At 68.5% G+C, this 57552-nt stretch carries 46 protein-coding genes and 1 riboswitch (2 of these 47 cut by a window edge); of the genes, 24 read left to right on the top strand and 22 right to left on the bottom strand.

Going from position 1 to position 57552, the window contains the following annotated elements:
• Together ACFOPO_RS07180 and ACFOPO_RS07175 are read right to left on the bottom strand one after the other, a co-directional pair.
• Positions 1-366: the 5' end (the start) of an SDR family oxidoreductase gene (locus ACFOPO_RS07180; protein ID WP_386702350.1), read on the bottom strand. Its footprint begins 483 nt before the window's first position; only the first 366 of its 849 coding nucleotides appear in the window; it begins with the start codon at positions 364-366; its stop codon lies beyond the left edge, outside the window.
• 52 nt (positions 367-418) lie between these two features.
• Positions 419-1099, bottom strand: coding sequence for a serine/threonine protein kinase (locus ACFOPO_RS07175; protein ID WP_386702348.1), 681 nt, complete (start codon positions 1097-1099; stop codon positions 419-421).
• An 88-nt stretch (positions 1100-1187) separates the two neighbouring features.
• On the opposite strand from ACFOPO_RS07175, the gene ACFOPO_RS07170 reads away from it, so the two are divergent.
• Positions 1188-3179: a bifunctional DedA family/phosphatase PAP2 family protein gene (locus ACFOPO_RS07170; protein WP_386702346.1), complete on the top strand. Its 1992-nt coding sequence runs from the start codon at positions 1188-1190 to the stop codon at positions 3177-3179.
• A 14-nt stretch (positions 3180-3193) separates the two neighbouring features.
• On the opposite strand, the gene ACFOPO_RS07165 is transcribed toward ACFOPO_RS07170, so the two are convergent.
• From ACFOPO_RS07165 to ACFOPO_RS07155, 3 genes are all read right to left on the bottom strand, one after another.
• A complete protein-coding gene (locus ACFOPO_RS07165) occupies positions 3194-3784 on the bottom strand; it encodes an LON peptidase substrate-binding domain-containing protein (protein ID WP_386702344.1) in 591 nt (196 codons plus the stop codon).
• An 80-nt stretch (positions 3785-3864) separates the two neighbouring features.
• A complete protein-coding gene (gene mpl / locus ACFOPO_RS07160; protein WP_386702684.1) occupies positions 3865-5229 on the bottom strand; it encodes a UDP-N-acetylmuramate:L-alanyl-gamma-D-glutamyl-meso-diaminopimelate ligase in 1365 nt (454 codons plus the stop codon).
• Positions 5230-5421: 192 nt separating this feature from the next.
• The gene (locus ACFOPO_RS07155) at positions 5422-6000 is read right to left on the bottom strand and encodes an adenylate kinase (protein ID WP_200608633.1); all 579 of its coding nucleotides are present in this window, start codon (positions 5998-6000) and stop codon (positions 5422-5424) included.
• Between the two features lie 191 nt (positions 6001-6191).
• Between ACFOPO_RS07155 and ACFOPO_RS07150 the strand changes: the two genes are divergently transcribed.
• Together ACFOPO_RS07150 and ACFOPO_RS07145 are read left to right on the top strand one after the other, a co-directional pair.
• On the top strand, positions 6192-7448 hold the full coding sequence (locus ACFOPO_RS07150; RefSeq protein WP_386702342.1) for a 6-phosphofructokinase: 1257 nt from the start codon (positions 6192-6194) through the stop codon (positions 7446-7448).
• Positions 7449-7607: 159 nt separating this feature from the next.
• Positions 7608-8453, top strand: a complete 846-nt coding sequence (locus ACFOPO_RS07145; RefSeq protein ID WP_386702340.1) for a hypothetical protein — start codon at positions 7608-7610, stop codon at positions 8451-8453.
• 40 nt (positions 8454-8493) lie between these two features.
• Here the strand turns inward: ACFOPO_RS07145 and ACFOPO_RS07140 are convergent, their stop codons facing one another.
• On the bottom strand, positions 8494-9003 hold the full coding sequence (locus tag ACFOPO_RS07140) for a hypothetical protein (protein WP_386702683.1): 510 nt from the start codon (positions 9001-9003) through the stop codon (positions 8494-8496).
• 294 nt (positions 9004-9297) lie between these two features.
• Between ACFOPO_RS07140 and ACFOPO_RS07135 the strand changes: the two genes are divergently transcribed.
• Positions 9298-11328 (top strand): sodium-translocating pyrophosphatase, encoded by a 2031-nt coding sequence (locus ACFOPO_RS07135; protein WP_386702338.1) that lies wholly within the window; start codon positions 9298-9300, stop codon positions 11326-11328.
• A gap of 527 nt (positions 11329-11855) precedes the next feature.
• Positions 11856-12410 (top strand): inorganic diphosphatase, encoded by a 555-nt coding sequence (gene ppa, locus ACFOPO_RS07130; protein WP_386702336.1) that lies wholly within the window; start codon positions 11856-11858, stop codon positions 12408-12410.
• Between the two features lie 75 nt (positions 12411-12485).
• On the opposite strand, the gene ACFOPO_RS07125 is transcribed toward ppa, so the two are convergent.
• The 7 genes from ACFOPO_RS07125 to ACFOPO_RS07095 all read right to left on the bottom strand — a co-directional run bounded on the left by ACFOPO_RS07125 (position 12486) and on the right by ACFOPO_RS07095 (position 24329).
• Positions 12486-13472 (bottom strand): aspartyl/asparaginyl beta-hydroxylase domain-containing protein, encoded by a 987-nt coding sequence (locus tag ACFOPO_RS07125; RefSeq protein WP_386702334.1) that lies wholly within the window; start codon positions 13470-13472, stop codon positions 12486-12488.
• 150 nt (positions 13473-13622) lie between these two features.
• Positions 13623-16463, bottom strand: a complete 2841-nt coding sequence (locus ACFOPO_RS07120) for a TonB-dependent receptor plug domain-containing protein (RefSeq protein WP_386702332.1) — start codon at positions 16461-16463, stop codon at positions 13623-13625.
• Positions 16464-16674: 211 nt separating this feature from the next.
• Positions 16675-17592 (bottom strand): helix-turn-helix domain-containing protein, encoded by a 918-nt coding sequence (locus ACFOPO_RS07115; protein ID WP_386702330.1) that lies wholly within the window; start codon positions 17590-17592, stop codon positions 16675-16677.
• Positions 17593-17735: 143 nt separating this feature from the next.
• The gene (locus tag ACFOPO_RS07110) at positions 17736-20078 is read right to left on the bottom strand and encodes a winged helix-turn-helix domain-containing protein (protein WP_386702328.1); all 2343 of its coding nucleotides are present in this window, start codon (positions 20076-20078) and stop codon (positions 17736-17738) included.
• A 266-nt stretch (positions 20079-20344) separates the two neighbouring features.
• Positions 20345-21022: an ion channel gene (locus ACFOPO_RS07105; protein WP_386702326.1), complete on the bottom strand. Its 678-nt coding sequence runs from the start codon at positions 21020-21022 to the stop codon at positions 20345-20347.
• Positions 21023-21060: 38 nt separating this feature from the next.
• A complete protein-coding gene (thiC, locus tag ACFOPO_RS07100; RefSeq protein WP_386702324.1) occupies positions 21061-22938 on the bottom strand; it encodes a phosphomethylpyrimidine synthase ThiC in 1878 nt (625 codons plus the stop codon).
• A gap of 51 nt (positions 22939-22989) precedes the next feature.
• A riboswitch (TPP riboswitch) is annotated at positions 22990-23091 on the bottom strand.
• A 113-nt stretch (positions 23092-23204) separates the two neighbouring features.
• The gene (locus ACFOPO_RS07095; RefSeq protein WP_386702322.1) at positions 23205-24329 is read right to left on the bottom strand and encodes a M23 family metallopeptidase; all 1125 of its coding nucleotides are present in this window, start codon (positions 24327-24329) and stop codon (positions 23205-23207) included.
• Between the two features lie 337 nt (positions 24330-24666).
• Here ACFOPO_RS07095 and thrA point away from each other — a divergent pair, with 337 nt between their 5' ends.
• The 14 genes from thrA to ACFOPO_RS07025 all read left to right on the top strand — a co-directional run bounded on the left by thrA (position 24667) and on the right by ACFOPO_RS07025 (position 42112).
• Positions 24667-27213: a bifunctional aspartate kinase/homoserine dehydrogenase I gene (thrA, locus tag ACFOPO_RS07090; protein WP_386702320.1), complete on the top strand. Its 2547-nt coding sequence runs from the start codon at positions 24667-24669 to the stop codon at positions 27211-27213.
• A complete protein-coding gene (locus tag ACFOPO_RS07085) occupies positions 27210-28190 on the top strand; it encodes a homoserine kinase (RefSeq protein WP_386702318.1) in 981 nt (326 codons plus the stop codon). The genes thrA and ACFOPO_RS07085 overlap by 4 nt, the downstream gene beginning before the upstream one ends.
• Positions 28187-29473 (top strand): threonine synthase, encoded by a 1287-nt coding sequence (gene thrC / locus ACFOPO_RS07080; protein ID WP_386702316.1) that lies wholly within the window; start codon positions 28187-28189, stop codon positions 29471-29473. Before ACFOPO_RS07085 ends, thrC begins: the two co-directional genes overlap by 4 nt.
• 337 nt (positions 29474-29810) lie before the next feature.
• Positions 29811-31556: a dihydroxy-acid dehydratase gene (locus ACFOPO_RS07075; protein ID WP_386702314.1), complete on the top strand. Its 1746-nt coding sequence runs from the start codon at positions 29811-29813 to the stop codon at positions 31554-31556.
• A gap of 3 nt (positions 31557-31559) precedes the next feature.
• Positions 31560-32636 (top strand): ketol-acid reductoisomerase, encoded by a 1077-nt coding sequence (gene ilvC, locus ACFOPO_RS07070; protein WP_386702682.1) that lies wholly within the window; start codon positions 31560-31562, stop codon positions 32634-32636.
• Complete coding sequence (gene ilvG / locus ACFOPO_RS07065) at positions 32636-34375, top strand: acetolactate synthase 2 catalytic subunit (protein ID WP_386702312.1); 1740 nt, start codon at positions 32636-32638, stop codon at positions 34373-34375. Before ilvC ends, ilvG begins: the two co-directional genes overlap by 1 nt.
• Positions 34359-34595, top strand: coding sequence for an ACT domain-containing protein (locus tag ACFOPO_RS07060; protein ID WP_200608666.1), 237 nt, complete (start codon positions 34359-34361; stop codon positions 34593-34595). Before ilvG ends, ACFOPO_RS07060 begins: the two co-directional genes overlap by 17 nt.
• On the top strand, positions 34592-35536 hold the full coding sequence (locus tag ACFOPO_RS07055; RefSeq protein WP_386702309.1) for an aminotransferase class IV: 945 nt from the start codon (positions 34592-34594) through the stop codon (positions 35534-35536). The genes ACFOPO_RS07060 and ACFOPO_RS07055 overlap by 4 nt, the downstream gene beginning before the upstream one ends.
• Before the next feature lie 4 nt (positions 35537-35540).
• A complete protein-coding gene (locus ACFOPO_RS07050; RefSeq protein ID WP_386702307.1) occupies positions 35541-36656 on the top strand; it encodes a threonine dehydratase in 1116 nt (371 codons plus the stop codon).
• Entirely contained in the window at positions 36653-38224 is a 1572-nt protein-coding gene (locus tag ACFOPO_RS07045; RefSeq protein ID WP_386702305.1) for a 2-isopropylmalate synthase, read from the top strand. The genes ACFOPO_RS07050 and ACFOPO_RS07045 overlap by 4 nt, the downstream gene beginning before the upstream one ends.
• A 34-nt stretch (positions 38225-38258) precedes the next feature.
• On the top strand, positions 38259-39722 hold the full coding sequence (gene leuC, locus ACFOPO_RS07040) for a 3-isopropylmalate dehydratase large subunit (protein ID WP_386702303.1): 1464 nt from the start codon (positions 38259-38261) through the stop codon (positions 39720-39722).
• Entirely contained in the window at positions 39722-40336 is a 615-nt protein-coding gene (gene leuD / locus ACFOPO_RS07035) for a 3-isopropylmalate dehydratase small subunit (RefSeq protein WP_386702301.1), read from the top strand. Before leuC ends, leuD begins: the two co-directional genes overlap by 1 nt.
• Positions 40326-41414 (top strand): 3-isopropylmalate dehydrogenase, encoded by a 1089-nt coding sequence (gene leuB, locus ACFOPO_RS07030; protein WP_386702299.1) that lies wholly within the window; start codon positions 40326-40328, stop codon positions 41412-41414. The genes leuD and leuB overlap by 11 nt, the downstream gene beginning before the upstream one ends.
• 74 nt (positions 41415-41488) lie before the next feature.
• Entirely contained in the window at positions 41489-42112 is a 624-nt protein-coding gene (locus ACFOPO_RS07025; RefSeq protein WP_386702297.1) for a hypothetical protein, read from the top strand.
• A 16-nt stretch (positions 42113-42128) separates the two neighbouring features.
• Here the strand turns inward: ACFOPO_RS07025 and ACFOPO_RS07020 are convergent, their stop codons facing one another.
• Together ACFOPO_RS07020 and ACFOPO_RS07015 are read right to left on the bottom strand one after the other, a co-directional pair.
• On the bottom strand, positions 42129-45290 hold the full coding sequence (locus ACFOPO_RS07020) for an efflux RND transporter permease subunit (protein WP_386702295.1): 3162 nt from the start codon (positions 45288-45290) through the stop codon (positions 42129-42131).
• A 3-nt stretch (positions 45291-45293) separates the two neighbouring features.
• Positions 45294-46361, bottom strand: a complete 1068-nt coding sequence (locus ACFOPO_RS07015) for an efflux RND transporter periplasmic adaptor subunit (protein WP_386702681.1) — start codon at positions 46359-46361, stop codon at positions 45294-45296.
• 122 nt (positions 46362-46483) lie between these two features.
• On the opposite strand from ACFOPO_RS07015, the gene ACFOPO_RS07010 reads away from it, so the two are divergent.
• From ACFOPO_RS07010 to ACFOPO_RS07000, 3 genes are all read left to right on the top strand, one after another.
• Positions 46484-47167: a TetR/AcrR family transcriptional regulator gene (locus ACFOPO_RS07010; RefSeq protein ID WP_386702293.1), complete on the top strand. Its 684-nt coding sequence runs from the start codon at positions 46484-46486 to the stop codon at positions 47165-47167.
• Between the two features lie 202 nt (positions 47168-47369).
• Positions 47370-48017 carry a protein-L-isoaspartate O-methyltransferase gene (locus ACFOPO_RS07005; RefSeq protein ID WP_386702291.1) on the top strand — a complete coding sequence of 216 codons (648 nt, stop codon included), beginning with the start codon at positions 47370-47372 and terminating at the stop codon, positions 48015-48017.
• A 69-nt stretch (positions 48018-48086) separates the two neighbouring features.
• Entirely contained in the window at positions 48087-49511 is a 1425-nt protein-coding gene (locus ACFOPO_RS07000) for a TolC family outer membrane protein (protein ID WP_386702289.1), read from the top strand.
• 357 nt (positions 49512-49868) lie between these two features.
• On the opposite strand, the gene waaA is transcribed toward ACFOPO_RS07000, so the two are convergent.
• Positions 49869-51164: a lipid IV(A) 3-deoxy-D-manno-octulosonic acid transferase gene (gene waaA / locus ACFOPO_RS06995; RefSeq protein WP_386702287.1), complete on the bottom strand. Its 1296-nt coding sequence runs from the start codon at positions 51162-51164 to the stop codon at positions 49869-49871.
• A gap of 78 nt (positions 51165-51242) precedes the next feature.
• On the opposite strand from waaA, the gene lpxL reads away from it, so the two are divergent.
• The gene (lpxL, locus tag ACFOPO_RS06990; RefSeq protein ID WP_386702285.1) at positions 51243-52178 is read left to right on the top strand and encodes an LpxL/LpxP family Kdo(2)-lipid IV(A) lauroyl/palmitoleoyl acyltransferase; all 936 of its coding nucleotides are present in this window, start codon (positions 51243-51245) and stop codon (positions 52176-52178) included.
• Between the two features lie 19 nt (positions 52179-52197).
• Here lpxL and ACFOPO_RS06985 read toward each other — a convergent pair whose 3' ends face one another.
• From ACFOPO_RS06985 to ACFOPO_RS06960, 6 genes are all read right to left on the bottom strand, one after another.
• A complete protein-coding gene (locus tag ACFOPO_RS06985) occupies positions 52198-53508 on the bottom strand; it encodes an O-antigen ligase family protein (protein WP_386702283.1) in 1311 nt (436 codons plus the stop codon).
• The gene (locus ACFOPO_RS06980; protein WP_386702281.1) at positions 53489-54616 is read right to left on the bottom strand and encodes a glycosyltransferase; all 1128 of its coding nucleotides are present in this window, start codon (positions 54614-54616) and stop codon (positions 53489-53491) included. Before ACFOPO_RS06980 ends, ACFOPO_RS06985 begins: the two co-directional genes overlap by 20 nt.
• 35 nt (positions 54617-54651) lie before the next feature.
• Positions 54652-54849 (bottom strand): zinc-finger domain-containing protein, encoded by a 198-nt coding sequence (locus tag ACFOPO_RS06975; protein ID WP_200608698.1) that lies wholly within the window; start codon positions 54847-54849, stop codon positions 54652-54654.
• 69 nt (positions 54850-54918) lie between these two features.
• Positions 54919-55626 carry a pirin family protein gene (locus ACFOPO_RS06970; RefSeq protein ID WP_386702278.1) on the bottom strand — a complete coding sequence of 236 codons (708 nt, stop codon included), beginning with the start codon at positions 55624-55626 and terminating at the stop codon, positions 54919-54921.
• Between the two features lie 10 nt (positions 55627-55636).
• On the bottom strand, positions 55637-56227 hold the full coding sequence (locus ACFOPO_RS06965; protein ID WP_386702276.1) for a YceI family protein: 591 nt from the start codon (positions 56225-56227) through the stop codon (positions 55637-55639).
• Between the two features lie 53 nt (positions 56228-56280).
• Positions 56281-56883: a malonic semialdehyde reductase gene (locus ACFOPO_RS06960; RefSeq protein ID WP_386702274.1), complete on the bottom strand. Its 603-nt coding sequence runs from the start codon at positions 56881-56883 to the stop codon at positions 56281-56283.
• A gap of 133 nt (positions 56884-57016) precedes the next feature.
• On the opposite strand from ACFOPO_RS06960, the gene ACFOPO_RS06955 reads away from it, so the two are divergent.
• Positions 57017-57552, top strand: the 5' portion of a protein-coding gene (locus tag ACFOPO_RS06955; RefSeq protein WP_386702272.1) for a mitochondrial fission ELM1 family protein. The gene runs 445 nt beyond the window's last position; only the first 536 of its 981 coding nucleotides appear in the window; the start codon lies at positions 57017-57019; the stop codon falls past the right edge of the window.

The raw sequence follows: 57552 nt of genomic DNA, 5'->3' as shown, positions 1-57552 counted from the left end.
CGCATTGACCTGCTGCATCAGGTCGTAGCGTTTCATCGGCGTCTCGAGCGTGCCCTTGAGCCAGATCGCGCTGGCGTTATTGACGAGGATGTCGATGCCGCCGAAACGGTCGACCGTGGCCGCGACCGCGGCATACACGTCGTCCTCCTCGCGGATGTCGCACTTCACGGCGAGCGCCTTGCCACCGGCGGCTTCGACTTCGGCGGCGACGGTATGGATGGTGCCGGGCAGCTTCGGATTGGGGACGGCCGATTTCGCTGCGATGACGACGTTGGCACCGTCCTGGGCGGCACGCAGCGCGATGGCGCGACCGATGCCGCGCGAGGCGCCGGTGATGAAGATGGTTTTTCCAGTCAGGGTACGCATGGCGGTCTCTCCAGGGCGGCGCGCTTCACGGCGGTGCAGGTGGATCGGGGCGTTACGGTTTCGGCCCCTGCCCTTCGTTGTCTTCCCATTTCAGCAGCTTGCGCGTTACGAAGCGGTAGACCGGCTTGCCGGTCGCGAACCACGCTTCGCGCAGCCACGAGTGGCGCTTGAGCACGCGCCGCTCGACGGGGGTGATGAATTGCGGGCAATAGGTGCGTTTGTGCTTGAGCAGGTGGCGCAGGTCTTCACGCGCAAGCAGGCGCATCCAGCGCGATCGCGGGTTGCCGCGCGTGGCGAGCTGGAAATCGATGATCGCCGGCGCGCCGTCGTCCAGCACCAGCCAGTTGGCTTCCTTGGCCAGGTCGTTGTGGGCCAGGCCGCGGCGGTGAAGTTGCTGCAGCAGCCGCCGGGCGCGACGGAAATACACCCGGTCGCCGTGCGGCGGGCGCTGGTACATCGCCGCGCCGGCCATGTAGCTGCGATCGAGCCGGCGTCCGTCCCAACGCAGCAGTTGCGGCGTGGCCGCCAGGCCTTCGACGCGTTCGAGCCCCCTGGCTTCACGCCGCGCCAGCCACCACGCCGGCAGGCGCAGCCACAGCGGCACATGGCGCAGGTCGCGTCGCACGAACAGGCCATCGCCGCCGCGCATCAGCGCGATCCGGCCGAAGCTGTCGGCCTTCAGGGGCTGGACTTCGATGGCGTCGACGTCGGTGGTGTCGGTGCGTGGAGGCATCGTGTCAGTGTACGGAATCGGCCGTGCCTGCCGTCACCCTGCACGATGGCCATCGCACCGTCATGGCCGTGCTGCCTATAATCGGCCGATGGAACCGGCCTGGATCGAAAGCGCGACCGCATGGATCGCGGCAAACCCAATCGCCGCCGGCGCTGTCATCTTCCTTATTGCCTTCTGCGATGCCCTCGTCATCGTCGGCATCGTCGTGCCAGCGCTGCCACTGTTGTTCGCCGTCGGCGCGCTGGTGGGCCTGGGCCATGTCAGCGGCCCCTATGCCCTGGCCTGCGCGACGCTCGGCGCCTTCATCGGTGATGGCCTGAGCTACTGGGTCGGTCATCGCTGGGGGCCGCAACTGCGCAGCCGCTGGCCGTTCTCGCGCTATCCGCAATGGCTCGATCGCGGCGAGGCACTGTTCCGCCGCCACGGCAGCATGAGCATCGTCATTGCGCGATTCGTCGGCGCAGTGCGTCCGTTCGTGCCGGCCATCGCCGGCATGCTGCACATGCCGATGCGCCGCTACGCCCTGCCGAGCCTGGGTGCGTGCCTGGTCTGGTCGCTGGCGTTCCTTGCGCCCGGCTGGGCACTGGGCAAGTCGTACGACGCGGTCGCGGCCGTCGCCGACCGCCTGGCGCTGGTGCTGGCGGCACTGGTACTCACCATCGGCCTGGTCTGGGCGATCGTGCTCTACACGTGGCGATGGTTTGCCGCGCACGCCGACAACCTGCTCGCGCGCGCCCTGTACTGGACTCGCCACCATCCGCACCTGGGTCGCTACGCCGCAGCGCTGATCGATCCCAACCGGCCGGAATCGCCCTCGTTGTTGATGCTGGCGGTCTGCCTGCTGGGCATCAGCTGGGCATGGTTCACGCTGCTCGCGTCGCTGCTGGCCAGTGGCGGCCCGCTCGCGATCGACCACACCATCCATGAGTTCATGTGGGGCCTGCGCAACCCGCTGGCCGACCGGATGATGGCCGGGCTGGCGAGCGTCGGCGATGCCTCCGTGCTCGGCCCCATCGCCGTGGTGGCGCTGGCGTACCTGCTGTGGCGCAAGCGCTGGATGGCGGCCGCGCACTGGTTGGCGGCCCTGGTGTTCGGACTGACCCTGACCTCTTTGCTGGAAGCGGCAATCGACATGCCGCGCCCGCCGACGGCACCGGCCGGCTTCGGCTTCCCGTCGGTCGCGGTGACGATGTGCACGATCGTGTTCGGTTTCTTCGCGGTGCTGATCGCGCGCGAGCTGCCGGGCCGCACGCGGGTGTGGCCGTACCTGCTCGCGGGCGTGGTCACCACCGCGGTCGGTTTCGCCCGGCTTTACCTGGGTGCGCACTGGCCCAGCGATCTCGTCGGCGGCACGCTGTTCGGCATCCTCTGGCTGCTGATCCTGGGCATCGCCTACCGGCGCCACGTTGCCCGCTCGTTCTGGATGCGGCCGCTGGCGTGGCTGTTCTACTCGACCTTCGTCATCGCCGCGCTGTGGCATGCGCCACGTTCGGCCGATGCGCTGCTGGCCAAGTTCGCGGCGGCGACGCCGACCTCCGTGATGGACCAGGACGACTGGTGGCAGCGCGACTGGGCGACGCTACCGGCGCAACGCAACGAACGTGACCAGCGCCGGCGCTGGCCGCTCGACCTGCAGGTCGCCGGTCCGCTGGCGCCGCTGCAGGCGCGCCTGGAGGCACAGGGCTGGCGCGTGCAGCCGCAAGCCAGCTGGATCGACACCGTTGGCCTGCTCGACGACGACAAGCCCACGCAGCAGCAACCGGTGCTGCCGGCAACCCTCGACGCCCAGGCCGAAGCGCTGCTGATGCTGCGCGATGGCGCGCGCAAGGACGAGCAGTACGCGTTGCGGCTGTGGCCGGCGCCGGTGTTGCTCGATGACGGCACGCAGCTGTGGCTCGGCAGCACGCAGACGCTGCACCTGACCAAGCCGCTGGGCGCTGCCTGGCTGTGGTTGCCGGCATCCGACGACGGTCGCGCGCACGCACTGGTCGGCGAGGCGCTCGAGGGCCTGGCATCACGACAGTCGCAGCACCCGCACGGGTCGACGCTGGTGTTGCGGGTGAAGACGCGCGGCAAGTAACCGCGGGGCACTCGTCAGGGCAACAGCGCCAGCAGGCGTTCGAGGCGCTGGTGCGGATCATCGAGCTGGAGCAGCGCCTGCCGCTGCGTGTCTTCCAGCGGCAGCAGCTCGGCCAGGCGCCAGCCGACCCAGGCCGCGTCGTCGAACTTCGCCTGCGGCGCCTTGGCGTGCTCGCCACCGACCTGGTCGATGATCTGTTGCAGCAGGGTCGAGAGCAGGCCGTGCTCGGGCCGGACGACATCGTCGGGATCCGGATCGCACCAGCTGACGTCGGCCACCTGCAGTCCGTTGTCGCGGACCCGCACGCGCTGCGCATGGAAACGTCGCGCACCGCGAACGCGCAGGGTCAGCAGGCCGTCATCGCCGCGACCGAAATCCTCGATCACCGCTTCGGTGCCGAACGCAGCCGCCGTGGCCGGGGCCCCCGCTTCTTCGCCATGCATGATCAGGCAGATGCCGAAGCCCTTGCCCTTGCGGCCGCAGTCGCTGATCAGGTCGAGGTAGCGCGGCTCGAACACGCGCAATCCGATCGCGGCACCGGGCAGCAGCACGGCGTGCAGCGGGAATAATCCCAGTGACTGGGTCGGGAGGTCGTCTGCCGGCATTGGGGGCAGTTTAGGGCGAATTTGCGGGGCGGTGGTCGCCGTTCGTCCCGGGTGCGCTGCGCTTACCCGGGCTACGTGTCCTACGGTTGCTGCAGGGCGGCGAGGAAGCGGCGGGGGGCGCCGTCGAAGCCGCCGTTGGACATGAACACGACGTGGTCGCCGTTGCGCGCGCGTTCGCGCAGCACCGCGATCAGCGCATCGGCGTCCGGCACGGCGATGCCTTCGCCACGCAGCGCCGAGACCACTTTGGTGGCATCCCAGGCCAGTTCCGGGCGGTGCAGGAACACCACCGTGTCGGCCAGGTCCAGCGACGGCGCCAGTGCTTCGGCGTGGGCGCCCAGGCGCATCGAATTGCTGCGCGGCTCCATGGCGACGACGATGCGTGCTGCACCAACCTTCGCGCGCAAACCGGCGAGCGTGGTCGCGATCGCGGTGGGGTGGTGGGCGAAGTCGTCGTAGACGGTGACGCCCTGCGCCTGGCCAATGACTTCCAGGCGACGCTTGACGCTGCGGAACTGCGCGAGCGCAGGCAGCACCGACGCGACCTCGACGCCGACGGCATGCGCCGTCGCCAGCGCGGCCAGTGCGTTCATCACGTTGTGGCGGCCGAGCAGCGGCCAGCGCACTGCACCGATTTCGACGCCGTCGTGGATGACGGTGAAGGCGCTGCCGTCCTCCTCGATCAGGCGCGCGGTCCAGTTGAATCCCGCATCGAGGCCGAAGGTCTCCACCGGCGTCCAGCAGCCCATGGCCAGGACTTCGGCGAGATGGCGGTCTTCGCCGTTGACGATCAGGCGGCCGCGGCGCGGCACCGTCCGCACCAGGTGGTGGAACTGGCGCTGGATCGCGGCGACGTCGGGGAAGATGTCGGCGTGGTCGTACTCGAGGTTGTTGAGGATCGCCACCAGCGGCCGGTAGTGGACGAACTTGCTGCGCTTGTCGAAGAACGCGGTGTCGTATTCGTCGGCTTCGACCACGAACTCGCGACCGCTGCCGACACGCGCCGACACGCCGAAGTCCTCGGCGACGCCACCGATCAGGAAGCCCGGTTCGCGCCCGGCCGCCTGCAGCAGATAGGTCAGGATGGTGGTCGTAGTGGTCTTGCCGTGGGTGCCGGCGACGGCGAGCGTGTCGCGGCCCGGCAGCAGGTTCTCGCTGAGCCACTGCGCGCCGGAGGTGTAGCTGCGGCCGTCGTCGAGGACCTGCTCGACGGCGGCGTTGCCGCGCGACAGCGCGTTGCCGACGACGATCTGGTCGCAGTCGGCGGCGATGTGCTGCGGCTGGTAACCCTGCTTGAGCGCGATGCCCAGCTGTTCAAGCTGGGTCGACATGGGCGGATAGACGGCCTGGTCGCTGCCTTCGACTTCGTGGCCGAGTTCGCGTGCCAGTGCGGCGACGCCGCCCATGAAGGTACCGGCGATCCCCAGAATATGAATCTTCAAGATCAGTAAGTCCTAAACGATCGCAGCACACCAATACGAAGAAGAAGCCGCACGGCCATCACTCCCCCTCTCCCGCTTGCGGGAGAGGGTAAGGGGAGCGGGCGACGCGCCCGCAACGTCAGCCGGAGCCGGCTTCCCCCTCTCCCTGGCCGCATTCGCGGCCGTCCCTCTCCCACGAGGGGAGAGGGTAATCACTCAGCCGACTTCCTTCGCAGGCACCAGCGCTTCGATGATGCGGTTGAACACATCATCCAGGCCGCCCACACCGTCAACGACGGTCAGCTGGCCGTGCTGGCGGTAGAACTCGATCACCGGCGCGGTCTGGTCGTCATAGACCTTCAGGCGGGTGCGCACCGATTCCGGGCTGTCGTCGGCGCGGCCTTCGGCCTTGGCGCGGCCGGCGATGCGCTCGACCAGCAGGTCGGTCGGCACGTCCAGTTGCACGGCGTAGTCCATCGGCTGGCGGATGCGGGTCAGCAGCTTGTCCAGCGCGTCGGCCTGGGCCAGGTTGCGCGGGTAGCCGTCGAGGATGAAACCGTCACGGGTGTCGGGACGCGAGAAGCGGTCCTCGAGCATGCCCAGCAGGATCTCGTCGCTGACCAGGTTGCCCGACGCCATGACTTCCTTGGCTTCGAGGCCGAGCTTGGAGCCGGCGGCGACTTCGGCGCGCAGCAGGTCGCCGGTGGAAATGTGCGGCACCTGCAGATGCTCCTTGAGGCGCGCGGCCTGCGTGCCCTTGCCGGAACCGGGCGCGCCCAGAAGTACCAATCGCATCAAACTCACTCCTAGAACGGGAAAATTTCTTCGTCGTCCGTCGCGGCCGGCGCGCGGCGCTGGCGGCCCGGCCTTTCGGGCGACTGCCCGCGGCGGCGCTACACTCGCTCACGACCCAGCCCCGCCGGGCAAATAGTGCGGTCAGCTTACCGCATCCCGGCCTGGTCCTGTCCCCAAACCCAGGAATGGACATGCCCTCCGGAACCCTGCTCTACGCGCAATCTGGCGGTGTCACCGCTGTCATCAACGCCACCGCCGCCGGCGTCATCGAGACCGCCCGGGCCCGCAAGGTCAAGGTGCTGGCCGCCCGCAACGGCATCCTCGGCGCCCTGCGCGAGGAGCTGATCGATACCTCCCGCGAGTCGGCGGCGGCGATCCGGGCCCTGGCCCACACCCCCGGCGGCGCCTTCGGCTCGTGCCGGGTCAAGCTCAAGTCGCTCGAGCAGGACCGCGCCCGCTACGAGCGCCTGCTCGATGTGTTCCGCGCCCACGACGTGCGCTGGTTCCTCTACAACGGCGGCAACGACTCGGCCGACACCGCGCTCAAGGTGTCGCAACTGGCGGCCGAGTTCGGCTACCCGCTGACCTGCGTCGGCGTGCCCAAGACGGTCGACAACGACCTGGCCGTCACCGACTGCTGCCCGGGCTTCGGCTCGGCCGCCAAGTTCACCGCGGTGTCGGTGCGCGAGTGCGCGCTCGATGTCGCGGCGATGGCCGACACCTCGACCAAGGTGTTCGTCTACGAGGCGATGGGACGCCACGCCGGCTGGCTGGCGGCGGCGGCCGGGCTGGCCGGGCAAGGCGTCGACGACGCACCGCACCTGATCCTGTTCCCCGAACGCCCGTACGACGAAGCCGACTTCTTCGCCAAGGTCAAAGCCACGGTCGAGCGCGTCGGCTATTGCGTGGTCGTGGCCAGCGAAGGCATCCAGACCGCCGACGGCCGCTTCGTCGCCGATGCCGGCGGTGGCAAGGATTCGTTCGGGCACACGCAGCTCGGCGGTGTCGCCTCGTTCCTTGCTGGCCGGGTCAAGGATTCGCTCGGCTACAAGGTGCACTGGGCACTGCCCGATTACCTGCAGCGTTCCGCGCGGCACATCGCGTCGAAGACCGACCTCGAGCAGGCGCTGGCGGTGGGCCGCAAGGGCGTCGAGTTCGCGCTCAAGGGCATGAATTCGGTGATGCCGGTGATCGTGCGCAGCAGCGATTCGCCGTACCGCTGGAAGATCGAAGCGGCGCCGCTGTCGAAGGTCGCCAACCACGAAAAGAAGATGCCGGCGGGCTTCATCCGCAAGGATGGCTACGGCATTACCGCTGCCGCGCGACGCTATCTCGAACCGCTCATCCGCGGTGAAGTGCCACCGCCGTACGGGCGCGATGGCATCCCGAAGTACGTGACGCTGAAGAATGTCGCGGTGACCAAGAAACTTTCTCCCTTCGCCGACTAGCGGGCCGCTGCAGGCGCGTGCTCAAATCGCCGGGTGTTGTCGGGGGACAACGCCTGGCCGCGCCGTGCGTACATGCGCAAGCGTCGCAGCCAAACCATCACACAGGGGAAAACTTACGTGAGAAGAACCACGCTTGCGAGCGCCTTGCTGCTCGTTGCCATGTCCGCGTCCGCCAAGGACAAGCTGATCATGCTTTCCGATGCCGATGCTGCCGCACTGCAGGGCAAGTCGGTCGCCGTCACCATCCATGAGCGCCCGGGCTTCTCAGCGATGACGGCCGGCAAAGCAACGTTCGGCCTGCTCGGCGCTGCCGCGATGTACTCGGCCGGCAACGCGCTGGTCAAGGACAACGACATCAAGGATCCGGCCGAAATTGTCCGCATGCAGCTGGCTGCGTCACTTGCCAGCGCTTACGGCGCCAACGTCCTCGCCACCGACACCGCGCCGACCGAGGCGAAGAAGCCCAAGGAGATCGCAGCGACGCATCCGCAGGCCGACTATGTGCTCGACGTGCGCTCCGTTGGCTGGATGTACGCCTACTTCCCGACGCAGTGGGGCACCTACTGGGTTGGTTACAGCGCCCAGGTCCAGCTGGTCGACAAGAGCGGCCGCCAGGTGTCCAACGCTGCGTGCAACACGCACACCCGCGAGAACAAGCACCCGCCGAGCCGCGAGCAGTTGCACGCCGACAATGCACAGTTGCTCAAGGACGTGACCGCTGCCCTGGGCTGGACCTGCACGCAGCTGCTGGCCAAGGACCAGTTCCACTTCCCGGCCGACAAGATCGCCGCAACGCCTGCACAGTTCGCCGATCCGTTGGCCGTGGCCGCCGAAACCGCGACCGCAGCGACGATGGCCACCGCCGTTGCTCCGGCGCCCTCCCCTTCGGCTGCGGCGGCGACGACGGCAGCAGCGGATGCGCCTGCCGATGCGGTGACCCACGGGGAAACCAAGGAAACCACGGCAGACGGCAAGGACTCCGGCGCCGGCGGCAGCAACCACTGAGCAAGGCTGCCGGGGCCGCGCTCGCGGCCCTGGCATTTCACTACTTGCAGGGCGTGCCTTCCACCGCCATCTGCGCGGCGAACATCGGCACCGCGGCCATCTGACCCGCCTTCGCCTGCTTGCGCGCGTCATCGAGGTAGATGCGCGCCTTGCCCTGCGCATCCAGCGCCGGCGTGGCGACATCGACCGGCTTGCGCCACACCCGCACCACCGCGAACTGCGTGCCGCAGGCGGCACTGGGCACGCGGATCAGGTCATTGAGTTTCCAGCCGCTCTTTTCCGACGGCTTGGCCTTGGCCGCATCGACGAACTTCGCACGCGGCTGGCAGGTTTCGCTGATCCGGACCACGGCGAAGGCATAGGGATCGGCCGCCTGGCCGGTGAACATGCCCTCCAGGCGCGCGCATGCCTCCGGGATCTGCCGCAGCGTGTGCACGACGTTGAGCGCCTGGGGACGGGCCGGCTCGCGGCTGATTTCGGGCTTGGGCTCCGCCTTTGAATCCGGCTTCGGATTGGCCGCCAGCACCGCGGGCGGTGCCAGCACGAGCATGGCGGACAGCAGGACAGGCAACGGTCGCATGGCAGGGTCGGCCCCTGTTGTGGCAGGCCTGAAGGCTGGCACGGCCGCGCTGAACGACGGATTCACGCCTGCGACTGCGGTCACATCGGCCGCGCACGATCCCCGTGCGGGCGCGCTGCAGCGGGGCCGCGCGGGGTGCGAATCGCGCGGGGTCTGTGCGATAGTCGGACCGTTGCGGCGGCGGCCCCACGGCCCGTGCAGCACTACAACTCAAGGTGATCGACTCGAAATTCCTGATGTGTCCACTCTTAAGGGGAGGGGTTCATGCTGGAGCAGTACGGTTTGGCATTGGCGCTGGTTTGCGCCGTCATCGCGATCCTTTACGGGATCATTTCCGCGCGTTGGATCAACGCGCAGCCCGCCGGCAACGAACGAATGCAACAGATCGCCGGCGCGATCCAGGAAGGCGCGCGCGCCTACCTCAATCGCCAGTACACGACCATCGCCATCGCTGGCGCGGTGCTGTTCGTGCTGATCGGCATCTTCCTGAGCTGGCACACGGCGATCGGTTTCCTGATCGGCGCGGTGCTGTCGGGTGCGGCCGGCTACATCGGCATGAACGTGTCGGTGCGCGCCAACGTGCGCACCGCCGAAGCCGCGCGCAGGGGCATTGGCCCGGCCATGGACGTCGCCTTCCGCGGTGGTGCCATCACCGGCATGCTCGTCGTCGGCCTGGGCCTGCTCGGCGTGGCCGGCTACTACGTGGTGCTGACACGCTACCTGGGCGTCACCGGTGAAGCGGCGCTGCATGCGCTGGTGGGCCTGGCGTTCGGTTCGTCGCTGATCTCGATCTTCGCGCGACTGGGCGGCGGCATCTTCACCAAGGGCGCCGACGTCGGTGCCGACCTGGTGGGCAAGGTCGAAGCCGGCATTCCCGAGGACGACCCGCGCAACCCGGCGGTGATCGCCGACAACGTCGGTGACAACGTCGGCGACTGCGCCGGCATGGCCGCCGACCTGTTCGAAACCTATGCAGTCACGGTGATCGCGACGATGCTGCTGGGCGGGCTGATGGCCGCCGACGCCGGACGCAACGCGGTGCTGTATCCGCTGGTGCTGGGCGGCGTGTCGATCATCGCTTCGATCATCGGCGCGTTCTTCGTCAAGGTGAAGGAAGGCGGCTCGATCATGGGCGCGCTGTACCGCGGCGTCATCGTGTCGGCGGTGCTGGCGGCGATCGCGTTCTACCCGATCACCACCCAGCTGATGGGCGACAACAGCCACGGTGCGATGAACCTGTACGGGTGCGCGCTGATCGGGCTGGTGCTGACCGGTGCGATCGTGTGGATCACCGAGTACTACACCGGCACGCAGTACGGCCCGGTGCGCCATATCGCGGCCGCGTCCACCACCGGCCACGGCACCAACATCATTGCCGGCCTGGGCGTGTCGATGAAGTCGACCGCGCTGCCGGTGATCGCGGTGTGCCTGGCGATCTGGGGTGCGTTCGCGCTGGCCGGCCTGTACGGCATCGCCATCGCCGCCACGGCGATGTTGTCGATGGCGGGCATGATCGTCGCGCTAGATGCCTATGGCCCGATCACCGACAACGCCGGTGGCATCGCCGAGATGGCCGAGCTGCCGCCGGAGGTGCGCAACGTCACCGATCCGCTCGATGCGGTCGGCAACACCACCAAGGCGGTGACCAAGGGTTATGCGATCGGTTCGGCGGCGCTGGCGGCGCTGGTGCTGTTCGCCGACTACACGCACAACCTGTCGGCCAACCACCAGGGCGAGATCTTCGCCTTCGACCTGTCCGACCACTACGTGATCATCGGCCTGCTGATCGGCGGCCTGATTCCGTACCTGTTCGGTGCAATGGCGATGGAAGCGGTCGGTCGTGCCGCCGGCGCGGTGGTTGAAGAAGTACGCCGCCAGTTCCGCCAGATCCCGGGGATCATGGAAGGCACGGGCAAGCCGGAATACGACAAGGCAGTGGACATGCTGACCAAGTCGGCGATCAAGGAAATGATCGTGCCGTCGCTGCTGCCGGTGGCGGTGCCGATCGTGGTCGGCCTGCTGCTCGGTCCGAAGGCGCTGGGTGGCTTGCTGATCGGCACGATCGTGACGGGCCTGTTCGTCGCGATCTCGATGACCACCGGCGGCGGTGCCTGGGACAACGCCAAGAAGTACATCGAGGACGGCCATTACGGCGGCAAGGGTTCCGATGCGCACAAGGCGGCGGTCACCGGCGACACCGTAGGCGATCCGTACAAGGACACGGCTGGTCCGGCGATCAATCCGCTGATCAAGATCATCAACATCGTGGCGCTGCTGATGGTGCCGCTGCTGTAGTCGCTCAACGGTTTTGAGGAGAACGGGTCGCGTAATGCGGCCCGTTTTCTTTTGCCTGGTCGGTGGGAGGAGGAGGTGGATTCAAAGGCAGGGAGCAACGTCCTTGGATTCCCGCCTTCGCGGGAATGACGGGATTGGAGCAACGTCGCTGGGTCCCCGCCTTCGCGGGAATGACGGGTTGATGGGGGTCATCGAAGACCGGGCAAAGAAATGCCGGAGCGGCGTTCGGCGGGCCGGGGATTGATCCGCAGCGGGACATGGATGTCCCGCGCCCCGCATCAGACAGGATGTCTGACTAAGGGGCGGGGCAATCCCCGGCCCGGCGGACGGCGCCATTCCGCAGACGAAGCCCTCCGCCCTCACCCCAACCCCTCTCCCGCGCGCGGGAGAGGGGCTCAAGCGGGCTCGCGGGGAGGCCGGAGACTCCGGTGCTGCGCCGCAGCAGCCAGCCGCGTAAAATGCCCGGCCGCATATCTCAATCCCCCGCCCCGCCGTCCTGGCGCGGCCATCAGAAGTTGGAGCAACGCATGGGCCTGGACCTCGTCCCCACCGGCAAGAACCCGCCGGATGAGATCAACGTCATCATCGAAATCCCCAAGGATGCCGAACCGGTCAAGTACGAAGTCGACAAGGCTTCGGGCGCGATCTTCGTCGACCGCATCCTGTCCACCCCGATGCGCTACCCGTGCAACTACGGCTACGTCCCCCACACCCTGTGCGGCGACGGCGACCCGGCCGACGTGCTGGTGATCCTGCCGCTGCCGCTGGTGCCCGGCTCGGTCATCCGCGCCGTGCCCGTCGGCGTGCTGAAGATGAGCGACGAAGCCGGCAGCGACGAAAAGCTGATCGCCGTGCCCGTGCCGAAGATCTTCGGCGGCTACGCCCACATCACCGACATCGAACAGGTCTCGCAACACTGGCTCGATCGCATCGGCCACTTCTTCGAGCACTACAAGGATCTCGAGAAGGGCAAGTGGGTCAAGATCGAAGGCTGGGGCAATGCCGCCGAAGCCAAGTCGATCCTCAACGACGCGATCGCCCGCTACAACGAAACCTCGGACGAAGAAAAGCCGAAGTTCTGAGCCACGCCCGCAAGGTCGTGCACGACGAAGGCCGCCGCAAGGCGGCCTTTGTCGTTTCCGGACAGACGCAACCTGCTAGCCGTTGTCGCCGACATCGCGCTGCGCGGCCGCCGTCGCCGGCTGCGACGCCACGCCACCGAGCGCGACCTTGCCCACGAGCGCCGTCAGCACCGTGTACCAGCGCAGCTCGTTGCGGAGCATCAGCGGCTGGCTCGGCACGCGCACCTCCTCCATGAAGCGCTCGAGCACCTCGCGGAAGGCGGCCCGCCCTTCCTCGCGCTCACCGTGCTCGAACCACAAGCCCTGCCAATGGCGCGCGAAACGCGTGGCGATCTGCCGCACCTGCGGCAGGTTCGGATGCGGCACTGCGTCGGCCAGCAGCAGGCCGAGGTGGCCGCTGAGTTCCCACGGCGACATCACCGCCGGCACGTTCACCGACTCGCACGCGAACGTCGCCACCACGCCCGGCTGCACCGGCACCGCGTGCTGCTGCCAGCCAGCGCGCGGCCCGTCGTGCGGACGACCACGGCCGACCAGGTCCCAGAACGCACCGCCGCCGACCGTGTCCACCACCAGGTGCACGCGCTCCTCGACGGCATCGTTGAGGACGCGATGCTGGCGCCAGGTGTCGAAGATCCAGCATTCGCCGGCGGCCATGTTGATCGCCGCGTCGCCACACTCGAAGCGCACCGTCGGCTGCGTCACCACCGGCACGTGCACGCGCACGCGCTCGGCCCAGTAGTAGCCCTGGTCGGCATGGCGGGTGACTTCGGCCATGCCCGACAACCGCATCAGGCGGCTGCGACCGGCGGTCACGCCAAGGCTGGCGATGACCTGGGTGAGATAGGGACAGTGCAGCAGCTCCGGGGTCGGCCGCATCGGCCCGGCGAACGCCTCGTTGGCGGGGTCGCCATTGACCGCCACCAGCGGCAGCATCGAGTTGCCGGGGAACCCCTGCGGATGCGGCCGCCACGGTGCTTCGCCCAGCGCGGCGATTTCGGCGGCGAGCGCACCGGCGTCGAATGCCAGCGGCAACTGGATGAAGGGCACCTGCAGTTTCATCGCGGATCCGGCCGGGAGACTGCGGCTATCGTACCGTCCGCCGCGCCCGGCGCCAGAGGCCGGCGCGGGCCAGGCGATCCACGCGGGGCGCACAAAAAACTACGGCCCCTTTCGGGGCCGTAGTGGTGTTACGTGTTGCGTTTCAGCCTATCAGAAGCGCTGCTGGTACTTCAGGTACACGAAGCGACCGATGTCGAAACCACCGTAGTACGGGAAGTCGCTCGAACGACCCGAGGTGTTTGCGAACATCAGCGGACCCTGGTGGTCGAACACGTTGTTCGCGCCGATGGCGACGGTCGCGTTCCACGGTGCCTGGTAGGAAACCTGCAGGTCGTGGAAGGTGTTCGAACCCGAGATCTTCTGCGGAGCGGCTTCGCCGTTCTGGTAACGATCAGGCAGGGTGCAGACGCCACGGCCGACGCACGGCTCCTTCATGTCCGAGTAGTAACGGGCCATGTAGGACACGTTGAAATCGCCCATCTCCCAGTTCACGCCCATGTTCGAACGGACGCGGAAGATGCCGGTTTCGCCAACGCGACCGATGGTGATTGCGTCGCCGTCCGAGTTCTCACCCTGTTCGTCGTACTTGCTGACGTACGAGGTCTGCCAATCCACCGAGAACTTGCCGAACGAGAACTCCGGCAGGCGGTACTTGACGCCGAGGTCGTAGCCTTCCGTCTCCATCTGGCCGAGGTTGGCCAGGCCGTAGAACAGGTCGGTGATGTGACCATCCGGAGCGCGCACGATGCCATCGCAACGGCCGGTGTTACCCAGGACGTAGCAGTCGCGCAGGATGCGGTCGACGCTGTCCGAGATGATCATGTTCTCGATCTTGTACTTGTACCAGTCGAGCGACAGGTCCAGACCCTCGACCCAGCGCGGGCTCCACACCAGGCCTGCGGTCTGGCTCTTGGAGGTTTCCGGCAGCAGGTTCGGGTTGGAACCGGAGATGAACTGGTCCGGCGTCTGGCACGGGAACGTGGTGCAGGGCACCAGGCCCTGGCCCAGCTGGACGTAGGTCGGGGGCACGCCGGCGCTGGTGCACGCTGCGTTGCCAGCAACCGAGCCCGGCGAGGTACGGCCGCACGGGTCAACGTACGACTCGAAGCTCGAGCCGATGCCGCCGTACAGGTCGTTGATCGTCGGAGCGCGGAAGCCTTCAGCCCAGGTGCCGCGGACGAGCAGCTCGTCGATCGGGCGCCAGGTGAAGCCGAACTTGCCGTTGGTGGTGTCGCCGAAGTTCGAGTAGTCGGAGTAACGACCCGCGATGTTGATCGTCAGCTCCTTGGCGAAGGCGACGTCAGACAGCAGCGGCACGTTGAGCTCTGCGTAGACTTCGTCCAGCGAGTACTCGCCAGCGGTGGTCGTGGCGGCCAGGCCGGTGCTGTTGCCCGACTGCGCGAACGCGTCCGGAACAAAGCGGCCTTCTTCCTGGCGGTGCTCGACGCCCACTGCCAGGCCGACTTCACCTGCCGGCAGGTCGAACAGACCACCGGAGATGTTGGCGGTGTAGCTGGTGGTGCGGGTCAGGCCGGTGTCGGTGTACTGCGGGAACAGGAAGGTCTGCAGTTCCGGGTTAGCCAGCGAGCCCTGGCCTGCGACGCCGTACGGCAGCAGCGGGTTCCACGGCACGCAGCCGGCGATCGGCTTGGCAGCGGTACCGCACTGTGCGACGCCGTTGGCATCGATGAACGACGGGCCGAGCGCCTGCTCGGTGGCCAGCAGGCTGGCGTCGCCGTGGGCGGTCTTGGTGGTGGTGTTGCGGTTCAGCAACGCACCCACGTCCCAGTCCCAACCGCGGCCGCCGAGCTCGAAGAAGCCGTTGAAGCCACCGGCGAAGCGGTAGGTCTCCAGGTCGCTCTTGGTGGTGCGCGGCACTTCCCACAGACGGCGACGGAATGCGGTGTTCTGGCCCGGGATCGGGTTGAACGCGCTCGTCGGTGCCAGCGGGGTACCGAAGGAACCCGACTGGTACGGGTAACCGGCGATCTGCTGATCGGTGGTGCGGTGGTTGTAGAGGATGTCGGCGTTGAACGTGATGTTGTCGGTGATGTCGTAGTTGGCGTTCGCGAACACCGAACGACGCTCGATACCGGTCATCAGGAACATCTGCTCGTTCGAGTTTGCGTACTCGGCCGACGTGATGCGGTGGTAGTCGGCACGGTTGGCCGGGTTGCCGCCGTCATTGAGCGTCCACCACACAGCCGAAGCGGTCGGGGTGCACGGGTCGCAGAACGAGCCGTTCTGGCTGACCGGGCTCCACGCGCCACCGGTGTTGCCGTCCTTCGAGAACCAACGGTCCTTGGCAGCGACCGGATCCTGCTTGTAGTACTCGACCGACAGGGTCACGCCGCCGCGATCGCCGGCCGAACCCATCGTGAAGGAGTAGTCCTGCGTGTCGCCGTCGCCTTCGCCGAACTGGCCGAGGTATGCGCTGGCTTCCGCGCCTTCATAGCGCTTGCGGGTGATGATGTTGACCACGCCGGCAATTGCGTCGGAACCGTAGATTGCCGATGCGCCGTCCTTCAGGACTTCGATGCGGTCGATCGAGGACATCGGGATCTGGCTCAGGTCCTGCAGGCCCGAGGTCGATGCGCCAAGGCGCTTGCCGTTGACCAGGATCAGGGTGCGCTGGGCGCCCAGGTTACGGATGTCGATGTAGTAACCACCGACGTCTTCGCCCGAAGCCAGAGCGTCCGAACGCGAGATCGCCGGCGAACCAGCCGAGGTCAGGTTCTGCAGCACGTCGGCAACCGACGTGAAGCCCTGCTTGTCGATGTCCTGGCGGGTCAGCGTGATGATCGGCTGCTGCGTTTCCATGTCGGAACCGCGGATGCGCGAGCCGGTGACTTCGATGCGGTCAAGAGTGGTGGCACCCTGCTGCTCGGCGGCAGCTTCCTGGGCGCTGGCAAAGGCCGGCGCCAATGCGATCGCGATGCCGGCCGGCAGCATGCCGACGCGCATCGCGGTGCGCAGATTGCGGTGGTTCATTTATCTCTCTCCAGATAACTGTTATGAGCGTGTTAAACGCCGATCAAACTTACGTTCCGGTGCGCTCCACCGCTTTGCACCTAGCGTTGAGAGACTTTGCCGAATCGGTCCTCGAGGGCACTGCCGCGCTCCGGCTTCGATCTGCTGGACGCAATGAAAAAGGCGGCCATTGCGGCCGCCTTGGTGTCGTGCTCGATGGATCAGACGTGCGTCAGGTACCGGCGCGCTCGATGGCCTTGCGTGCCGTGGCGCCGGACTTCGCGTTCGCTGCGCGGCTGGTCACGGCCGCGCTGCGGTAGCGGGTTGCGGACTCGCCGAAGCGGGCACGGAATGCACGCGCGAAGCTGCAGCAGTTGTCGAAGCCACTGGCCGCGGCGACTTCGCCGATCATCATCGAGGTGCTGGTGAGCAGGTCGGCGGCATGCTCCAAGCGCATGCGCGCCGAGGCGGCCTGCGGGCTTTCCTCGTAAAGACTGTGGAAGGTCTTGGAGAAGTACCAGCTGGAGAAGCTGGTCAGCTCGGCCAGTTCGCTGATGCGGACCACACGATCGCAGTTGCCTTCCAGGTACAGGCGGGCGCGCTGGAGGCGACCGAACACCTGGCGCTTGCGGCTGCGCGAGCGGCCCGGGCAACGCGGGATGCGTGCCGCCAGCTCGCGCTGAACGCCGGCCAGGTGCAGCAGGATCGGGCGCAGCGACGCGGCATCGAACACCGTGGAGGGGTTCTCGGCCATGCGGGCCGCGGCCTCGCGCCACAGGCGCAGGGCGATGCGGGCGTCGCGGCGCGGCATGTTGCCGCGACCGGCGTACAGGCCGCGGTCGGCGAAACGGGTCATCTCGCGGAGGGCATCTCCGGAGAGGGTGAGACCAACGCAGACGCCGGTGCGGTCGGCCTGGACGGTCGGCTTGGAGTCCTTCTCGAAGGCAATCCAGTCACCGCCGCGTAGGCGGAACTTGCCCTCTTTGGCTTCGACCCACGAGCTGCCGTGCAGCTGCACCCAGATCGAGAAACCGCCGGCGACCTGGACGCTGCCCAGCCGGGACACGCCGATGCAGCCACCCTGAATCGTGCTGTCAGCCGTGTCGAGCTGCAGCAGCTGTCCGCGGTCCGCCCATTGCACTTGCTCCATTGGTCCACCTCATGTGCCGAGAATGGTCAATGGATTTGCCTGACAAGGGCTTCTACATCAGGAAAGTTGGCGGAGACTTATACGAATTCGCAACGAATGGACAACCGAAGGAGTTCCGAAAGCTACTTCCCTATATCTATCAATCAGTTGATCCAGCCCGGCACAAAGGCTTTCGGTTCTTCCGGCAGCTCCATGTAACCGATATCGGCACCGTCCCATTCGATAAGTGCGACGTACGCCACATCTCCGCGCGGGCCACCGAGGCTGAAACCGTTGATGGCGGAGCGCCTGGTCTGGTCCATGCAGCTGGCCGGGGCGTCGGTCTGGACCGGCAGGATCCGGCGGAGGCTGGCCGCGCAACCCTGCAGCTGCTCGAGGTAGCGGACTTCGCCATCGGGGGCGACCGACCAGAGGCGATAGCGGTCGGAGGTCGGCTCGGATGCGTCGATGCGGACGATGCTGGCGGCCGTCAGGTCCAGGTCGGCCTGCCACAGGCCGCCCTCGGTCAGGCGGGTGAACAACACCCGGCGCCTGCCGGCGTCGACCTTGAAGTTGGAGACGCCGCCGATCCGCGCCAGCGACCGCCAGGGTTTGCGGCTGCGGTCGTACAGGCGCAGCTGCGGGTGTCCATCGCTGTTGGCCGAGAGCACCAGCAGCCGGTCCGGATCGGGCGTGTACTGGGCCTGCAGCGGGTCCGGCTCCGGCACATCGAGGCGGACGACCCGCCCGCTGGCCGGCGAGACTTCCTGGAGGACGCCGTGGCCGTCGCCGTCGACACCGGTCACCAGCAGGCGCTGGCTGTCGCCCGACCAGGCCGGTGCGTAACGGGAGCCCGGGCGGACGCCACTCATCATGCGCAGCGTGTCCGGCTGGCCCAGGTCGCCCCACCACAGGCCACTGGCCCCGGAGCGGTCGGAAACGAAGGCCAACTGGAGGCCATCCGGGGCGACGGTCGGAAGCACGTCGCGCGAGGTCGACGGGAACAGCGGCTCGACCACGTGCACGCTGCCCTGCCCCGAGGTTCCGAGCGCGACCCGGTACAGGCCGAAGTACGGGCGGCGCTGGACGAAGGCCATGGCGCGCCGGCCCAGCGCCGTCACCGGGGACTGCGCATCGTCGAGCCCCATCGAACGGACGTCGCCGGTGCCGGTGTCGAGCCGGAACATGCGGTAGTCGCCGTCGATCATCACGCTGAACAACAAGGCCTGGCCGCTGGGCAGCCAGTCCCAGCCCTTCATGTCCGCGCGCAGCCGGCTCAGGCGCTCGGCCTTGCCGCCGCCGGCCGGGATCCGCCAGAAGTCGCCGAGCGGCGCATTGCGGACGAACACGACCCACTTGCCGTCCGGCGAATAGCGCGGCGAGGAATCGAGGTCGTCGGAATCGTGGTCGTAGGGAATCTCGCGCCAGTCGCCGCTGTCCAGGTCGAGCAGGCGCAGGCCGAGGCTGCCGCTGTCGCCGGGCATGCCGCCGAACAACAGGCCGTTGCCATCCGGCGTCCAGTCGAACGTCGGCGGGCTGCGGTAGTCGCAGGTGCCGACCTCGTGCTCGCCGCGGGCATTGGGCGTGACCACGCGGATGCTGCAGGTGTTGCCGGCGATGCGGATGAAGGCGACCCAGCGCCCATCCGGCGACCACGCCGGCGCGCTGTCGTCGGCGCCCGCGGGCGGCCGGGTCAACAGCCGGGGCTGGGTCTGCTCGGTGGTCTGCACCATGATCGCGGTGCCGCGCTGGCCTTCGGGAATGGCCACGTAGGCGACCATGCCGGCGTCGGGCGACAGGGTCGGCGCCAGCTCGAAACCCGGCATCGAGGTGATCAGCCGGTACGGCCGCTCGCTGCGCAGGCCGTGCGAGACCGAAGGCGCCAGCGGCTCACCGTTATTGCGCGCGGTGTCATCGCCGCGAACCAGCGCCCAGGCCAGCAGTGCCGACACCAGCACCGCCACGGTGCACACGACCGCGGCGATCGACCGCCAGTTGCCGCGCGGCATGCTCGAGACCGGGAACGGCACCGGCGACAACGGCTCACTCGGGTCGGCCGCCGCGATCGCCGGGTATTTGGACGTCGTCCGCGACGGATCGGCCCAGCGCTCGTCCTGCGCCGGTTCCGCTGCCGCATCGCGCGGCGAATACAGCCATTCCACCGGCGCGAGCAGGCGATAGCCGTTCTTGGCGATGGTCTCGATGTAGCGCGGATTGCCGCGTTCGTCGTCGAAGGCCTTGCGCAGCTGCGTGATGGCCTGCGTGACGACGTCATTCGTCGGCAGCGTGTCGGGCCAGACTTCGGCCATCAGGGCGTCGCGACTGACGACGCGCCCTGCCTGGTCGATGAGCACCAGCAGCACGGCCATCGACTTGGGCGTGATGCGCAGCGGCCGGCGCTTGCCCGGCGCGCGGATTTCCCGCAGCGGGACATCCACCAGACAATCGCCCACGCGCATCCGGTCGGACGGCAGTGTCGGCGGTATTGGCTCGGTGGGTCGGGGCATGGATCCGAAATGGTGAACAGCAACCTGAACAGCCGTCACGTGCCGTTCGGTCCGATTGCATCGAACGGACCGATCCGGCAAACAGCCCGGGCGTGTAAGGGCAAGCGCTGCTCAGGTCCCCATTCTAACGTCTGAAAGGCTTAACCCCGTTCATCCCGGGGTGGCTCCAGGCCCTCTCTCGCCGACGTATTACAGAAATCTCTGTTCCAGAATTCGCGCTTCGGCGCGATTTTTTTGCCTGCGCCTCGCGAGGAGAGGGTCGCGGGCTATTTGCGCAGGAATGTCAGCCCGATCAGGCGCGAGACGACCACCGCAATGTAGGCCACGCCGGCGAACTGCTCCAGCATCACCAGCACCCGCGCCGGCGACGACAGCGGCAGGATATCGCCCAGGCCGGTGGCCGACAGGGTGGTGAAGCTCAGGAACAGCAGCTCCAGCCAGGTCCGCGGCTGGTCCGGGTTGACGGCACCGGTGAAGCTTCCCGGGTACAGCGCCTGGCAAACGAAGTAGACGTACGCGAAGCCCCACGCCAGGAGCGTGAACGTGGCACCGGCGGCGAACAGCTCATCGGTCGTCACCTTGTGGTCGCCCAGCATGTAGGCGATCAGGCTGCAGGCGGCATAGAGGTACAGCAGCGCTTCGAGCGCGGACGAGATCGTCACCAGCGCGTGGTCGTCGAGGGCGACGGCGACGATCGACAGCAGCACCGCCGGCGCCGCCAGCACCCATGCGATCCAGTTCTTGGCGGGACTGTGGTCGACCACCAGCACCGCCAGCATCATCACCACCACGCCAAACGCGCCGAACAGCACGCGCCCGGCGCGCATCTCGTCGAACAGCGGGTACAGCACCAGGCTCAACAGCTGCGCCGCGAGCAGGAACGCCGACGGATTGCGACGCGCCTTCACGCGCAAGCGCAGCCAACCGATGCGGTTCTCGCCCATCTCGCCCTGCCCTGTCCGTGTGGTCGCGGCCGAGCGTATCAGGCCTTGTGGTAGACCTGCGCGCCCTGGGCGAGGAACTCGGCCGACTTCTCGGCCATGCCTTCGTCGAGCGCGGCCTGTTCGTCCACGCCATGTTCCTTGGCGTAGTCGCGCACGTCCTGGGTGATCTTCATCGAGCAGAAGTGCGGGCCGCACATCGAGCAGAAGTGGGCGACCTTGTGGGCGTCCTTGGGCAGCGTCTCGTCGTGGTATTCGCGGGCACGCTCCGGATCCAGGCCGAGGTTGAACTGGTCCTCCCAGCGGAACTCGAAGCGCGCCTTGCTCATCGCGTTGTCGCGCGCCTGCGCGCCCGGGTGTCCCTTGGCCAGGTCGGCCGCGTGCGCGGCGATCTTGTAGGCCATCAGGCCTTCGCGCACGTCATGCTTGTTGGGCAGTCCCAGGTGTTCCTTCGGCGTGACGTAGCACAGCATCGCCGTGCCGAACCAGCCGATCATCGCCGCACCGATCGCACTGGTGATGTGGTCGTAGCCCGGCGCGATGTCGGTGGTCAGCGGGCCGAGCGTGTAGAACGGCGCTTCGCCGCACTCGATCAGCTGCTTGTCCATGTTCTCCTTGATCAGCTGCATCGGTACGTGGCCGGGGCCTTCGATCATGGTCTGGACGTCGTGCTTCCACGCGATCTTGGTCAGCTCGCCGAGCGTTTCGAGTTCGCCGAACTGGGCGGCGTCGTTGGCATCGGCGATCGAGCCCGGGCGCAGGCCGTCGCCGAGCGAGAAGGCCACGTCGTAGGCCTTCATGATTTCGCAGATGTCTTCGAAGTGCGTGTAGAGGAAGTTTTCCTTGTGGTGCGCCAGGCACCACTTGGCCAGGATCGAACCGCCGCGCGAGACGATGCCGGTGACGCGCTTGGCGGTCAGCGGCACGTAGCGCAGCAGCACGCCGGCGTGGATGGTGAAGTAGTCCACGCCCTGCTCGGCCTGCTCGATCAGCGTGTCGCGGAAGATCTCCCAGGTCAGTTCCTCGGCGCGGCCGTCAACCTTTTCCAGCGCCTGGTAGATCGGCACGGTGCCGATCGGCACCGGCGAGTTGCGGATGATCCACTCGCGCGTTTCGTGGATGTGCTTGCCGGTCGACAGGTCCATGACCGTGTCGGCACCCCAGCGCATCGACCACACCAGCTTTTCCACTTCCTCGGCAATGCCCGAGGACACCGCCGAGTTGCCGATATTGGCATTCACCTTGGTCAGGAAGTTGCGGCCGATGATCATCGGCTCGCTTTCCGGGTGGTTGATGTTGTTGGGAATGATCGCGCGGCCGCGCGCGACTTCGTCACGGACGAACTCGGGCGTGATGATCTTCTGGATGTTGGCGCCGAAGGTTTCGCCGGCGTGCTGGCGCAGCAGGTGCGCCTCGCGGATCGATTCCAGGCGCTGGTTCTCGCGGATCGCGATGAACTCCATCTCCGGGGTGACGATTCCGCGGCGGGCGTAATGCATCTGGGTGACGTTGGCGCCGGCAATCGCGCGGCGCGGCAGCGGACGGTTGCCGAAGCGCACCGCATCGAGCTTGGGATCGTGCTCGCGCTTGCGACCAAACTCCGACGACAGGCCGGTCAGTGCTTCGGTGTCGCCGCGCTCGGCGATCCACTGCGCGCGCAGCGGTGCCAGGCCCTGGGCGAGGTCGATCACCGCGTTGCTGTCGGTGTAGGCGCCGGAGGTGTCGTACACCGCCAGCGGCGCGTTGTCCTCGCCGCCGAACATGGTCGGCGTGCGTGCCAGCGCGATCTCGCGCATCGGCACGCGGATGTCCGGACGCGACCCTTCGACATGGATCTTGTGCGAGCCCGGGATCGGGCGGGTGACGTCGGCCGACAGCTGCTCAGCCTGGCGGACAAGTTCGGAGGGCACTGCATTCATGGCGTTCGTCCGGATGGGGGCGGGACGAAGCGGCGGCGCGCACCGCGGCCGTGGCGGTGTCGCGAAGCTTCCCTACGGCGGTCTCAACCGCATCAGGTTCGAAGGGTCTGTCTCAACCGGCGCCACCTGGCGCAGGTACCCCCGCTTCAGTGCGCATTTGACCATGACCCGGCCGCGACGGCCAGCAAAGCGCCCACCCCCGCCGTAATCGCCTCCCGGCCGACGCCCGGCCGGCGCCGGCCGGGTCATGCCCAGGCCCGGCCTGTTCAGGGATTGCGGAATGTCCCCGAGCAGTACCTGTAACCGCCCTTCGACAAATTGAAGCGACCGCAGTCGGTGTCGTAACTGTCGCCGATGGCCGTGATCTGGAATCCGGACAGGGTCACGCCGTTGAGGTGATGGAAGCTGCCGTTGGATTTCAGCGACCAGTGCTGGTGCGGCCCTGTCGACTGGCCGCCGTCGCACAGCGCCTGCTGCCGGTTGTTGGCGGGATTGGCGATGGCGGTGTTGGCGGCGACGGTTGCACCGGTGCCGTAGCGGATGTTCGCCAGGTGGTAATAGGTCGTCGACCAGCCGCCGTCGTGCACCACTTCGGCGAAGCACGACGAATGGCGCTTGAACTGGCCGCCCGCCGACGCCGCCACCCACACGTTGCCCTGGTCGCTGCCCCAGCCGCCGCCCAGCGACATGTCCAGCGATGACATCGGGAAGCTGCCCGAGCCGGTGTTGGTATGCGCGCCGCCGACGTGCCATCGCTCTCCCCGAGGGAATGGAAACTGCAGGAGGACCTGGCCTGCCCCGCGGTTCTCGCTGGCCTGGAAGCGCGGTGAAGGCACCCTGGCCTGTCGACGTTCGTTGAACAGTCGAGCGTAGACCTGCTGGAACTCCGCGTCGCCTCGCAGGACAGCGTCGGCCCGGCCTGCTCCAGCCAGGGCGAACAGTGACTGCAGCGGGTTCGTGCGCGACAGCGGCACCGGGCCGGTGGTGCCGGAGAAATCGCGTTCGTACATGGCCTCGCGCAATGCCAGTGCCATGTCGCGGGTCTGCGCGTTGAAGTCGTCGCCGTCGGCGAGGGCGCCGAACGGCCGCCGCATCGCGTCGGGGGTGGAGCGCTGGCCGGACACCACGCCACTTTGCAGTTCCATCAGCGCGATCAGCACCTTCGGACTCACGCCGCTGTAGCCGGCCCAGTGCGAGATCGATTCGGCGTGCCGGCGCAGGTGCGGCGCGCGCTTGGCCAGAAAGGCGTCGATGTCGAAATCGAACATCTCGTCATACGAGTAGACGAGGTCCTCGCTGCCGAGTTCACCCGCCCGCGCCACGCCGGGTGCGCCGGCGAGGAAGCCCAACATGCCGCACACGACGAGTCCCTTCGAGAAGATCCTTTTCATTGCATGCTCCCGTGGATGATGAGCATGCCGGGCATAGCATGCTCATCCCCATACATCGGCCCATGCGGCTGGAACGCGACATGCCGCGCACGGATGGCCCAGGGAGACGCAAAAGGGCGTTCTCCCGTTACAGATGCAACTGTTGACAGCCCCCGGAACTGCGTGATCTTCTCGCCCCATGACGCATCGCAACATTGCGATTACCACTGGTACCGGTACCACTCCTTTCGGGGTGCGGACGGGCGTGTCCAGCTGATTCAGACCACGCCTCCGCACCCGACCCGGGTGCGCAGGTGTGCACCCGGACCGGAAGCGGGGCCCACAAGGAGCCCGAGCCATGCCTTCCGCCGATGCCGCACCGCCCGACCGCAATAAACGCGTGCAATGCCACGTCCACAAGTTCGGCGGCAGCAGCCTTGCCGACGCCGGGCTGTACCGCGTTGCCGCCGGCCTGCTCGATGACCAGGCCAATACGCGTGTCGTGGTCGTGTCCGCGATGCAGGGCGTCACCGATGCGCTGATCGCCCTGGTCGCTGCTGCGCGCGCAGGCCAGGACTGGGCACCCGCGTGGGAAGCATTGCGACAACGGCACCGTGCCGCGGCCGATGCGCTCGACGGCGACGGCAACCAGGCGTTGCAGTCGGCGCTGGACGGAGAATTCGATTCGGTACGCGGCGAACTCGCGGCCATCGCCGGCGAAGGCAGTGACGCCGACGCACTGGCAGCGGCACTGCCCGGATGGGGCGAAGTCTGGTCATCGCGGTTGATGCATGCCGCGCTCGCCGCTGCGAAACAGGGCTGGCTGCGGCTGGATGCGCGTGACGTGCTGGTCGTGCATCCAGGCGAGATGGGCATGGCGGTGGACTGGCCCGCCAGCCGCGCGCGCCTGTCCGAATGGCGCGCCCGCCATGGCACCGGCCATGTCGTCGTCACCGGCTTCGTCGCGCGCGACGCGCAAGGGCGCGCGACCACGCTGGGTCGCAATGGCAGCGACTATTCCGCGGCGATCTTCGCCAACCTCTTCGATGCCGATGCGCTGACCATCTGGACCGATGTCGACGGCGTGCTCTCGGCCGACCCGCGCCTGGTGCCCGAAGCGGTCTGCCTGCCGTCGATGTCGTACGCCGAAGCCTGCGAGCTGGCCTATTTCGGCGCCAAGGTGCTGCACCCGCAGACACTGGCGCCGGTGCAGCAGCGCGGCATTCCGCTGTGGATCCGCAACACACGCAGGCCACACCTGCCCGGCACGCTGATCAGCCCGAAGAGCGACCCCGATGGCGCGCCGGTGAAAGGCCTGAGCCTGGTGCGCGACATGGCGATCGTCGAGCTCGTCGGCAACGGCATGGTCGGCGTCCCCGGCGCGGCAGAGCGCCTGTTCGGCGCGCTGCGCGGTGCCGGTGTGTCGGTGACGATGATTTCGCAAGGTTCCTCCGAGCACTCGATCTGCTGCGTGGTCCGCGCCGACCAGGCACAACGTGCGCGCGATGCGGTCGCCGCCGCCTTCGCCGATGCCATCGCCGACAGCCAGGCGCAGGGCGTGACGCTGACCGATGGCATCGCCGTGCTGGCCGCCGTCGGCGACGGCATGGTCGGCACGCCCGGCGTGGCAGCACGCCTGCTCGGCGGTCTGGCACAGGCACGCGTGAATGCCCGCGCGATCGCACAGGGCGCGGGCGAGCGGAACATCTCCGTCGCCATCGGCGACAAGGACGCCACGCGTGCGCTGCGCGCCGCGCACGCCGCCTTCTGGCTGTCGCCGCAGAGCCTGTCGGTCGGCGTGATCGGCCCGGGCCAGGTCGGGCGCGCGTTGTTGTTGCAGCTGTCGGCGGCACTGCCGCAGCTGCGCAAGCGCTCCGGCCTCGACTTGCGCCTGCGCGCGCTCGCCAACAGCCGCACGATGCACCTGGACGAGCGCGGCATCGAGCCGGCGGACGCGGTCGCGCGCCTGGACGGTGGCTCGGCCGAGCCGGTCGACCTTGAGCGGTTCGCCAGCCACGTCCGCGGCGAGCACTTGCCGCATGCACTGATCGTCGACTGCAGCGCCAGCCCGGCCGTTGCCGCGCTGTACCCGCGCTGGCTCGCCGCCGGCATCCACGTCGTCACGCCGAACAAGCATGCCGGCAGCGGCGACTGGGCCCGCTACAGCGCCATCCAGGACGCCAGCCGCAGCGGCGGCGGGCGCTTCCGCTACGAGGCCACGGTCGGCGCCGGCCTGCCGGTGATGCTGACATTGCGCAACCTGCTCGACACCGGTGACGAACTGTTCGGCATCGACGGCATGCTCTCGGGCACACTGGCGTGGCTGTTCAACCGTTTCGACGGCAGCGTCCCGTTCTCGCAGCTGGTCCGCGAGGCACAGGCGCTGGGCTATACCGAACCCGATCCGCGCGACGACCTGTCCGGCCTCGACGTCGCGCGCAAACTGGTGATCCTGGCGCGCGAAGCCGGTCGCGTGCTGTCGCTGGAGGATGTGGAAGTGGAGAACCTGGTGCCACAGGCACTGCGCGCGGTCAGCCGGGACGAGTTCCTGGCGCGCCTCGACGAGATGGATGCACCGATGCTGGCGCGCTACCGCGACGCCGACGCGCAACAGCGCGCCCTGCGCCACCTCGCCCGCCTCGACCGCGACGGCCGGGCCAGCGTCGGCGTGGTCGCCCTGCCGCGCGAGCACGCCTGCTGCCATACCCGCCTGACCGACAACCTGGTGCAGTTCAGCACGCGTCGCTATGCCGACAACCCGCTGGTCGTGCAGGGCCCGGGCGCGGGCCCCGATGTCACCGCTGCCGGCGTGTTCGGCGACGTGCTGGCTATCGCGCAGTCGCTGGGCTCGCCGTCCGGGATCCCGCTGCTGCATGCCGGCGTGCCGGTCGAGGCGCACGCATGAGTGCCGACGTGGAGGCACCTTCGGACGCGGCCTCGCACGGCCGTCGCCTGCAATGCCGCGCGTTCGCGCCCGGCAGCGTCGGCAACATCGGCGTCGGCTTCGACCTGCTCGGGCATTCCATCGCCGGCGTGCGCGATGTCGCGGTGGTGCGTCGCATCGCACAACCAGAGGTGCGGATCGTTTCCATCCGCGGCGATGTCGCCGGCGCCGACACACTGCCGCTGGAGGCGGCACGCAACACGGCCGGCCAGGCGCTGATGTCGCTGCGCGCCGCGCTCGGCCTTGGCCATGGTTTCGAAGTGGAACTGGAGAAGGGCATTCCGCTCGGCTCCGGTCTCGGCGGCTCGGCCGCCTCGTGCGTGGCCGCGCTGGTCGCCGCCAATGCCCTGCTCGACGCGCCATTGCCGCGCGAAGCGCTGTACGGCTTCGCCCTCGACGGCGAATCGGTGTCCAGCGGCAGTCGCCACGGCGACAACGTCGCGCCGATGCTGCTCGGTGGCGTGGTCATGGCCACGGCGACGCGGATGATTCCGCTGGCGGTGCCGGAGTGGTTGCATGCGGTGGTGGTGCATCCCGACCAGGTGCTCGAGACGCGTCGTGCCCGCGCGGTGCTCGCTGATCCGTACCCGCTGTCGCTGGTGGTCGAACAGAGTTCGCACCTCGCGCTGTTCCTGACCGGACTGCAGCGTGGTGATGCGTCGCTGCTGCGCGAAGGCCTGCACGACCTGCTGGTGGAACCGCGGCGCGCGCCGCTGATTCCGGGCTTTGTCGAAGCCAAGGCGGCAGCGCTGGACCATGGTGCGCTGGGCGCAAGCATTTCCGGCGCCGGGCCGAGCACGTTCGCGTGGTTCGCGTCGAAGGCCGAGGCCGAAGCGGCGGCGCCGTCGATGCAGGCCGCGTTCGCGCAGGCGGGATACGGCTCGCGCGCGTATGTCACGCCGGTGGCGGGACCGCGAGCGGATGTGCTGAGCGCATGAACTTCACCAGCACGCGTGGCAACACGCCTTCCACGTCGATCGACCAGGCCCTCGTCGCCGGACTCGCCCCCGACGGTGGCCTCTATGTGCCCGAGCGTATCCCGGCGCTTACCATGCAACCAGGGGCCACGCTCGCCGATACAGCGCACGCGGTGTTGGCGCCGTACTTTGCGGCTTCGTCATTGCGCGAATCGCTGGCAGCGATCTGCGAGCACGCCTACTCCTTCCCTGCTCCGCTGCGCGCGATGTCGGGCGAAGGCGACCACCTGCTCGAGCTGTTCCATGGCCCGACGGCCGCGTTCAAGGACTACGCCGCGCGCTTCCTCGCCGAGTCCCTGTCGCGGCTGCGTCCGCACGGCGCGCCTCCCACCACGATTCTCGTTGCGACCTCGGGAGACACAGGCGCGGCCGTCGCGGCCGCATTCCACCGCCGTCCTGGCTTTGAGGTGGTGATCCTCTACCCCGAAGGCCGAGTCTCACCACGCCAGGCGCACGGCCTGGAGTGCTGGGGCGCCAACGTGCGCACCTACCGCGTCGCCGGCAGCTTCGACGACTGCCAGCGCCTGGCCAAGCAGGCGCTGTCGGACGAAGCGCTGCGTCAATCGATGTCGCTCAGTTCGGCCAACAGCATCAGCCTCGGACGCCTGCTGCCGCAGGTTGCGTACTACGCGCACGCTGCGCTGGAGTTCTTCGCGCGCAACGGCCAGCCGTTGAACTTAATCGTCCCCACCGGCAACCTCGGCAACGCCTGCGCGGCCTTCCTCGCACGGCGGATGGGGCTGCCGGTCGGCGATCTGGTGCTGGCCAGCAATGCCAACGACGTGCTGCCGCGCTACTTCGCCGGCGGCGACTACGCGCCGCAAGCGACGCGCGCGACGCTGGCCAATGCGATGGACGTCGGTGCGCCAAGCAACTTCGAACGGCTGCGTTACTGGCACGACGATGACGCGCAGTTGCGCAGTGCCGTAAAGGCATTCGCGGTAGACGACGCCACCATCACCGCGACCATCGGCGAGGCGCCACGGCGCCACGGCATCGTGCCCTGCCCGCACACTGCCACCGGCCTGCATGTGCTCGAGCAGCTGCGTTCGCAAGGCGATCGTCGCCCCTGGGCGGTGGTGGCCACGGCCCACCCGGCCAAGTTCGAGACCATCGTCGAGCCGCTCGTCGGCCATGCCGTCGAACCGCCGGCGGCATTGGCGGAAACCCTTTCGTGGCCGGCCTTTGCTCAGTCCCTGGCTGTCGATTACGTCGCACTGCGCGCGAGATTGCTGAAGCGATGAGCCGCTCGTCGCAACCTCGCGCTGTTTCAAACGAAACTGTTGACATGCCCGCGCCGGGCATGTTTACCTCGGTTCCATGACGCAGCGCAACAACCACCCGCAGACCACTCAGGCCCGTCCGCAAGGCACGGTCGAGTCGCTGCGACTTGCGTTGACCCTGACCGCATCGGCGGCACTCATTCTTGTACTCGTACTTATTACCGGGCATGCCAGCGCGGGGTACGGGTTCGTGTAAGCAACACCACACCACCCAGGTCTGAAACACAAAGACCCCGCGCCCGAAACGGCGCGGGGTTTTTGTTTTTGCGGACCTGGAATCCACCAAGGACTCCAGTTCGTGAGAAGCAACGCCATCAAGCAGGGCCCCGCACATGCACCGGCACGCGCGATGCTGCGCGCCACCGGCCTGGACGACGCCGCGATCGCCAAACCGCTGGTCGCCGTCGTCCACACCTGGTCGGACGTGTCGCCGTGCAACTTCACCCTGCGCGACCTCGCGCAGGACGTGCGCCAGGGCGTGCTCGACAACGGCGGTACCCCGATCGAATTCAACACCATCGCCGTGACCGACGGCATCGCGATGGGCTCCGATGGCATGCGCTGTTCGCTGGCCTCGCGCGAGACCATCGCCGATTCGATCGAGCTGGCCGTCAGTGGCCACTGTCTCGACGCGATGGTGCTGCTGGTCGGTTGCGACAAGACCATCCCGGCCGCGGCGATGGCGGCGGCGCGGCTGGATATCCCGACCGTGATCCTCTACGGCGGCACGATCATGCCCGGCCGATGTCCGTCGAAGCAGGGAGAGACGGACCGCCCCCTCACCGTGCAGGACGTCTTCGAAGCCGTCGGCGCGCACTCCGCCGGCCGCATCGACGACGCCGAGCTGCATCGCATCGAATCCCATGCCTGCCCCGGCGCCGGTGCCTGCGGCGGCCAGTTCACCGCCAACACGATGGCGATGGTGCTGACCTTCCTCGGCCTGTCGCCGCTGCAGTTGAACGACATCCCGGCAATCCACGCCGACAAGCCGGCCGCCGCCCGGGCTTGCGGCGCGCTGGTGATGGACCGGTTGCGCAACGGCGGGCCGGGGCCGCGCGACATCCTCTCCCCAGCTGCGTTGCGCAACGCGGCCCGCGCGGTCTCGGCCACTGCCGGCTCCACCAATGCCGCCCTGCATCTGCTGGCGATCGCGCACGAAGCCGGCGTCGCCTTCGACCTGGAAGAGTTCGAAGCCGCCGCGCGGATGACGCCGGTGATCGCCGACCTCAAGCCCGGTGGCCGCTACACCGCCGCGGAGATGTTCGAACAGGGCGGCACCGCGCTGGTCGCGCGCGAACTGCGTGCCGCCGGCCTGATCGAGGACATCGCCACCGTCACCGGCCGGTCGTTCTTCAGCGAACTCGATGACGTCCCGGCACCGGCGCACCAGGATGTCGTCCGCCCGATCAACGACCCGATCAAGCCGCGCGGCGGTTACTCGATCCTCTACGGCGACCTCGCCCCGGAAGGCTGCATCGTCAAGCTCGCCGGCCACGGCCGCGAACATTTCGAAGGCACCGCGCGCGTGTTCGATTCCGAGGAAGCGGCGTTCGCGGCGGTGCAGTCGCGCCAGGTCAAGGCCGGCGACGTCGTGGTGATCCGCTTCGAAGGCCCGGCCGGCGGCCCGGGCATGCGAGAGATGCTCGCGGTCACCGCGGCACTGGTCGGCCAGGGTCTGGGCAACGATGTCGCGCTGATCACCGATGGCCGCTTCAGTGGCGCCACGCACGGCTTCATGGTCGGCCACATCTCGCCCGAAGCCGCGCACGGCGGGCCGATCGCCAAGCTGCGCGACGGCGACCGCGTGCGCATCGATGTCGGCACGCGCCGCATCGACGTCGATGCCGACCTCACTGCGCGCACCGCTGCGCGCATCGCTCCGCGCGTCACCACCGGCGTGCTGGCCAAGTACGCGCGCGTGGTCAGTTCGGCCTCGCGCGGCGCGGTGACCGCGCCGGGCCCGCTCGACGACCGCCGCATCGCCAGCCAGCTGGTCGACGCGGGCACCAGCAGCACCACCGAACGCGAGCCCGCGCTCGCCTGACACATCCCGCTTGAAGTCGTTCGTCCCTGTTCCTCCTTCCGCTTCGAACATCACAAGGACTTTGCAATGACCACCAGCTCCAAACCCCGCGTCGCCATCGTCGGTTACGGCAGCCAGGGCCGCGCCCATGCACTGAACCTGCGCGACTCCGGCTTCGACGTCACCATCGGCCTGCGACCGGGCGGCCCGACCGAGATCAAGGCCAAGGCCGACGGCTTCACCGTCACCACGCCGGCCGAAGCGGTCAAGAACGCGCAGCTCGTCGCCGTGCTCACCCCGGACATGGTGCAGCCGCAGCTCTACGGCGAAGTGATCGAGCCGAACATCGCGCCGGGCGCCTGCCTGCTGTTCGCGCACGGCTTCAACGTCCACTACGGCCAGATCACGCCGCGCGAGGATCTCGACGTGGTGCTGGTCGCGCCGAAAGGCCCGGGCGCGCTGGTGCGTCGCGAGTACGAGATCGGCCGCGGCGTGCCGTCCGTCTACGCCGTCCACCAGGATCGCAGTGGCAATGCCGAACAGCTCGCGCTGACCTACTGCGCCGGCATCGGTGGTGCGCGCCAGAACGCCATCCAGACCACCTTCAAGGAAGAGACCGAGACCGACCTCTTCGGCGAGCAGGCCGTGCTCTGCGGTGGCGCGACGAAGCTGGTGCAGGCCGGCTGGGAAACGCTGGTCGAAGCCGGTTACCAGCCCGAAGTCGCCTACTACGAGTGCCTGCACGAGCTGAAGCTGATCGTCGACCTGTTCTACGAGGGCGGCATCACCCGCATGCACGAGTTCATCAGCGAGACCGCGCAGTACGGCGCGCTGACCCGCGGCACCTACGTCGTCGACGACAACACCCGCGCGCAGATGAAGAAGGTGCTGACCGAGATCCAGGACGGCACGTTCGCGCGCCAGTGGATCGCCGAGTACGCCGCCGGCAACGCCAACTACAAGGCGCTCAAGCAGGCCGACCTCGACCACCCGATCGAAGCGGTCGGCAAGAAGCTGCGCGCCAACATGAAGTGGCTGGCGTCGTCACCGCAACCGGCAGCGGCCACCGCGGCGCGCCCGGCGCAGACCGAGGCCGCGTGATGAACGGTGCCCGCTGGCTGGTGCAGGCCCTGGTGACCGAAGGCGTCGACACGCTCTTCGGCTACCCGGGCGGCGCGATCATGCCCTTCTACGATGCCCTGCACGGATCGGACCTGCGCCATGTGCTGGTCCGCCACGAACAGGGCGCGGCATTCGCGGCCAATGGCTACGCACGAGCAAGCGGGCGCGTCGGTGTATGCGTCGCCACCTCCGGGCCGGGCGCATCGAACCTGGTCACGGGCATCGCCGATGCGATGCTCGACTCGGTGCCGATGGTGGTCATCACCGGCCAGGTGCCGACGGCGCTGATGGGCACGGATGCCTTCCAGGAACTGGACGTGTTCGGCATGACCATGCCGATCGTCAAGCACAGCTTCCTGCCGCGAAAGGTCGAGGACCTGCCGCGGATGGTGGCGGAAGCCTTCCGCATCGCCCGCTCCGGCCGTCCGGGGCCGGTGCTGATCGACCTGCCCAAGGACGTGCAGTTCGGCGATGCCTCGCACCTGCCGGCGCACGTGCCGGCCGACATCGACGATGTGCCCGCGCCGATCGACGCCTCGCTGCATGCGGCGCTGGCACTGATCTCGCAGGCGCAGCGGCCATTGGTCTACGGCGGCGGCGGCATCGCGCTGGGCGATAGCGTGGCGGCGTTCCGCACGTTCGTCGATGCCACCCAGATCCCGACCGTGCTGACGCTGAAGGGCCTGGGCGCGTTGCCGTCCGGGCACGCGCTCAACCTGGGCATGCTCGGCATGCACGGCAGCCGCGCCGCCAACCTGGCCGTGCAGGAAGCCGACCTGCTGATCGTCGTCGGCGCGCGCTTCGACGACCGCGCCACCGGCAAGCTGGCCGAGTTCGCACCGAACGCGCGCGTCGTCCACATGGACCTGGACGCCTGCGAGATCGGCAAGCTGCGCCACGCCGATGTCGGCGTGCGCGGCGACATCCGCACCACCCTGACGGCGCTGACGCTGCCGTGCGCGGCGCACCTGCACGGTCGCAACGGCGTCGCCCGTCGCGCCTGGCGTGCCACCTGCCAGCAACGCGCACTCGAACACGCCGCACGCTACGACGCACCGGGCGAAAGCGTGTACGCGCCATCGCTGCTCAAGCGCCTGTCGGAACTGGCGCCCAATGCCGTCGTCGCCTGCGACGTCGGCCAGCACCAGATGTGGGTGGCCCAGCACTGGCGCATGAAGGAACCGCGCCAGCACCTGACCAGCGGTGCGCTCGGCGCAATGGGCTTCGGCCTGCCGGCCGCGATCGGCGCGCAGATGCAGGATCCGTCGGCGCAGGTCGTGTGCGTGAGCGGCGACGGCTCGTTCCTGATGAACGTGCAGGAGCTGGCCACGCTGCGTCGCTACGGACTGCCGGTGAAGATCGTGCTGCTCGACAACCAGGCCCTGGGCATGGTCCGGCAGTGGCAGGAGCTGTTCTTCGATCGCCGCTATTCCGAGATCGACCTGTCCGACAACCCCGATTTCGTCGCCGTTGCCGCCGCCTTCGGCGTGCAGGCACTCCATGTCGACCGCGCCGATGGCGTCGAGGCGGCACTGCAACAGCTGCTGGCCGCGCCCGGCCCGGCGCTGCTGCACGTCGCCATCGACCAGGCCGCGAACGTGTGGCCGCTGGTGCCGCCCAACCACAACAACGCGCAGATGCTCGATCCCGAAGCGGACGCGCGAGCCGCCATTGCCACCCCCACCGCCGAGGATCCCCGCCATGCGATACCAGCTTGATCTCACCCTGCGCCAGGCCGAAGGTGCGCTGGCGCGTGTACTGGGCGCCGCCGAGCGCCGCGGCTTTCGTCCGCTCGCCGTCGACGGCGAAGCGCAACCCGACGGCGACCGCTGGTACCTGCGTCTGACCGTCGAAGGCGACCGCGCCGACACCAGCCTGCAGACCCAGCTCGCCAAGCTCTACGACTGTCTGTCGGTGGAGGTGTCGCCGTGTCAATGACCGTCACCGAGAGTCAACAGACTGTGCGCCAGCGCGGCACCGCGATGCCGCTGTCGATGTTGGATGACGCGCGCCGGCGCGAAACGCCCATGCTCTGGTTTGATGGCGAACTTGCCAGCGCCGATTCGCTGCAGGCACCGCTGACCACCCACGCGATGCACTACGGCACCGGCGTGTTCGAGGGCATCCGCAGCTATGCCACGCGTCACGGCGCCGCTGTGTTCCGCCTGCCCGAGCACCTGCAGCGCATGCGCAAGGGCGCCGAGCTGCTGGGCCTGGATTTCGATGTCGAGCGCGCCTTCGACGCGACGCTGGAAACGCTGCGCGCCAACGATCACCGCGACGCCTACATCCGTCCGCTGGCATGGTTCGGCACCGGCAGCATCGGCCTCGACGTCTCGCAGCTGACCCAGCACTTCATGGTCGCGACCATGGCCCAGCGTGTGCACCTGGCCGGCGACCGCACCCGCCTGACCGTGTCGCCGTGGCGCCGCAATCCGGCCAGTGCGCTGCCGCCGCTGAAGCTGTGCGGCGGCTACGTCAACTCGATCCTGGCCAAGCGCGACGCCAAGTCGCGCGGCTTCGACGAGGCGCTGTTCGTCGACGACGACGGCAACGTGGTCGAGTGCACCGGCGCCAACGTCTTCATGGTGCGCAACGGCCAGGTCACCGCCGTCGAGCATCGTGACGCCCTGCCCGGCATCACCCGCGACACGCTGATCCAGTTGAGCGGCGCCGAGTCGCGCACCGTTACCCACCACGAGTTGCTCGACGCCGACGAGGTCTTCGTCTGTGGCACGGCCGCCGAGACCGCGCCGATCAGCGTGCTCGACCGTCGCGAGTTCGGCGACAACCCGGTCACGCGCGAGCTGTCGGCGCTGTACTCGCGCGTCGTCCGCAGTGAAGAGCCGGCGCATGCCGGCTGGCTGACGGCGGTCTGATGCGATGGACGGCGACGTAAGTTCCCCCCACGTAGTCACGCCCCCCGACAGTTGCGTCGACGTCGGCGACGTACTGGCGGCGCAGGCCCGCCTGCGCCGCTACCTGCCGCCTACCCCGCTGCACTACGCCGAGCGCTTCGGCTGCTGGCTGAAGCTCGAGAACCTGCAGCGCACCGGCTCCTACAAGGTCCGGGGCGCGCTCAATGCACTGCTGGCCGCTCGCGAACGCGGCGACCACCGCACGGTCATCGCCGCATCCGCCGGCAACCACGCACAGGGCCTGGCCTGGGCGGCGTACCGCCTGGGCGTCAACGCCATCACCGTGATGCCGCGCTGCGCGCCTCAGACCAAGATCGCCGGCGTCGCCCATTGGGGCGCGACGGTGCGGCTGCATGGCGACAGCTACGACGAGGCCAAGGCGTTCGCCGCCGAACTGGCCCTTCAGAACGACTACCGCGTGCTGTCGGCCTTCGACGATCCCGACGTGATCGCCGGCCAGGGCACGGTCGGGCTGGAACTGGCAGCGCTGGGCCCGGACGTGGTGCTGGTGCCGATCGGCGGCGGCGGCCTCGCCTCCGGTGTCGCGCTGGCGCTGAAATCCCAGGGCGTGCGCATCATCGGCGCCCAGGTCGAAGGCGTCGATTCGATGATCCGCGCCCTGCGCGGTGACTGCACCCTGCGCGAGCCGGCGGCGACGCTGGCCGATGGCGTGCGCGTCAAGGAGCCGGGCCACCTGACCCGCCAGCTGCTGTCGCAGCTGCTCGATGACGTGATCGTCGTGCGCGAGGCGGAACTGCGCGAAACGCTCGTGCGCCTGGCGCTGGAAGAACACGTCATCGCCGAGGGCGCCGGTGCGCTGGCCCTCGCCGCGGGCCGCCGCGTCGCCGGCAAGCGCAAATGCGCCGTGGTCTCCGGCGGCAACCTCGATGCCGGCGTGCTCGCACAGCTGCTTTCCGAGATACGGCCGCGCGCACCGCGGCGTCCTCGCCGCCGCCATCGCGAGCAACCGGCGCAGGCGCCACTGGAGCCGGCCATCACCACGCTCCGCCCTTCCCGACCTTCCAACCCACCCATTCGCGCCGCCGCCGTGCGCACCCGCAACGAGGAGCTCACCGCATGAACGACCCCGCCTCCCGAGTACGGATTTTCGACACCAGCCTGCGCGACGGCGAGCAGTCGCCCGGCTGCAGCATGACGCCGGCGCAGAAGCTGCGCTTCGCCCATGCGTTGTCGGAACTCGGTGTCGACGTGATCGAGGCCGGATTCCCGGCCAGCTCGGAGACCGACATGGGCGCCGTGCGCGCGATCGCCCGCGAGGTGCGCGGTGCCACCGTGGCCACGCTGGCCCGCTGCCACGCCGGCGACATCGAAGCCTGCGCGAGGGCGCTCGAAGGTGCGACCAGTCCGCGCATCCACGTCTTCATCTCGACCAGCCCGCTGCACCGCGAGCACAAGCTCGGCCTGAGCCGCGAAGAAGTGCTGGAGCGTGCGGTGATGGGCGTGCGCCTCGCACGCCAGCACGCCGACGATGTCGAGTTCTCCGCCGAGGACGCGCTGCGCACCGAGCCGGAATTCCTGGCGCAGATCTGCAGCGCAGCCGTCGCCGCCGGCGCACGCACCCTGAACATCCCCGACACCGTCGGCTACACCACGCCGAGCGAGATCCGCTCGCTGTTCGAGTACCTGCGGGCGAATGTGGCCGGCGCCGACCAGGCGGTGTTCTCCGCGCACTGCCACAACGACCTCGGCCTGGCCGTCGCCAACTCGCTCGCAGCGATCGAGGGCGGTGCGCGCCAGGTCGAATGCACCATCAACGGCATCGGCGAGCGCGCCGGCAACTGCGCGCTTGAGGAACTGGTGATGGCCCTGCGCGTGCGCGGCGAGTACTACGGCGCGCACACCCGCATCGACAGCCGCCGGCTGGTACCGACCTCGCGCCTGCTGTCGCGCATCACCGGCATGGCCGTGCAGCGCAACAAGGCGGTGGTCGGCCAGAACGCGTTCGCGCACGAGTCGGGCATCCACCAGCACGGCATGCTCAAGCACCGCGGCACCTACGAGATCATGCGGCCGGAAGATGTCGGCTGGGCGCAGTCGCAGATGGTGATGGGCCGGCACAGCGGCCGCGCCGCACTGAGCGATCGCCTGCAGACGCTGGGCTTCGCACTCGACGAAGCACAGCTCAACTCCGTGTTCGCCGGCTTCAAGGCGCTGGCGGAGAAGAAGCGCGAAGTGTTCGATGCCGACCTCGAAGCACTGGTGCTCGGCGCCGACAAGCGCGCCGCGCGCGGGCATCGCCTCGCCCGCCTGCATGTCAGCACCGGCGTGAACCAGGACAGCCTGCCCACGGCCAGCGTGCAGCTGGTCGATGCCGACGGCGCCACGGTCAGCGAAGCCGCGGTCGGCGACGGCCCGGTGCATGCGTTGTTCGCGGCACTGGCCCGCGCCACCGGGCTGGCGCTGGAGATCGACAGCTACCAGGTCTCCAGCGTGACCACCGGCGACGACGCCCAGGGCCAGGCGAGCCTGATCGCCCGCGTCGACGGCGTCGAAGTCACCGGCTCCGGCACCAGCACCGACATCCTCGAAGCCAGCGCGCTGGCCTGGCTGGACATCGCCAACCGCGTGCTGCGCACGCGCGCGGCGGGCGTGGCCGAACCCGAACGCAGGACGGCGGCGATCGCCTGAAGCCCTCATTTCAAGCACAACACAAAGCCAGCCAATGACCAGCCAAGCACCACGAACGTTGTTCGACAAACTCTGGGACGCCCACGTCGTCACGCCCGAAAGCGAGACCGCGCCGGCCACGCTCTACATCGACCTGCACCTGATCCACGAAGTGACCTCGCCGCAGGCCTTCGCCGAGCTCGACGCGCGCAACCTGCCGGTGCGCCGCCCGGAGCTGACCAAGGGCACGCTCGACCACTCAACGCCAACGCTGCCTGTGGGCGCCGATGGCGAACACCCGTACGTCAATGCCGAGGCACGCGCCCAGGTTGACCAGCTGCGCGAGAACTGCACGCGCTTCGGCGTCGAACTGTTCGACTACGACAGCCCGCAGCGCGGCATCGTCCACGTCATGGGACCGGAGCTGGGCCTCACCCAGCCCGGACAGACCATCGTCTGCGGCGACAGCCACACCGCCACGCACGGTGCATTCGGCGCGTTGGCGTTCGGCATCGGCACCAGCGAGGTCGGCCACGTGCTGGCCACGCAGTGCCTGCTGCAACGCAAGGCGAAGACGCTGGCGATCACCATCGATGGCGAGCTGGCGCCCGGCGTCAGCGCCAAGGACCTGATCCTGCACGTGATCGGCGTGATCGGCGTCAACGGCGGCACCGGCCATGTCATCGAGTACCGCGGTTCCACCGTCCGCGCCTTGTCGATGGAGCAGCGCATGACGGTGTGCAACATGTCGATCGAAGCCGGCGCGCGCGCCGGACTGATTGCGCCGGACGAGGTGACCTTCGCCTACCTGCGCGGACGACCGCGCGCGCCGCAGGGCAGCGACTTCGACAACGCAGTCGCGCAGTGGCGGCAACTGCATAGCGATGACGGCGCGCGCTTCGACCGCGAGGTCCGCATCGATGCCGCCGACATCCAGCCGACGGTGACCTGGGGAACGCACCCGGGCCAGGTCGCGGCGATCTCGGGACACGTGCCCGCCGCGCACGACCCTGCCGACGGTGGCGGCGACGAGGCCAAGGCGCGCGACTACATGGGCTGGCAGCCGGGCGCCGCGCTCGCCGGTCGCCCGGTGGATGTCGTCTTCGTCGGCAGCTGCACCAACTCGCGCCTGTCCGACCTGCGGGAAGCCGCCAGCGTGCTGCGCGGGCGCCGCGTGCATCCGCGCGTGCGCATGCTGGTGGTGCCGGGCTCGGAGCAGGTCAAGCGCGAGGCCGAGGCCGAAGGCATCGACCAGGTCGTGCGCGCCGCCGGTGCCGAATGGCGCGAACCGGGTTGCTCGATGTGCATCGCGATGAACGGTGACCTCGTCGGGCCCGGGCAGCTCGCGGTGTCCACCAGCAATCGCAACTTCGAAGGACGGCAGGGCAAGGGCGCACGCACCGTGCTGGCGTCGCCGCTGACGGCGGCCGCGTGCGCGGTCGCCGGCGAGATCACCGATCCAAGGCCCTACCTCACGACCGCGCCGGCGCAACGCGCCGCAACCCTGGAGGTGGCCTGATGCGCCCTTTCACCGAACTCACCTCGCGCACGGTCGTGCTGCGTGAACGCAACATCGACACCGACCAGATCATCCCGGCGCGGTTCCTGACCACCACGCAGCGGCAAGGGCTGGGGCAGTTCGCCTTCAATGACTGGCGTCGCCTGCCCGATGGTTCGTTGAACCCCGACTTCGCCTTCAACCGCGCCGAGAATGCCGGCGCCGGGATCCTGGTGGCCGGGCGCAACTTCGGTTGCGGCTCCTCGCGCGAGCATGCGCCGTGGGCGCTGGCCGACCTCGGCCTGCGCGCGGTCATCAGCGCCGAGATCGCCGACATCTTCCGCAGCAATGCGCTGAAGAACGGCCTGCTGCCGATCGTGCTCGACGAAGCCGTGGTTGACGAGCTGCTCGACCGTCCGGGCATCGAGCTGCGCATCGACGTCGCCGAGCGTGCCGTGTTCCTGCCCGGCGGCAGCCGCGTCGAGTTCGCGCTCGACGCGTTCGCCCGCACCTGCCTGCTCGAAGGCGTCGACCAGCTCGGCTACCTGCTCCGCCAGGACGCTGACATCAGCCGCTTCGAATCGCAACGCCACCCTTCCACTTCATCTCGACAGGAGTTCGTCCATGCAAGCTGACATCGTCGTTCTTCCCGGCGACGGCATTGGCCCGGAGGTCACCGCCGCAGCGGTGGAGGTGCTGCAGGCGGTCGCGCAACGCTACGGCCACAGCTTCCGCTTCCAGCAGCACCTCATCGGCGGCGCCGCGATCGACGCCACCGGTTCACCGCTGCCGCCGGAAACCCTGGTGGCCGCGCAGCGCGCCGACGCGGTGCTGCTCGGCGCCGTCGGCGGGCCGAAATGGTCGGATCCGAAAGCCGCGGTGCGTCCCGAACAGGGCCTGCTGGCCATCCGCAAGGCGATGGGCCTGTACGCCAACCTGCGTCCGGTGAAACCGCACCCGGCCGCGCTCGGTGCGTCGCCGATCAAACCGCACCTGCTGACCGGGGTCGACCTGATGGTCGTGCGCGAACTCACCGGCGGCATCTATTTCGGCACCAAGCAGCGCAGCGAAGGCGCGGCCAGCGACCTGTGCGAGTACACCGTCGCCGAGATCGAGCGTGTGGTCCGTCGCGCCTGCGCGCTGGCGCGCGAGCGCCGCGGCCACGTCACATCTGTCGACAAGGCCAACGTGCTGGAAACCTCGCGCCTGTGGCGGGAAGTCACCACCCGCGTCGTACGCGACGAGTTCCCCGACATCACTCTGGAGCACCAGCTGGTCGATTCGATGGCGATGCACCTGCTGGCCAAGCCGCGCGAGTACGACGTGATCGTCACCGAGAACATGTTCGGCGACATCCTCACCGACGAGGCATCAATGCTGGCCGGCTCGCTGGGGTTGCTGCCGTCGGCATCGCTGGGCGAAGGACGTGTCGGCCTGTACGAACCGATCCACGGATCGGCACCGGACATCGCCGGTCGTGGCATCGCCAATCCGTACGCGACGATCCTCAGCACGGCCTTGCTGCTGCGCCACTCGCTGGGCCTGGAAAGCGAGGCCCGCTGCATCGAGAAGGCCGTCGCCGCCGCACTGGACGCCGGTGTCTTCACCGCCGACCTTGCTCCTGCCGGTCGCGGCGTCGGCACGCAGGCCGCGACGGCCGCCGTGCTGGCACAGCTGCAGCTCGAATGTGAGCCAGTGGTGATGCGCGACTGAAGGTTCCGTTGCCGGCAAGCCATCGCCCGGCGTTGATGAAGCGGCCGTCACGGGCGCGCGGATAGGGTGCGCGCATGACGCGAACCCTCCGCCTTGCCATCGCCATCGCCACCCTGCTGATTCTGTCGGCATGCCGCTCCGCGCCGTCCGCGGACGACATGCCGTCGGTGGCATCCGGCGGTGAGCCGGCCGACGCGTTCTTCGCCAACCTGCAGGCGCTGTGCGGCAAGGCATTCGAAGGCCGGATCGTGGTCGACGATCCGCCGACACCGGGCGCGCCGTTCACCGGCAAGGCGCTGATCATGCACGTGCGCCAGTGCGAACGTGACCGCATCGCCATCCCCTTCCACGTTGGTGACGACCACTCGCGCACCTTGCTGCTGACGCGCACGAAGTCCGGCCTCACCCTCGACCACGACCGCCGCCACCGCGACGGTGGCCAGGACGTGCTGTCGATGTACGGTGGCCACACAGTCGATCGCGGCACTGCCACGCGCCAGGTGTTTCCGGTCGACGCCCAGTCCAGGGCGCTGTTCGAGCGCAACGAGCGCAGTGACTCGGTCAGCAACGTCTGGACGCTGGAGATCGAGCCGGGCCGGATGGCCGCTTACGAGCGTACGCGCCCGGGTCGTCGTTTCCGCATCGAGTTCGACCTGACCCGCCCGGTGCCGCCACCCCCAGCCCCGTGGGGCTGGTAGGTGTCGGACTACAAGGTCACTGCGCCGGCGCCTTCACCCTGAACCACGCCGCGTACAGCGCCGGCAGGAACAGCAGGGTCAGGAAGGTCGCCACCGTCAGGCCACCCATGATCGCCACCGCCATCGGCCCGAAGAAGGCGCTGCGCGACAGCGGGATCATCGCCAGGATCGCCGCCAGCGCGGTCAGCACGATCGGCCGGAAGCGCCGCACCGTGGCCTCGACAATTGCCTGCCAATGTTCCGAACCGGCGTCGATGTCGTGCTCGATCTGGTCCACCAGGATCACCGAGTTGCGCATGATCATGCCCGCCAGCGCGATCGTGCCGAGCATCGCCACGAAGCCGAACGGGACGCGGAACACCAGCAGGAACAAGGTCACGCCGATCAGCCCCAGCGGTGCGGTCAGCAGCACCATGAAGCTGCGCGAGAAGCTGCGCAGCTGCATCATCAGCAGCGTGAACACGGCGAACAGGAACAGCGGCACGCCGGCGACGATCGAGTTCTGCCCGCGCGCCGAGTCCTCGACGCTGCCGCCGACGTCGATCGAATAGCCGTAGGGCAGCTTCGCGCGCAGTTCGTCCAGCGTCGGCGAGATCTGCGCGGTGACGGTGGCCGGCTGCGTGCCGTCGTAGATGTCGGCGCGCACGGTCATCGTCGGGCTGCGGTCGCGGTGCCAGATGATGCCTTCCTCGAAGCCGTATTCGAGCGTGGCGATCTGCGTCAGCGGCACGCTCTGGCCACTCTGCGTGGGCACCATCAGGCTGCTGAGCATTTCCAGTCGCAGGCGTTCCTCGGCCGGGCCGCGCAGCAGCATCTCGACCAGCTCGTTGCCTTCGCGGTAGGTGCTGACGTGCGAGCCCGACAGCGAGCTCGACAGGAACTGCGCCAGCCGTGCCGAGCTCACGCCCAGCGCGCGCGCACGCTCCTGGTCGACCACCAGGCGCACGACCTTGTTGGGTTCGTCCCAGTCGAAGTTGACGTTGACCACGTGCGGGTTGGCGCGGATTTTCGCCTGCACCTGATAGGCGATCTTCCGGACCTGGTCGATGTGCTCGCCCGACACGCGGAACTGCACCGGATAACCGACCGGCGGCCCGTTCTCCAGGCGCGTCACCCGCATCTGCAGTTCGGGGAAGCGCTTGAACACGTCCTCGATCAGCCAGTGGCGGATGTCCTCGCGCGCTTGCAGGCTCTTGGGCGTCAGCACGAACTGGGCGAAGTTGGCCGCCGGCAGCTGCTGGTCCAGCGGCAGGTAGTAGCGCGGCGAACCGGTGCCGACATAGGACACGTAGCTGGCCAGGTCCTTGCGGCCGGCGAGGATCTTCTCCAGGCGCTCGGACTGTTCGGCGGTCGCGCGCAGCGAACTGCCTTCGGCCAGCTCGACGTCGACCATGAGTTCCGGCCGTGTCGAGTCCGGGAAGAACTGCTGCGGCACGAAACGGAAGGCGAACACGGACGCGACGAACGCGGCCACGGTAACGCCGATCACCAGCCAGCGGCGGCGCACGCAGAACGTCACCCAGCCACGGAAGCGGGTGTAGAACTTGCTCGCGTACGGATCATGAACGTGGCCGTCGATCGGCGGCTTCGGCGCGAGGTAATCGTGGAAGGCCGGGAAACGGTCGGCCAGGTGCTCGCGGAATGCGCGCCAGCGCGCCGGCAACGAACCCGGCTTCGGCGGCGGTGCCGCATGGCCATAGTCAGGCAGCAGCTTGTCGCCAAGGTACGGAATGAAGGCGACGGCGGCGATCCACGACACCACCAGCGCAATGGTCACCACCTCGAACAGCGAGCGCGTGTACTCGCCCGTGCTCGAACGCGCCGTCGCGATCGGCAGGAAGCCGGCCGCGGTGATCAGCGTGCCGGTGAGCATCGGGAATGCCGTGCTTTCCCAGGCGAACGCGGCCGCCTTCAGGCGACTGAAGCCCTGCTCCATCTTGATGGCCATCATCTCCACCGCGATGATCGCGTCGTCGACGAGCAGGCCCAGCGCCAGCACCAGCGCGCCCAGCGAAATCTTGTGCAGGCCGACGCCGAAGAACGACATCACCGCGAAGGTCATCGCCAGCACCAGCGGAATCGACAGCGCCACCACCAGGCCGGTGCGCAGGCCGAGCGAGAAGAAGCTCACCAGCAGCACGATGGCGACGGCCTCGGTCAGCACCTTGATGAACTCGCCGACGGACTCTTCCACGGCGGCCGGCTGGTCGGCCACCTTGCGCAGCTCCATGCCCGCCGGCAACGTCTTCTGCAGGGCCGCGAACTCGCCTTCCAGGGTCTTGCCGAGCTTGAGGATGTCGCCACCCTCCTTCATCGCCACGCCAATGCCGATGGCGTCCTCGCCCATGAAGCGCATGCGCGGTGCGGGCGGATCGGAGAAGCCGCGGCGCACGTCGGCGACGTCGCCGAGGCGGAAGGTGCGGTCGCCGACGCGGATCGGGAACTCGCGGATCTGCTCGACCGACTTGAACTTGCCGCCCACGCGCAACGGCACGCGCGTGCTGCCGGTCTCGAAGAAGCCGGCCGGCACCATCGCATTCTGCTCGTCGAGCGCCTGCTGCACGGCCGACGCCGGGATACCGAGCGTGGCCAGCTTGACGTTCGACAGCTCGATCCAGACCTTCTCGTCCTGCACACCAAACAGTTCGATCTTGCCGACGTCGGGTTGCGACTGCAGCGCCAACTGCACGCGCTCGGCGTAGTCCTTGAGCACGGCGTAGTCGAAGCCCTTGCCGGTCAGCGCATAGATGTTGCCGAAGGTGTCGCCGAACTCGTCGTTGAAGAACGGCCCGACGACGTCGCTGGGCAAGGTCGGGCGGATGTCGCCGATCTTCTTGCGCACCTGGTACCACAGCGGGCCGATGTCCTTGGAGCGCAGCGAATCCTTGGCGATGAACATCACCTGCGATTCGCCGGCGCGCGAGTACGAGCGGATGAACTCGTACTGGCCGGTCTCCATCAGCTTCTTCTCGACGCGCTCGGTGACCTGGCGCGAGACCTCTTCGGCGGTCGCGCCCGGCCACAGCGTGCGGATCACCATCACCTTGAAGGTGAACGACGGATCCTCGCTGCGGCCCAGCTTGAGGTACGAGAACGTGCCGGCGATGGCCATCACCAGCATTGCGTAGACAATCAGGCTGCGATGGCGCAGCGCCCACTCGGAAAGATTGAAGCGCATGGCTCAGTTCGCCGTCACGGGACGGTTGTCGCGATCGACCGGCTGCACCTTCTGGCCGACGCGCAGCAGGTGTCCACCGGCGGCGACCACCCAGTCGTCGGCGTCGACACCACTGATCACCGGCACGCGGTCTTCGCCGAACGGACCGGTCTGCACCGGCTGCAACTTCAGCGTCGACGTCTTCGGATCGACCACGAACACGGCGTTGCCCTTGGGCCCGCGTTGCAGTGCCGCGAGCGGAACGCTGAGACCGCCATTGCCATTGCCAGGCAGGTACACACGCGCGCTCTGGCCCAGTTCAAGCGCACCGGCGGGCGCATCGACACTGATCCGCGCCGCATACGTGCGCGACGCCGGATCGGCGGCCGGCGAGATCTCGCGGATGCGGCCCGGCCAGCGCTTGCCCGTCTGCGACCACGACTCCACCAGCACCGGCTGCCCCGGCTTGATCTCCGACACGATGCCCTCGGGCAACGCGAAGGCAACTTCGCGCACGCCGTCCGCGGCCAGCGAGAACACCGCCTGGCCGGCGGCGACCACCTGCCCGGCCTCGGCGCTGCGCGTGGCGATCACACCGTCGGCGGGCGCGCGAAGCTGCGAGTAGGCGGCCTGGTTGCGCGCGACTTCGAGGTTGGCGCGGGCCGAGTTGACCTGTTCCTGCGCGGCCTGGGTCGCGGCGTTCTGCGCGTCGAGGGTCGAGCGGCTGACCAGCTGGTCGTTGGCCAGGCGGGCGAAGCGGACCTGGTCGGCCTTGGCGCGGTTGAGCTCGGCCTGGGCGGCGGTCAGTTGCGCCTGCGCCGCACGCGCCTGCGCCTGCAGGTCGCCCGGGTCGAGCACGGCCAGCAGGTCGCCCTTGCGGACATGGGCGCCGACGTCGACCTTGCGTTCAATGAGCTTGCCGCCAACGCGGAACGACAGCGGGCTTTCTTCGCGAGCGCGCACTTCACCGGCAAAGGCGGTGGCGGTCTGGTCGGACTCGCCGGGGTGCGTCACCAGCACCGGGCGGGGCGACTCCTCGGGCTTGGCATCGCTACTGCAAGCCACCAGGGTCAAGGTCGACAGGCCAAGCATCGCGACGACGGCGAGGCGGGCAGCGGTGGGGGGACTGCTGCGCATTGCGGGTGACCTCGAGGTTAATTAATGTACTTGGCGGTACTGTATAAATATCAAACTCAATAGTCTAGTATTCCCGCATGACTGCTTCACGCCAGCCCAGCCCCCCGAAGTCCACCGGACCGGGTCGTCCCAAGGATCTGGGAAAGCGAGCCGCAATATTGGAAGCGGCCAAAAGAATGTTTACTCAGCTCGGCTACGACGGCTCCAGCATGGACCAGATCGCCGCCGAAGCCGGCGTCTCCAAGCTCACCGTCTACAGCCATTTCGGCGACAAGGACGCGCTGTTCGCAGCCGCCATCGAGTCGCATTGCGAGCAGTCGCTGCCGTCGTCGCTGTTCGAACCCTCGCCGGCCACGCCGCTGCGGGATCGGCTGATGACCATCGCCAGCGCCTTCTACGCCATGATCAGCTCGCCCGAAGCGGTTGCCGGCCATCGCATGCTGTGCACCCCGCAGGTGGCCCACTCGGCCCTGCCCAAGCTGTTCTGGGAAGCCGGCCCGATGCGCGTGCAGGGCGATTTCGCCACCTTGCTCGAACGCCGGATCGGCGCCGGCGAACTCGCCATTGCCGACGTGCCGCGCGCGGCCGGGCAGTTCTTCGCCCTGCTCAAGGGCGAGCCGCACGCCTGCCTGGTGTTCGGCGGCCCGGCTCCGACGGACGAGGAAATCGACGCGCACCTTGCCGCATCGGTCGATCTGTTCCTGCGTGCCTACGCCGTCCGCGACGGCGCCGCGGCACGGCCGGCACGGGTTGCGCGATGATGGCCGATGCCGGCAAGTTGAGCGCTGAATCTGACCGGATCTGGCGGTTCGCTGCGGGAGGGTGACTGGTGTTGATTACTTCCGGCACTCAGTCCATACCTGCGCGCTCGGCCATCCTGTGCGCCGCGCCAGCACCGGCCCGGTGGGTCATTACCGGTACAATTCGCGGTCTTCCGCGCGAGATTTCCCCCCGATGAACCCCATGGATTACATCAAGGCACGCGAACTGATGGTCGAGCAGCAGGTACGTCCCTGGGACGTGCTCGATCCGCGCGTGCTCGACGTGCTGTCGGCGCTGCCGCGCGAAGCCTTCGTGCCTGCCGAGCACAGCCGCCTGGCCTATGCCGACCTGGTGCTGCCGCTGGCCCATGGCGAAGCGATGATGAAGCCCGTGGTCGAAGGCCGCACCCTGCAGGCGCTGGCGCTGGACCCGGGTGACGACGTGCTGGAGATCGGCACCGGCAGCGGCTTCCTGACCGCCTGTCTGGGGCGCCTGGCGCGCGAAGTGGTCAGCATCGAACGCCACGCCGACCTCGCCGACGGCGCCCGCGCCGTGCTGGCGCAGCAGGGTGTCGACAACGCCCAGGTCATCACCGCCGATGCCTTCGCCTGGACGCCGGACCGCCGCTTCAGCGCGATCTGCGTCACCGGCGCCGTCGACGCCATCCCGCAGCGCTTCATCGACTGGCTGCAGCCGGACGGCCGCCTGTTCGTCGTGCGCGGCCGCTCGCCGGTGATGGAAGCGGTGCTGCTGCGCAACGAAGTCAACGCTTCGCGCATCCAATCGTTGTTCGAAACCGATCTGCCCTACCTCGCCGGTGCGGCCCCCGCCCCGGCATTCAAGTTCTGACGACCCTCACACGTCTGCATGGCCTATGCGGACGGTTCAACTAGAACGCTACACGGACAAGGACATCGCATGATCCGCCGCCCGCTCGTAATCGCCCTCGCCACTGCCATGGGCCTGTCGGCCCTGATGCCGGCCACGGCTGCCGCCGAAGACCTGTTGCAGACCTACGAGCTGGCGCGCGACAGCGACCCGCAACTGTCCGCCTCCGAAGCCAGCCGCCTTGCCATCAAGGAAGGCGCGGTGCAGACCCGCGCCGCGATGCTGCCGCAGATCGACGGCAGCGCCTCGATCAGCCGCTCGGAAAACCATCAGCGCGGCAACCTCGCCGTCGGATCTGACGGCTCCATCGGCGGCGGCAATACGCAGATCGACACGACCACGCGCAGCAGCGAGGTCCGCCTGAGCCAGATGATCTACGACCGCGGCAACTTCACCCGCCACAAGAGCCAGAAGGCGCTGAGCGAAGCCGCCGACTTCCAGCTGGCAGCGGCCGGCAACGACCTGATCACGCGCACTTCGGCGGCGTACTTCAACGTGCTGATCGCGCTGGAATCGCTGGTCGCGGCCGAAGCGGCCGAGACCGCGCTGAAGAAGCAGTTCGACTACGCCTCCAAGCGCCTGGAAGTCGGCCTGGCGCCGATCACCGACGTGCACGAAGCGCGCGCCCAGTACGACAGCGCGCGCGCCAACACGATCCTCGCCCGCAACGCGCTCGAAGATGCCTACCAGGGCCTGACCGAGCTGACCGGCAAGGACGTGCGCGGCGTGAAGGGCCTGCCGAAGGACTTCCAGCCGGTGCTGCCGGAATCGCGCGACGCCGAAGGCTGGGTCGCCACCGCCATCGAGAACAACCCTGCCCTTCGTGCGAAGGACCTGCAGGTGCAGTCGACCGAGGCCGACGTCGAGACCGCACGCGCCGGCCACTGGCCGCGCCTGTACCTCAACGGCAGCTACGGTGATTCCACCGGCTGGGGCGACAACACCCTGCACGACTTCGGCTTCACCCGCGACATCGACAACCGCTCCTACGGCCCGGCCGTCGGCGTGACGCTGTCGGTGCCGATCTTCTCCGGCGGTGCGGTGCAGTCGGGCGTGCGCCAGGCCCTGGCCCGTCGCGACGTCGCCAGCGACGAGCTCGAGTCGCAGAAGCGCGCGTTGATCCGCAACACCCGCAACGCCTACCAGACCCTGGTCGCCAGCGTCAGCGAAGTCGAGGCCCGCCGCCTCGCACTGGTCTCGGCCAAGAGCGCCTACGACGCATCGCAGGTCGGTCTGGAAGTCGGCACCCGCACGGTGCTGGACGTGCTGCAGAACCAGCGCAACCTGTTCCTCGCCCAGCTCGAGTACGCCCGTGCCCGCTACAACCACCTGCAGAACCGCCTGCTGCTGGAACAGGCCGCCGGCACGCTCGACATCGGCGACGTCCAGGAAATCAACCGCCTGCTCACGCTCGACACCGAGTCGTACGTGGCACCGGGTGACGTCCAGGGCTGAGCAAGGCCGCATCGCAGCGACACAAGAAACCGCCGGACCTCCGGCGGTTTTTTTGTGCGTCAGAGCGACGTCCATGGATTCCCGCCTTCGCGGGAATGACGGGAGCGACGTCCATGGATTCCCGCCTTCGCGGGAATGACGGGAGCAACGACGCTGGGTTCCCGCCTTCGCGGGAATGACGGGTTGAGGACGAAGACCGGGCAATGAAATGCCGGAGCGTCGTTCGACGGGCCGGGGATTGATCCGCAGCGGGACATGGATGTCCCGCGCCCCACATCGGACAGGATGTCCGACTAAGGGGCGGAGCAATCCCCGGCACGGCGGACGGCGCCCCGACGGAGCAGGAAACCCGTGGGGTCAGGGCACCGGCGGCAAGAGCGGCTGGAGCAGCGCCATCGTCCGCGCCAGCGCACCCCGGCCGGTCTCCACCAGCGCCCGCCCGGCCGCCGCCATGCGCTCGCGCGCCTGCGGATCACGCAGCAACTCTTCCAGCGCCTCGCGCACCGCCTCCGCATCCTCGACCACCCGCACCGCACCGGCATCCTGCAGACGCTGCGCGATCTCGACGAAGTTGTGCAGGTGCGGCCCCGTGACGATGGCCGTGCCCGTCGCCGCCGGCTCCAGCAGATTGTGGCCACCGATCGCCTGCAGACTGCCACCGACGAAAGCGACATCCGCGCACGCATAGAAACTCATCAGCTCGCCCAGCGTATCGATCACGAACACCGCATCGTCCGGCTGCGGCCACTGCGCACGCGAACGCGTCGACACCTGCCAGCCCGCCGTGCGCGCCGTGTCGGCGACCATGCGGAAACGCTCCGGATGGCGCGGCGCCCACAACAACAGCAAATCCGGGAATATCGACCGCAGGCGGCGATGGATGGCGATGACCGCCATCTCCTCGTCCTCGTGCGTGCTCGCCGCGATCCACACCGGACGCGCACCCGCATGGCTGCGGCAAAGCGCCGCGAACTCGGCCAGGTTCTCCGGCACCGTCACGTCGAACTTCAGGTTGCCGACCTCGACCACCTGCTCCGCGCTCGCCCCCAGGCGGATGAAGCGCTCACCGTCGGCATGCGACTGCGCCGCCACCGTGCGCACCGTGCGCAGCGCCCGCGCCACCAGCGGCGCCAGCACCCGATAGCCACGCAGCGAACGCTCCGACAGGCGCGCATTGAGGATCAGCGCCGGAATGCCATGGTCGCGGCAACCGAACAACAGGTTCGGCCACAGCTCGGTCTCCATGATCAGCGCCGCATGCGGCCGGTAGTTGGTCAGGAAGCGCGACACCGCACCCGGCAGGTCATACGGCAGGTAGACGTGGGACACGTCCTTGCCCCACAGCGCCTGCACCCGCTCCGAGCCGGTCGGCGTGATCGTCGTCACCAGCAGGCGAAGGTCCGGCCGGCTGCGGCGCAGGGCGTTGACCAGCGGCACGGCCGCATTGACCTCGCCCACCGAGACCGCGTGCAGCCACAGCGTCGGCGGCTCCGGCCGCTCGGCATAGAAGGCATACCGTTCCTGCCAGCGCAGGAAATACGACGGCTGCCGCAGGCCGCGCCAGATCAGGTGGTAAACGGTGATCGGCGCCAAAAGATATAGCGCGACCGAATACAGGCCACGCATCACGCGCTCGATAGGGTCTGTCGACATCGTGACTAGGATAACCAAGGCGCATGAGGGAAAGGAGAGTGGCGAGAGCAATCGCGCCTGGTTGCTAGAATCTCCCCAATGGCCAAGGCAATCGAATCCCCCACGTCGCCGCCCTCCCCGCCGTTCGGTCCGCGTCATTGGCCCATGTGGCTGGCACTGGGCGTGATGTGCCTGGGCGCCTGGCTGCCGTGGGCGCTGCAGCGCTGGCTCGGCCGCGGCATCGGCGTGCTGGCCCGGCTGGTCGCGGTCGATCGTCGCCGCGCCGCGCGGATCAACCTCGCCCTGTGCTTCCCGGAAAAAACGCCGGAGCAGCGCGAGGCCATGCTTCGCGACAGCTTCCGCGACCTGGGCATCGGCCTGTTCGAATTCGCGCGCGCGTGGTGGGGCCCGGTCGGCCCGATGCGACGCACGGTGCGGATCGAAGGCCTCGAGCTGCTCGACCCGATCCGCGCCGAAGGTCGCGGCGTGCTGATGGTCTCGGGCCACTTCATGACGCTGGAGATCTGTGGCCGGCTGATGTGCGACCACCTGCCGCTGACGGGCATGTACCGCCGCCATCGCAGCCCGGTGATGGAGTGGGCGGTCAAGCGCGGTCGCCTGCGCTATGCCAAGGCGATGTTCACCAACGAAGAAGTCCGCCCGGCGATCCGCCACCTCAAGCAGGGCGGGTTCCTGTGGTACGCGCCCGACCAGGACATGCGCGGCAAGGACACGGTGTTCGCGCCCTTCTTCGGCGTGCCGGCGGCGACGATCACCGCCACCCACCAGTTCGCCCGCCTCAGCGGCAGCGCGGTGGTGCCGTTCTTCCACCGTCGCGAAGGCGGCGATTACATATTGCGCATCGGCGCCCCACTGCCCGACTTCCCGTCGGCGGATGCCACCGAAGACAGCGCCCGCGTCAATGCCGCCATCGAGGCGATGGTGCGCGAAGCACCCAGCCAGTACCTGTGGATCCATCGCCGCTTCAAGCGGCGGCCGCCGGGGATGACGTCGCCTTACGCGCGACGCGGATAAGACAGCACGCGCGCCGCGGTCACTCGCGCGCCAGCAGGCTGCCCGCGTACAACGCCGCCAGCAGCAGCGTCAGTCCGCCCCAGAACGTGGAGTAGAACGCCAGGTGGGTGTTGAGCGGGAAGATCGTCGCCGCCAGCGCCCACATCGCCGGGCGTGCGCGCTCGCGCGCCTGCTCGTCGGCAAAGCGCCACGCGCGCCAGGACAGGGCGACACCGGCCAGCCACATCAGCAGTCCGAAGATGCCGGTCTCGCTGAGCACTTCCAGCACGATCTGGTGCGCATGCAGCGCCGGGCCGCCGCCCCAGGCGGCCACTTCGCCCGGCGCCGGGTCGCAGTGCGGGAACGCTTCGCGGAAGCCACGCGCACCGACACCGTTGAGCGGGTGCTCGCGCACCATGCAGGCGGCCGCGCTCCAGATCCGCGCGCGTCCCGACAAGGCACTGTCGACGCCTTCCACGTCCGCCGCCAGCACATGCGTGGTGCGGGCGATGCGCTCGCGCACCTGCGGCACCGACGTGCTGAGCACACCGACCGCGATCGCGCCGAAGACGAACACCGCCGCCAGTTTCTTCCAGCCCAGCAGGCGCCAGCCCGACAGCGCCAGCGCAACGGCAAAGGTGATCCACGACGCACGCGAACCGGCCAACACCAGCACCACGCCGACGCCGGCGGCCGCCAGCAGCCAGCCGACGGTGCCAAGCCGGCGTCCACCGGCAAACAGCACGAACGGCGACAGGCTGGCCAGCACCGGCCCGAGCTTGAGGTTGCACGGACCGAGCACGCCGCTGAGGCGGTCGAGACTGGCCAGTTCCTGCGGCGTGCACATGCCGTGGCCGCTGATGGCGTGCTTGATGCCGTCGATGCCGGCGAACAGCGGACTGGTACCGGTGGCCGCCTGCAGCAACGCATCGATCGTCCAGATCGCGATGATCACCGCCAGCCCGCCGAAGGTGATGCGCCGCCCGCGCGGCTCGGCGACGGCCGCCGCCACCAGCCACAGGAACGGCAGGTAGCGCAGGTCGACCGCGGCTTCGCGCAGTGCGCGGGCCGGGTCGATCGCATCGATCGCCGACACCAGTTCCGGGGTCCAGTAGGCGAAGAACAGCACGCTGGTCAGCGCCCAGGCGGGGTTGCTCAGCAGCTTGGTGCCGCCGCGGAAGCGCGACATCGCCAGGTGGACGATCGCCGCCAGCGCGCCCAGCACCAGCACGCCCTCGGCATACCCCGGCGCCGGCCACAACGCGACATAGGTCAGGATCCACGCCGGCGCCCAGCGCCAGCCGTGCGCGCGCGGCGCCACGCCACCGGTGTCAGCGGCAGCGGGATTCATCGACGAACTCGGCGTAGACGGCAAGCGTGGCCTCCTGCATCGCGCGCAACGAATCGGGAATCCTAGCTGCTGGCGGCGCCGGATGCGTAAGGAGTTCGTAGGCGCTGTGATGCAACGCACCCAGGTCGAACGGCGCCACCGCGCCGTCCGGCTGCCAGCGCGCCAGCAGCTCGCCGACACCGCCATGGTTCCAGCCCAGCAGCGGCCGCCCCACCGACAAGGCTTCGAGCACCGTTCGCCCGAATGCCTCGGGCTTGTGCGACAGCTGCAGGACCAGGTTGCTGGCGGCGTAGGCGCGCGCAATCGCGTCGGTGGCCACGGTGAACGCGACTGCATCGGCAATGCCGCATTGCGCCGCTTCGGCTTCGAGCTCGGCGATGTAGGCCTCGCGGCCGGGCTCGCGCGAACCGGGCAGCCATAGCCGCGCATCCAGGCCGTCGCCGCGCAATCGCGCCAGCAGGTCCAGAGCGTCGGCATGGCCTTTCAGGCGAGTGCCGCGACCGGGCAGCAGCAACAGCGGTCCGTTGCCGCCCAGCGCCGGATGCAGCGACGCAGCCCACGCCCGCGCTTCCGCATCGGGCAGCGGTGCGCGAGGGAATTGGCTCGGGTCGAGGCCGCGTTCGATGACGCGCAGCTTGTCCGCGTCGATGTCGGAATAATGCCGGAGCACGTAGTCGCGCACCGTCTGCGAGACACAGATGACCCGCTCACCGCGCGTCATCACCGCGCTGTAGCGCGAAGGCGAGTTGAGGCCGTGGACGGTGGTGACCAGGTGCGGGCGTCGCGCCGCCGGGATGCCACGCAGCGCAAGCACGCCGATCCAGGCCGGCAGGCGCGAACGCGCATGCACGACATCGACGCCTTCGCGCAGCAACAGCGCGCGCAGCGTGCGGACATGGCGCAGCGTCAGCAGCGACTTGCGGCCGATGTCGAGGGTGATGTGTTCGGCGCCGAGCGCCTGCAGCCTCGGCACGAGGCGACCGCCGGCGGAGACGACCACGGCGCGGTGGCCGGCGTTGACCAGGGCCTGCGCGATTTCGAGGGTGGAGCGTTCGACGCCGCCCGATTCCAGGGCCGGCAACAGCTGGACGACGGTCAATCGACGCATGACACGTCCCGTCGGAATGGGCGACGAGGGAAGCGTCAGTCTTCCAGGACGAAGTGCGAACCGCAGTACGGACACTGCACTTCGCCCTCTTCCTCGACCGGCAGGTAGACGCGCGGGTGCGAGTTCCACAGCGCCATCGACGGCAGCGGGCAGCTCAGCGGCAGGTCGCCACGGTGCACCACGTAGCGCTTCTCGGCGTTGGCCTGGGTCGGATGGGCGGTGGCTGCGGTCATGGGGCGGGACACAGTGGCGACGCGGGACCGCTAGTTTAGCAGCCGCGGGCAGGCACCACTGCGTGGACGTCAGGCAGTCAGGTCGAACAACAGGACATCGGCACGGCCTTCGCCGGCGCCTTCCAGCCGCAGCGGGCCGGATTCGTCCTGGAACCCCAGCGCGTCACCGGCCTGCAGCGGGCGGCCATTGGCGCTGACCGCGCCCTGCACCACCTGCAGCCAGTACAGGCGCGACGGGTCGAGGTCGTGTGCGGCGCTCTCGCCGCGGTCCAGGCGCACGTCGCGGACGATCACGTCCTGGCGCACCGACAGGCTGCCATCGCGGCCGTCCGGCGAGACCAGCAGCGTCCAGCCGTGGGCGTCGGCGCTGACTGCCTGGCGCTGGGCATAGGCCGGTTCGTGGTTGAGGCGCGAGGGTTGCACCCAGATCTGCAGGAAATGCACCGGCTCGGTCGCCGAACCGTTGTATTCGCTGTGCTCGACGCCGTGGCCGGCACTCATCCACTGCAGCTCGCCGGGGCCGATCACGCCACCGCCGCCGCTGCTGTCCTTGTGGGCCAGCGCACCGGAGATCACGTAGCTGAGGATCTCCATGTTGGCGTGCCGGTGGGGCGGGAAGCCCGCGCCGCCATCGACGCGGTCCTCGTTGACCACCCGCAGCGGTCCGAAGCCCATCCAGGCCGGGTCGTAGTAGCCGCCAAACGAGAACGTGTGGCGGCTGTCGAGCCATGCCGTGCGGACATGGCCACGGGCACTGGATGGGCGTTCGATGATCATTCCCGCAAGCTTACTTCGTAGCTGCAGGCTTGGGCACGCTGGCTTCGGTGGTGATGCGGATGGTCACCGCGTCGCTGACGTTGGGCACGAACTTGGCCAGGCCGAAATCGCTGCGCTTGATCGTGGTGGTGGCATCGAAGCCGGCCGCGGCGCGCTTGGAGATCGGGTGCTCGGCGATCTTGTTGATGGTGGTGTCGAGCACGACCGGCTTGGTCACGCCGTGCACGGTCAGGTCACCGAACACGCGCAGCTTCTTGTCGCCGGCGGCTTCGACCTTGGTGCTCTTGAAGGTGATGGTCGGGTACTTCTCGGCGTCGAAGAAGTCGGCGCTGCGCAGGTGCTCGTTGAAATCCGGCACGTTCGCTTCCAGGCCCGACAGCGGGATGGTCACTTCGACCTTGGAGGCACCGACGTGGTCGGCGTCATAGACGATGGCGCCATCGACGTCGCCGAAATGGGCGATCGGGTTGGAGTAGCCGAAGTGGCTCCAGCTGGCGATGACGTCGGTGTGGTTCGGATCGATCTTGTAGGTCACCGGCGCGGCGATGGCGACGGTGCTGGCGGCGGCGAGGGCGACAACCAGTGCAATGCGCTTGAACATGCGGTGGAGCTCCTTGTGGCGGGGGCGAACGAAAGGGGGTGGCGGGACGGGACTCAGAGGATCTGCGCGGCTTCGTCGAACGGCAGCCGCGGCGAACGCGCGAACAGCTTGGCCGGGTCGCCGTGGCCGAGGTTGATCAGGAAGTTGGAGCGGACCTGGGTGCCTGCGAAGAACGCCTCGTCGACAATGGCGTTCTTGAAGCCCGACATCGGGCCGCAATCCAGTCCCAGCGCGCGCGCGGCCATCAGCACGTAGGCGCCCTGCAGGCTGCCGTTGCGCAGGGCGATGACTTCCAGGTCGTGCTCAGGGCGGCCGTCGAACCACGAGCGCGCGTCGGTGTGCGGGAACAGGTACGGGAGCTTCTCGTAGAACGCCATGTCGTAGCCGACGATCGCCGTGACCGGCGCGGCCAGGGTCTTGGCGTAGTTGCCCTCGTCCAGCGCCGGCGCCAACCGCGCCTTGGCTTCGGCCGACTTCACGAACACCAGCCGCAGCGGCGACATGTTGGCGCTGGTCGGGCCCCACTTGGCCAGCTCGTACAGCTGGTGCAGCGTCTCGTCACTGACCTCGCCGGCGAGCTCGTTGTGCGTGCGGGCGGTGCGGAAGAGCCGGTCGAGCGTGGCATCAGGGAGGACGGCGTGGGACGGGTGCGACATCAGGTACTCCATTTGGAAGCCGGCGGGACTGCCCGCGGCCGAGGTGTGAAAGTGTAGAGTCTGGCGCAATCGCAACAGCCGACGCTTCCAGAACGGATTAAGCACAATCGTGCAACAACAGCGACCCGCCAGCGTGAACAGTGCGACCGCCAGCCCCTATACAGGGCATGGCGCCACGGCTTGGTCGCTCAGCGACGCCAAGGCCGGAAACCGCCGCCAGGCCGACGCATTGGCCCTCGCGATGGGCCAGCCGTTCCGTGACTGGACACTGCAGCCCCGGGCGCCGTGGCAATGGCTGGCGCCGCGGCGCTGGCCGGGCGCCAGCCACGCCTTCGGCGAGGACTTCGCCCGCGCGCTGGCCGCGCCACCGCGGCTGGCGATCGGCTGCGGCCGCAAGACCGCGCTGGCCACGCGCCTGCTGCGCGAGCGCGGCGCACGCGCGGTGCAGATCCTCGACCCGCGCATCGCCACCGGCCACTGGGACCTGGTGATCGCGCCGGAGCACGACCGCCTGCGTGGCGAGAACGTCATCACCCTGCTCGGCAGCCTGCACCCGGTCGACGACCTGTGGCTGGCGGCGGCGCGCCGCGACTTCGACCGTTTCGCTGCCCTGCCCGGCCCGCGCACGGCCCTGCTGCTCGGCGGCGCGAGCGCGCACGCGCGCTTCGA

The organism is Lysobacter sp. GCM10012299, assembly GCF_042649405.1.
In the GTDB taxonomy this organism is placed as follows: Bacteria; Pseudomonadota; Gammaproteobacteria; order Xanthomonadales; family Xanthomonadaceae; genus Lysobacter_J.
Note: the sequence above shows the minus strand (reverse complement) of the source record. Positions and strands in the feature narration are given on the sequence as shown.

Excerpts from the sequence above, each read along its gene's own strand:
- ACFOPO_RS07175 (WP_386702348.1), bottom strand. The coding sequence starts at position 1,099 with ATGCCTCCACGCACCGACACCACCGACGTCGACGCCATCGAAGTCCAG.
- ACFOPO_RS07170 (WP_386702346.1), top strand. The coding sequence starts at position 1,188 with ATGGAACCGGCCTGGATCGAAAGCGCGACCGCATGGATCGCGGCAAAC.
- ACFOPO_RS07165 (WP_386702344.1), bottom strand. The coding sequence starts at position 3,784 with ATGCCGGCAGACGACCTCCCGACCCAGTCACTGGGATTATTCCCGCTG.
- ACFOPO_RS07155 (WP_200608633.1), bottom strand. The coding sequence starts at position 6,000 with ATGCGATTGGTACTTCTGGGCGCGCCCGGTTCCGGCAAGGGCACGCAG.
- ACFOPO_RS07150 (WP_386702342.1), top strand. The coding sequence starts at position 6,192 with ATGCCCTCCGGAACCCTGCTCTACGCGCAATCTGGCGGTGTCACCGCT.
- ACFOPO_RS07145 (WP_386702340.1), top strand. The coding sequence starts at position 7,608 with ATGTCCGCGTCCGCCAAGGACAAGCTGATCATGCTTTCCGATGCCGAT.
- ACFOPO_RS07140 (WP_386702683.1), bottom strand. The coding sequence starts at position 9,003 with ATGCTCGTGCTGGCACCGCCCGCGGTGCTGGCGGCCAATCCGAAGCCG.
- ACFOPO_RS07135 (WP_386702338.1), top strand. The coding sequence starts at position 9,298 with ATGCTGGAGCAGTACGGTTTGGCATTGGCGCTGGTTTGCGCCGTCATC.
- ppa (WP_386702336.1), top strand. The coding sequence starts at position 11,856 with ATGGGCCTGGACCTCGTCCCCACCGGCAAGAACCCGCCGGATGAGATC.
- ACFOPO_RS07125 (WP_386702334.1), bottom strand. The coding sequence starts at position 13,472 with ATGAAACTGCAGGTGCCCTTCATCCAGTTGCCGCTGGCATTCGACGCC.
- ACFOPO_RS07120 (WP_386702332.1), bottom strand. The coding sequence starts at position 16,463 with ATGAACCACCGCAATCTGCGCACCGCGATGCGCGTCGGCATGCTGCCG.
- ACFOPO_RS07115 (WP_386702330.1), bottom strand. The coding sequence starts at position 17,592 with ATGGAGCAAGTGCAATGGGCGGACCGCGGACAGCTGCTGCAGCTCGAC.
- ACFOPO_RS07110 (WP_386702328.1), bottom strand. The coding sequence starts at position 20,078 with ATGCCCCGACCCACCGAGCCAATACCGCCGACACTGCCGTCCGACCGG.
- ACFOPO_RS07105 (WP_386702326.1), bottom strand. The coding sequence starts at position 21,022 with ATGGGCGAGAACCGCATCGGTTGGCTGCGCTTGCGCGTGAAGGCGCGT.
- thiC (WP_386702324.1), bottom strand. The coding sequence starts at position 22,938 with ATGAATGCAGTGCCCTCCGAACTTGTCCGCCAGGCTGAGCAGCTGTCG.
- ACFOPO_RS07095 (WP_386702322.1), bottom strand. The coding sequence starts at position 24,329 with ATGAAAAGGATCTTCTCGAAGGGACTCGTCGTGTGCGGCATGTTGGGC.
- thrA (WP_386702320.1), top strand. The coding sequence starts at position 24,667 with ATGCCTTCCGCCGATGCCGCACCGCCCGACCGCAATAAACGCGTGCAA.
- ACFOPO_RS07085 (WP_386702318.1), top strand. The coding sequence starts at position 27,210 with ATGAGTGCCGACGTGGAGGCACCTTCGGACGCGGCCTCGCACGGCCGT.
- thrC (WP_386702316.1), top strand. The coding sequence starts at position 28,187 with ATGAACTTCACCAGCACGCGTGGCAACACGCCTTCCACGTCGATCGAC.
- ilvG (WP_386702312.1), top strand. The coding sequence starts at position 32,636 with ATGAACGGTGCCCGCTGGCTGGTGCAGGCCCTGGTGACCGAAGGCGTC.
- ACFOPO_RS07060 (WP_200608666.1), top strand. The coding sequence starts at position 34,359 with ATGCGATACCAGCTTGATCTCACCCTGCGCCAGGCCGAAGGTGCGCTG.
- ACFOPO_RS07055 (WP_386702309.1), top strand. The coding sequence starts at position 34,592 with ATGACCGTCACCGAGAGTCAACAGACTGTGCGCCAGCGCGGCACCGCG.
- ACFOPO_RS07050 (WP_386702307.1), top strand. The coding sequence starts at position 35,541 with ATGGACGGCGACGTAAGTTCCCCCCACGTAGTCACGCCCCCCGACAGT.
- ACFOPO_RS07045 (WP_386702305.1), top strand. The coding sequence starts at position 36,653 with ATGAACGACCCCGCCTCCCGAGTACGGATTTTCGACACCAGCCTGCGC.
- leuC (WP_386702303.1), top strand. The coding sequence starts at position 38,259 with ATGACCAGCCAAGCACCACGAACGTTGTTCGACAAACTCTGGGACGCC.
- leuD (WP_386702301.1), top strand. The coding sequence starts at position 39,722 with ATGCGCCCTTTCACCGAACTCACCTCGCGCACGGTCGTGCTGCGTGAA.
- leuB (WP_386702299.1), top strand. The coding sequence starts at position 40,326 with ATGCAAGCTGACATCGTCGTTCTTCCCGGCGACGGCATTGGCCCGGAG.
- ACFOPO_RS07025 (WP_386702297.1), top strand. The coding sequence starts at position 41,489 with ATGACGCGAACCCTCCGCCTTGCCATCGCCATCGCCACCCTGCTGATT.
- ACFOPO_RS07020 (WP_386702295.1), bottom strand. The coding sequence starts at position 45,290 with ATGCGCTTCAATCTTTCCGAGTGGGCGCTGCGCCATCGCAGCCTGATT.
- ACFOPO_RS07015 (WP_386702681.1), bottom strand. The coding sequence starts at position 46,361 with ATGCTTGGCCTGTCGACCTTGACCCTGGTGGCTTGCAGTAGCGATGCC.
- ACFOPO_RS07010 (WP_386702293.1), top strand. The coding sequence starts at position 46,484 with ATGACTGCTTCACGCCAGCCCAGCCCCCCGAAGTCCACCGGACCGGGT.
- ACFOPO_RS07005 (WP_386702291.1), top strand. The coding sequence starts at position 47,370 with ATGGATTACATCAAGGCACGCGAACTGATGGTCGAGCAGCAGGTACGT.
- ACFOPO_RS07000 (WP_386702289.1), top strand. The coding sequence starts at position 48,087 with ATGATCCGCCGCCCGCTCGTAATCGCCCTCGCCACTGCCATGGGCCTG.
- waaA (WP_386702287.1), bottom strand. The coding sequence starts at position 51,164 with ATGTCGACAGACCCTATCGAGCGCGTGATGCGTGGCCTGTATTCGGTC.
- lpxL (WP_386702285.1), top strand. The coding sequence starts at position 51,243 with ATGGCCAAGGCAATCGAATCCCCCACGTCGCCGCCCTCCCCGCCGTTC.
- ACFOPO_RS06985 (WP_386702283.1), bottom strand. The coding sequence starts at position 53,508 with ATGAATCCCGCTGCCGCTGACACCGGTGGCGTGGCGCCGCGCGCGCAC.
- ACFOPO_RS06980 (WP_386702281.1), bottom strand. The coding sequence starts at position 54,616 with ATGCGTCGATTGACCGTCGTCCAGCTGTTGCCGGCCCTGGAATCGGGC.
- ACFOPO_RS06975 (WP_200608698.1), bottom strand. The coding sequence starts at position 54,849 with ATGACCGCAGCCACCGCCCATCCGACCCAGGCCAACGCCGAGAAGCGC.
- ACFOPO_RS06970 (WP_386702278.1), bottom strand. The coding sequence starts at position 55,626 with ATGATCATCGAACGCCCATCCAGTGCCCGTGGCCATGTCCGCACGGCA.
- ACFOPO_RS06965 (WP_386702276.1), bottom strand. The coding sequence starts at position 56,227 with ATGTTCAAGCGCATTGCACTGGTTGTCGCCCTCGCCGCCGCCAGCACC.
- ACFOPO_RS06960 (WP_386702274.1), bottom strand. The coding sequence starts at position 56,883 with ATGTCGCACCCGTCCCACGCCGTCCTCCCTGATGCCACGCTCGACCGG.